Here is a 52,890-nt window from a genome sequence, read left to right on the forward strand (position 1 = left end):
CGGCCGCTGAGCCCGCCGCCCGCACCACGCCTGCCGCCCGCGCTGCCGCCCGCCGCGCCCACCGCAGTCGCGCCTGCCATGCCCACCACACACCGAGGTACCACCACTATGCACATCACATTTCTGACCTATCTTATCTGCTGTCCACTTGTCTTTCTCGCCGGTCTCGTCGACGCCATCGGCGGAGGCGGCGGTCTGATTTCCCTTCCGGCCTATCTACTCGCCGGCCTCCCGGCGCATTACGCCATCGGCACCAACAAGCTTTCCAGCTGCTGTGGCACCACCGTCGCGACCGTTCGTTTCATCCGCGAAGGCCTCGTCAACTGGAAGCTCGCCATTCCGTCCATCGTCGCCGCCGTCATCGGCTCCTCGATCGGTGCCCGGATCAGCCTCCTCATCCCGGAGCAGGTCCTCGTCACGATCCTCCTCGTCGTCCTGCCCGTGACCGCCTTCATCGTCCTGAACCGCCACATCTTTCACGACAATGTCGAAGAAGCGCAGACGGACACCCCGAAAGTGTACGTGACCGCCATCCTCGCCGCGCTCATCATCGGCTTCTATGATGGCTTCTACGGCCCAGGCACCGGCACCTTCCTCATCATCGCCTTCACCGTCTTCGCGAAGCTTGGCATCAAAACCGCCAACGGCCAGACGAAGGTCATCAATCTGACGACGAACATCACCTCCCTCGTGATCTTCATCCTGCACGGCCAGACCGTCTTCCTGATCGGCATCCCATGCGCCATCTGCAACATGATCGGAAACTACATCGGTGCCGGCCTCATGATGAAAAACGGCATGAAAATCGTTCGCCCGTCGATCCTCGTCGTACTCGTTCTCCTCGCCATCAAGGTCGTCAGCGAGTATATCCTGTAAGGCATCTTCGAAGCAGCATGCAGCGTCGATCGTCTGCGTGCCGTTTCCCACATCCGGGCTACTGAAAAGATCCTATGCATCTTAAGAGCTTTGCGTCTCATCGCAACGCTCTTTTTTTGACCCGCAGCACACTTGCACCCACATCCCCGACCGAGTAAAATACAGTTTTAAAAGCCACCGTTTCAGTGGCCAATGCAGGTGCCCTCGACACAGGCACCCGTCCGCATAAACGCGAAAAGGAGGCAGGCACATGCAGGATCCCGTCGTCATCATGAACTTCACGCACATCTACGAAGACGAAACGTTCTATATTTCAGAGCAGAAGAGCAGCACATCCCGCAGCTGTGAAGCATCGTTCACGCCCCTCAGTGGCCCCGCGCCCGTATCGCTCGCAGCATCCAGCGGCCTTGCAAACGCACGGGCTGCATCTGGCACGCCGTTCGACAGCCCTGTATCGCTCGCAGCATCCAGCGGTCCTGCAAACGTACGGGCTGCATCTGGCGCGCCGTCCGACCGCCCTGCATCGCTCGCAGCATCCAGCGGTCCTGCAACCGCGCGGGCTGCAGGCTCCGGCGACTCCGCACCTGTACGAGCAGCATCTTGCGCGTCGTTCATCGTCTCTGGCAGCCCCGCGTGCGCGCAAACTATATCACCGCGGTGCATGTCGGCCACGGTCGCGCGCACGCCGTCTTCGCCGTTCACTCCGAGCATCCTCGATTTCACCACGCTGTCCGGTACCACTGGCTTCTGCGACGATGCCGCCGCGGATGAGATCCGCCGTCGCATCGCGGACTTCCCGGCACGTGGCATCCATTTCCTTGACAACGGCAACTTCCATTACCTCACGCGCTTCTGGTGCGAAAAAATCAGCGAAGACTTCGCACTCGTCGTTTATGACCATCACGTCGATCTCCGAAAACCCGTCTTCCCTGGCCTCATGAGCTGCGGCTCCTGGATCCGCGACGTTCTCCTCCGAAACAGCCACTGCCGCGCCGTCCTCATCATTGGCCCTGAATGTGCCCAGGCCGACATCATCGAACGTGAGCTGCAGAGTCTCGTAGCCGAGGATCAGCCCCTGCGCGCATCCGCACCTGTCCGCGTCTGCTGCTTCACAGAGGATGACATCCTGGATGGTCGCGTCGCGCGCGAGCTTCCACACCTTCTCGACGCGCTCCACCTCCCGGTCTACATCTCCATCGATAAGGACGTCCTCTCGCGAAAAGTGCTGCGCACCAACTGGGACCAGGGCATCATGACCGAAGCAGAATTCCGGCACGAGCTCGACCGCTTCGCCATGGGCCCCGACATCCATATCCTCGGCGTCGACATCTGCGGCGAACCCGCCTACAATGCCTGCCGTCGCCTCCTCGACGACACCCGCGACCTCCGTCGAAGTGACGGCGTAAACCGCCTCCTCCTCGAGCACTATCTGGCCCGCGTGCATTAGCGGCGCTCGACGAAGGCACTGTCTGCAATCTCCGATCAGCGATCTGTCTCGCGCGCACTAGCGGCGCTCGACGAAGGCGCTGTCCGCAATCTCCGATCAGCGATCTGTTTCGCGCGCACTAGTGACACTCGACGTAGGCACTGCCGGATATTTCTTTGGCGCAGCGTCCGAAATTAACGGAAATCGATGTTACTATCCAATAAGTGGCGCTTTTTGAAATTGTGGTTATTTTTAACATTTTTTATCATTTTCCTGAGAGGAGCGTGAATATCCACGATTTCAAAATATGACATGTATTGGATAGTTTTCTTCAAAATCCGGCAGGCGTTTATAAGCGTACTATCCAATAAACCTTGCCTTCTGAAATAATGGATATAGATTTTTACCTTCAGAGAAGAATTTCTGTGGGTGCATATCCAATAATCCATCTTTTTTTTAAAGATGGATACCAGAGAGCAGAACTCTCTTACGAAATAAAGACTTTAATATCCATTATTTTTAAATATGCCAGTAATTGGATAGTTTGCATTCGTATTCAAACATTTTAGGCAAAAAGTATATCCACTATTCTGAAATTCGATCCAAATTAGATACGGGTACGACAGTCCAGCCGTCAGGCAGTCTGGCCATGCTGAGAGTGATGTTTCTTTCAGCTGCTCCTGGATGTTTCTTCGCGAACTCGATCGTGGAGCCTGCGAGGTTCGCTTCTGTCTGCTGCGTTTGAATGCTTCTCATCGGGATATCCATCGTATCTCACTCTTATCGCCCTCATCCTCGGTGTTACTGTCCGCCCAGCCACACCTTGACTTAAGTACGTTAGAACGGTAACTCATCGGCGCGCCCCTTACTGTCCTTCGTCCCCTGTCCTCTGGAGCCTTACTGTCCTTCATCCCCTGGCCCCTTGCGCCTCTTCCCGTGAACTAGTACAATAGAAAGTCTAGAAAGACCGCTTTTCCGGTTCCCGAGCCGTTGCCCGGGACGCCACTTTTTCGGCTCCATGCCGTCGTCCGAACGTGACTTTTTCGATGCCCGTGCGGTCGCCCGAAACACCGCATTTCCGAGCCCCGTGCGGTCGCCCGAAACACCGCATTTCCGAGCCCCGCGCAGTCGTCGAGACTGCTGCTCACATGAGGCCAATGCCGTCGTCCGGAACGCGGGCACCCGGCCTCGATCTTTCACCGAATATCATGGTTATGCGCGTGGCTGCACGGCCGACGCACGACCTCGAAATAAACTACATCACGAGGAGTCGCACTCCTCACGAAAAGCAGGAGTAAGTAATGAAAATCAAGCTTGCGAACTACATTTCCGAAACCCTCGTCGCAAACGGCATCACCCAGAACTTCAGTGTGACCGGTGGCGGAGCCATGCACCTGAACGACGCCTTCGGCCACCAGAAGGGCATGCACACGCTCTACCAGCACCACGAGCAGGCCTGCGCGATGGCCGCCGAGAGCTACGCCCGCATCTACAACCGTCCGGCGCTTCTCTGCGTGACCTCCGGCCCGGGCGGCACCAATGCCATCACCGGCGTGCTTGGTGCCTGGCTCGACTCCATCCCGATGCTGATCATCTCCGGCCAGGTCCGCTATGACAACACCGCGCGCTGGGCAGAAGAGCAGAACGGCACCCGCCTCCGCGCGATGGGCGACCAGGAGTTCGACATCACGAAGTCCATCGACTGTATGACGAAGTATTCGGAGATGCTGACCGACCCATACCGCGTCCGCTACGCGCTCGAAAAGTGCATCTATCTCAGCCAGACCGGTCGCCCGGGCCCCTGCTGGCTCGACATCCCGGTCGACATCCAGGGAAAGTTCATCGAGACGGACGAGCTGATCGGCTTCGATCCGGCGGATTACGCAGCTGGTGGCGACGGCTGGGCTACCTCCACGGACGCCACCACGCGATCCGACGCCTACCCGCTCTGTCGGAACGCCTTCGCCCGCTCTCCGTACGAGGCCAATGCAGTCGACCACGCAACCGTCACCTCCGCGCAGGCTCATGCCGTTGATCACGCAACCGTCACCATCGCGCAGGCCAATGCAGTCGACCATGCAACCGTCACCTCCGCTCAGGCTGATGCAGTCGACCGCGCATCCGTCACCAGCACCGCTGCCAGCGCCCCGGCAGCATCCGCTTCAGCAGCTGTGATGTCGTCCCCGGCAGCCATGGCGGCCGAGGCTTATGCAGCGGCGCACCGTATCCCGGCGGATGCCGACACGACGAATCGTGAGGCGGCCGTGCCGCCGGTCGATCCGCAGCAGGTGCAGACCATCCTCGAGAAGATCCGTGCGAGCCGCCGTCCGATCTTCTACACGGGCAACGGCATCCGCATTGCGGGTGCCGAGTCGCTCTTCCTGGAAGTTGCACACCGCCTCGGTATCCCGGTCGTGGTCGGTTGGAACGGACCAGACATCATCCCGAGCGACGATCCGCTTTACGTCGGTCGTCCGGGTGGCCGCGGTGACCGTCCGGGCAACCTCGCCGTACAGAATGCAGACCTGATTCTCAGCATTGGCTCCCGCCTCAACATCCGTCAGGTCGGCTACGATTTCAAGAGCTGGGCCCGCGACGCCTACGTGATCGTGAACGACATCGATGTGGAGGAGCTTCGGAAGCCGTCCGTGCACTGTGACCTCGCCGTGCACGCCGACGCCCGTCAGCTCCTGCAGTGCCTGCTCCGCGAGCTCCACGTCCTCGGCCACACCCCGGCGCACCCGCTCTTCCAGGGCGGTGAAGGCCTCCTCCGTGACGACGCCCTCCGCGTTTGCCACACGGAGCTCGCCCGCCAGGATGTACTGGCAGAAAACGCAGTTGCCCAGACCCCGGCCGGGGCAGATGCTATGTCTGACACAGACGCCCAGGCAGCGCAGACATCGACCGAAGCAGCCGATCAGTCGACCACTCAGACCCCGATCGAGGCAGCTGCTATGTCTGGCGCAAACGCCCAGGCAGCGTCGACATCGACTAAAGCAGCCGATCAGCCGACCGCCCAGACCCCGGCCGAGGCTTCGTCTTCCGACGTAGCCACTGTACATAAAGAAACCACCCCGGCTGGCACCCGCCTCAGCTGGCTTGCGACCTGTGCGTTCTACCGCGACAACTACCCGACGATTCTGCCGGAGTACCTCGCGCCGAGCGATCCGACGCTGTCCCCGGAGGACCCGGCGTCCTTCGCCAACGTCTACGCGCTCATCAAGGAGCTTTCCGACCAGGCGGCCCCGGGCCAGGTGACCGTCGTCGGCAACGGCTCCCCATGCGTGGCGGGCGGACAGGCCTACCGCATCAAGCCAGGTACCCGCTTCATCTCGCAGGACGGCGTCGCTTCGATGGGCTATGGACTCCCGGCAGCGATCGGTGCCGCGGTGGCCGTGCATGCCTCCGTCGAGGCGACCCCATGCGGCGGCACGGACGCCTCGCTTCCACGGGAAACAGCGGATGCCAATGCAGGCGACGCGCAGCAGGACCATGATTATTCTGTGCTGGCTGCGGATCCATCCTTCCATGAATCCGCCGATGACCGGCTCGCCGCCGAGCTTCGTGACCCGTACTGGACCGGACGCGACGAGCATTATCCGGCGTACGAGAAGCATGACATCCTCGTCCTCACCGGCGACGGCTCCATCCAGATGAACCTGCAGGAGCTCCAGACGATCGTCAGCCACCAGCTGCCGATCAAGATCTTCATCATCAACAACGGCGGCTACCACAGCATCCGCCAGACGCAGACCAATCTCTTCCGCGGAGAGCCGCTTGTAGGCATTGGCATCGACTCGGGGATGGGCGGCGTCCAGGACCTGAGCTTCCCGGACATGGAGAAGATCGCGCACGCGTACGGCTTCCCGTTCATCCGCGCGCATCACAATGAAGAGCTACATGACGCGGTCGCAGAGACCCTCGCGACCGACGGCCCGGCCATCTGCGAGATCATGGTGACCCTGACCCAGCAGTTCCTCCCGAAGTCCGCCGCGAAGCGCCTCCCGGACGGCAGCATCATCAGCCCGCCACTCGAGGACCTCGCGCCATACCTCCCGGACGAGGAGATGGACCGGATCATGCTCGTCCCGAGGGTTGGTAAATGAGTGAGTTTGACTGGATTGACATTAGATTTTGGGAGGAAAACGACCCTCGGTTGACAAACGAAGGGTTTTGTGGGATGCAGCAATGCTGAAATCAGAATTCTCCTGGTTTTGTGAAAAACCAGAAGATCAGTAAGAAGGAGAAATCATCGTGCGAGTGCTTATCACGGGTGTCACCAGTTTTCTGGGACTGTATACTGCGAAGCTTCTGCTTCAGGAGGGCCATGAGGTCATCGGCGCGGTGCGCCCGGGCAGCCGGCGCGCGCAGGAGCTCGATGCGCATGGTATCAGCGCGTATCCGACGTATCGGACCGTCCTTCTCGACCTGAGTGAGCTTCCGGAAGCCGAGCTCGGCGAAACACACTACGCGGAGGTGCTGGGCCTGGATCAGGCGCCGGCGACCCCTGACCGCAGCGCCGAGCCTGCCGGCCATTCCGGCACGGCAGCCGCCATGCAGGCCGCGGTGGCGGTTCCTGCTCGCAGCTCTGCGCCTGCCGTCACTGCACCGCCGTCCGCCACCCACCTGCCGTTGCCTGCATTGGCCGACGATGCCGCGCCCCTCATCGACGCGTGGGTTCACTTCGCGTGGGACGGCGTCGGCTCTGCAGGCCGCAGTGACACGAATATCCAGATCGAGAACATCCAGAACGCGAAGAAGGCCTACCTCTACGCGAAACTGCTCGGTGCGCGGAAGTTCCTTTTCGCCGGCTCTCAGGCAGAGTATGGCCGCGGCAATCATCGCGTGCCCATGCCGGTGAGCCCGTACGGGAAAGCGAAGCTCGCCTTCGGCCGCTGGGCGACCGAGCAGAGCCTCCTCTCGGAACTCTACGACGACGCGCCGATGCAGTTCATCCACATGCGCATCTACAGCGTGTACGGCAACGGTGACCATGAAACGAGCCTCGTGAACACCGTGCTTCGCGCCGCCCTCCGCCACGAAGCCATCACCCTCGGCCCGTGCGAGCAGCGCTGGAACTACCTCGAGGTTCGCGACCTCGCCCGCGCGATCCGTATCCTGCTTCGCTCCGAGGACACCCGCACCGGCATCTATGACATCGCCGGCTCCGACTCCCGCATGCTGAAAAAGTACGTCATCGCCATGAATGCCATTGCCGCCCGCTTCGCCGCAAATGCGGATACGACGGCGGACGGGGGCGTGACGACCGCCGCTGGCGCAACCCAAGCCGTAACTGCGGGCGGGCAGACCACCGGCACCGCTGCTGGCGCATCTCCAACTGGCGCGGAGCTCCGCTTCGGCACCCGCGCAAATAACGCAGAGGGCGCCGCGAACATGTCACCGGAGATTCTTAAGCTCCAGCGCCTCGGCTTCCACCAGGAAATCTCTTTCGAAGCCGGCATCGGCATGCTCCTGAAGATGATGAAGGAAGAAGGCTCAGAATCATGAGCCACGGATGTTGCATCAGCTTTTAAAGCTTATTTGATGATGTAGATTTCCAGGTGACAAAAATTCGAAAAGTGCATGCTTATGACCGATGAAAGGACTTATATATGAACATGACTTGTATCGCCTGCGGCCACGCACTGTCGCCGCTGATGACCCTCGACGACATGCCGGCGAGTGCGCAGAATATCCCGGCAGCGTCAGAGCTCGCGGAGGACCATCCGCTGAGCCTCACCCTCTGCCAGTGCCCGTCCTGCGGCCTCGTCCAGTTTGACACCGAGCCGGTCGACTATTACCGTGACGTCATCCGCGCCGGCGGTGGCACCCGCACCATGACGCGCCTCCGTCACGAGGAGTACGCGCGCCTCCTCACCGCCATGCAGGAGCACCACATCCACGGTCGCCGCATCGTGGAAGTCGGCTGTGGCCGCGGTGAGTTCCTCCGCATGTGGCAGAATCTCGCCGAGGACCCGGAAGGTGCCGCTGCGCTCGCCCGCGACCAGGCGCGTGATCCCCTGTCCGGTCAGCCGAACGCCGCCCCGCTCCACCTCGTCGGACTCGAGCATAAGCCGTCCCTCGTCGAGGAGGCCAATGCTGTTGCCGATAAAAAGTACCGCGTCTACGAGGGCTTCGCGACCGGCGATGTGCGCTACCCGGAGGGCCCATTTGACGCCTTCGTGCAGTTTAACTTCCTCGAGCATCAGCCGGACCCGTGCGACATGCTCCGGAACATCGGACGCAACCTGAAGCCGCAGGCCCTCGGTCTCATCACCGTCCCGAGCTTCGAGTACATCCTCCGTTACAACGGCTACTACGAGCTGCTGCGCGACCACATCGCGAACTACACCGAGTTCACGCTCCAGAAGCTCCTGCAGGACTGCGGCTTCGAGCTTCTCAGCATGGACCTCGTGAACCGTGACACGATCGAGGCCATCGTACGGAAGGCCGACCCGGACGAGCTCAGCGAGCTCCACTACAGCGGTCGCCTCATCGACGTGTCCGCCCTGCGCGACAGCTACGACCGTCTCTCTGCTTCGGTCAATGCACACATCGACCACCTCTCGGAGAGTCATCGGACCATGGCCATCTGGGGTGCGAGCCACCAGGGCTTCACCCTCGCCGCCACCACGAAGCTCGGCGGAAGAGTAGAGTACATCATCGACTCCGCCCCGTTCAAGCAGGGCCGCTTCTCGCCGGCCTCCCACATCCCGATCGTGGCCCCGGATTACACCGTCGCTCACCCGGTCGACGAGATCCTCATCGTCGCCCCGGGCTACACCGACGAAATCGCTGGCATCATCCGCGAACGCTTCGACGAAAATGTCCGCATCCTCGTGCTCCGCACGGACCGGATTGAGGAGTACCGGTAAACAGTTTGATACTTCATGTCCAAGCATCGCTCAGAATAGAGATTGTGAAATACATAATGTCATATGGATGAGAATCTGGCAGTTTGTGACATCAGGTTCTCGTTCAGCTACCAGAACTTCGGGAAGTCTGAGCAGCACCTGGCTTGACATTCCTAAGTATTTCCTGGACCTGTTTTCTGTCTGAATGGTGATGTATATCAAGATGAAAAGGAACGAAGATGATGAAAGCACTGGTGCTGAAGGGAAAAGGAAATATCGCATACATCGAGAAGGAGCGGCCGACGCTCCTCGCCGCGCATGGCGCACTGCTGAAGCCGCTGCTTGTCTCGCCATGCACCTCGGACGTCCATACCATTTGGCAGGGCAGCCCGAAGCGCCCGGACCTGACGCTCGGTCATGAGGTCATCGCCCGGGTCGAGGAAGTCGGCGCGGAGGTGACGGATTTCCACGTCGGCGATGTCGTCGCCGTATCCGCGATCACCCCGGACTGGAGTCAGCCGGACGTCGAGGAGAACTATGCACATGCGGGCCATAATTTCAGCGCCCACATGCTCGGAAACACCATCGACGGTGCCTTCCAGGAGCTGTTCTACCTTCCGTACGCGGACCGCAACCTCGCACACATCCCGGACGGCCTCACGCTCGAGGACGCCCTCATGTGCGTTGACGTCCTCCAGACCGGCTTCACTGCGGTCGAAGAAGCCGGCGTCAAGCCAGGCGACACCGTCGCCGTGATGGGCATCGGGGCCATCGGCCTCGCCGCCATCCTCGGCGCGAAGCTCGCCGGTGCCCGCACGATCTACGCCGTCGGCTCCCGCCCGGAGAACGTCCGCATCGCCGAGTCGATGAGTGACTTCGCCCCAGCGATGTCGGCACACGGCGTTCCGGAAGTTCCGGCGGGCGGTGACGTCACCAGCCCTTCTATGGCAGCAGAAGATGGAAGAGAGCAGCATGCGAACGCCGTGTCGCCAGACTGCGTAGCTACAGTGCCGGACGCCGTGTCGCCAGATTGTGCTTCAGCCGCTTCGGGCGGAAGTCAGAGTCAGGCCCATGCGCAGTCAGGCTGTCACGTCGAAGTGCTGAACTATCGCCGCCTGCATTGTCCGCTTCCACAGGGCATGCATCCGCTCGCAAATTCCACCGGCTCGCCCGTCGTGAACTACGTCCTCACGAAGACACAGACGAAGGGCGCGGATAAGGTCCTCATCTGCGGTGGCGATGACCTCGCCTTTCCGCAGGCCATCGACATGGTGAAGTACGGCACCGGCGTCGTCTCGAACGTCATGTACTACGGTGCCGACCTCGACACCCAGGGCGGCGAGCTGAAAACCCTCGAAGCCATGAACAGCGCCGAAACCTACCTCACCAGCACCGCCGCAGCTGTCGAAGTAGAAGCACAGGCAGCAGGCGACGTGCTCAGGAAAGCACACACCGTGAAGCTGAACGACAACATCGACGGCATCCAGATCCCGAAGTTTTCCATCGGTCGTGGCATGGCCGGGAAAACCCTGAAGTTCTCTCTGAGCAGGGGCGGACGCCAGAACCTCGAACACGTGATGCAGATCGTGCAGGAGAGCGGCGTGCATCCGTCCATCTTCATCACGGAGCACTACGACGGTCTCGACCAGATCGCCCAGGCCATCGACGACATGAAAGAACGAAAAGCCATCAAGATCGCTGTGAAAATGTAAGGTGCGGTGGGCGATGGAAGCAGTGACACCGATAGCTGAAAAGTGGGTTACAAAGATAACCGCCAAGTTTCTCAGGCTGGGCGGAGCAGGAAAACTTCAACTGCAGGCATGATAAACGCTTTAATACGATTCCTATCCAATATGGCTTAATTTTGAAAATAATGGCTATGTTTCTAGGCTGGAATGATCGAAGATGACTGGAAAATATCCACTCTTAGTCGATTTTGAAAATACTGGATATGAAAAGCCTTATTTCAAAAGAAGAATCCGGGCTCGAGTATCCAGTATTTTATAAATAAAGGTTAATTGGATATCTGCTTATAACAATTCTTCTCTGGAGCCCGAAATACATATCTACTATTTGAAAAATCCAGGCAAATTGGATGGTACGCTTATATGCGTATGCATGATTTTACAGAAAACTATCCAATATGTGCCCGATCATGAAATAGTGGATATTTTTAGCACCGTGTACAAAATGATAAATGATGTTAATAATATCCACTATTTTATAGTCCGCCAGTTATTAGATAACATCGTCGATTTTCATCTATTTCGCCCGGTTCGCCAGTGAAAATTTCCGGGCCGCGCGCCATAATCACCTGAAAATCGATCCGTATGCCCGCGCGGCAGCGTCAAATGCAGAAAAACCAACGCACATCCAGCAAAACAAAAGGGCAAGTATGATCATTCTGCTTCCCTCTTCTCCAGATAGCTTCACCCAGGCTGACCGGATACGAAGTTTGAACCTCCGTATATAAATCCCATCCCAAACCTCCGTATATAAATCCCATCCCAAACCTCCGTATATAAATCCCATCCCAAACCTACGCATATAAATCCCATCCCAAATCTTGCCACCTTCACCCATAGAGTGTAATATAGATAAGATTCGGGCCCGCGTGCCCGCGGTTTACCGCCTCGAGCCAGGTATAGTGCCCCCGCGCCCCGGCCCTCGCGTGTCCGCCCGCCGCCATGCATCCGTCATGGTCGTGCTGTATGTCGCGACAGCGGCGCCCCGTGCCCACACAAATCACCTTCACGTTAGGAGATAAGATTTTGAAAACCATCAGCATCGTCATTCCATGCTATAACGAGCAGGAGAACGTCGTTCCGCTCTACGAGGCCCTTCGGAGTATGTTCGCTTCCGACCTCCCTCAGTACCGCTACGAGCTTCTCTACATCGACAACGATTCCCACGACGAGACGCGCACGCTGATCCGCGGCCTCTGCGCACAGGACCCGCAGGTGAAGGCCATCTTCAATGCGAAGAACTTCGGCCAGTTCAACAGCCCGTACTACGCGATGCTGCAGTCCACCGGCGACGCCACGATCCTCATGGCGGCCGACTTCCAGGACCCGATCGAGATGATCCCGCAGTTCGTCGCAGCCTGGGAGGAGGGCTATAAGATCGCCATCGGCGTGAAGACCCACTCGAAGGAAAATCCGCTCATGTACGCCCTCCGCGGCCTCTACTACAAGCTCATAAAGAAGATGTCCTCCGTCGACCAGATCGCGCAGTTCACCGGCTTCGGCCTCTACGACCACGCCTTCATCGACGTCATGCGGCAGCTGAACGACCCGACCCCGTTCCTACGTGGCATCGTCGCCGAGCTCGGCTTCCACCGGAAGGAAATTCCGTACACCCAGCCGAAGCGCCGCGCCGGCATCACACACAACAACCTCTACACCCTGTACGACGCCGCGATGCTCGGCTTCACGAGCTACACGAAGGTCGGCCTCCGTATGGCGGTGTTCTTCGGTGCCGCCTGCAGCGGCATCAGCATGTTGATCGCCATCATTTACCTCATCATGAAGCTCATCTGGTGGGATCGCTTCCCAGCCGGCATGGCCCCGATGCTCATCGGCATGCTCTTCCTCGGCTCCGTGCAGATCTTCTTCATCGGCCTGCTCGGCGAGTACATCCTGAGCATCAATCAGCGCGTCATGCGCCGCCCGCTCGTCGTCGAGGAGGAGCGCCTGAACTTCCCGGAGGACGCGATGATCGGCGGCATGGCCGACGCCTCAAAATAATATAAAGGAAATATCATGTTACGATTTAAAGTAGATATCGCGCTGGCGCGTGAGGGCGAACTCATGCTCCAGGGCTGGGCCTTCGGCTCAAATCCAGAAGAAGAAGTGAAGCTCACGGTCGTGGATCAGGCAGGCAACCCTGTCCCGGGCACGACCGTGTCCTCTGTACGCCGTGATGAGGTGGTCAATGCCTTTTTCGGCGATGTCGTGAAGGCCCACGGAGCGCTCCGGCGCGACCTCGGCTTCGACGTGCACACCCCATACGCGCAGGGCGAGACCCGCATCCTCGTGCTGCAGGCCGACGGCCAGACGAAGCGCGTGAAGTTCACCGACCACATCCTCGAGGAGTTCAACTCCGTCGCCCACCGGAAACGCGAGAAGCTCCTCGCCCTGTTCCATTGGGAGACCGTCGAGGTGGCCTGGGAGTACTTCCAGAAGCACGGCCTCCGCGCCCTCTTTAAGAAATCTGTCCACAAGATCCAGAACATCCAGGACGACTACGACTACAACGAGTGGTATAAAAAGGTCCGCATCACCGACGAGGAGCTCGCGAAGCAGCGGGAGAGTGCCGCTGATTTCGCGATGCAGCCGACCTTCTCCATCGTGATCCCGGTTTACGCGACCCCGGAGAAGTTCCTCCGCCGCATGCTCGACTCGATCCGTGAGCAGACCTACCCGACGTTTGAGGTCTGCCTCGTAGACGCGACCCCGTACGCGAAGATCCAGCACGACCCGGCGCAGGGCCGTACACCACAGGAGGTCCTCGCCGAGTACGCCGCCGCAGACAGCCGTTTCCGCTATGCGACCCTCGTGGAGAACCTCGGCATCGCGGAGAACACCAACGCCGCGATCCGCATGGCGACTGGTGACTTCATCGTCCTCGCCGACCATGACGACGAGCTCGAGCCGCAGGCCCTCTATGAGTGCGTTCGGGCGATCAATGCCCACCCGGACGTCCAGGTCCTCTATTCCGACGAGGACAAGGTCGACTTCGAGGACATCTACTACTTCGAGCCGCACTTCAAGACCGACTTCAACCCGGACCTGCTCCGCTCCGTGAATTACATCTGCCACCTCTTCGTCGCCCGCCGCAGCCTCCTCGACGCCATCGCCGAGACCGCTGCCGACGGCCAGAAAATCTACGAGCGCAGCGCCTACGACGGTGCCCAGGACTACGACCTCATCCTCCGCGCCACCGAAAAAGCCCAGGCGATGGAGCAGGCCCGCCTCGCTTCCTTCGCCAATGCTTCCGACGGAAACGCAGTCACGGGCCCACAGCGGAGTGACACCGCTCAGGTAGCCACTGCGTCTGCCGATACCTCGACATCAACCAGAGATGTAGCTGATGTCGATAGTCAGACATCAACTGCAGGCATGCAGCAGGGCGTCGCTGGCCAGACTTCGGCTGCAGAGATTAGTGCGCAGCCGGCCATCGCCGCGGCGCTCGACCCGCACGACCAGGCGCTGCTCCGCCAGGGCCGCTTCACGAGCAGCAACATCATCCATATCCCGATGGTGCTGTACCACTGGCGCGCACACCAGGCGTCCACCGCGCAGCACCCGGAAGCGAAGCTCTACGCCTTCGAAGCCGGCACCCGCGCCGTGTATGACCACTGCAAGCGCATCGGCCTCCCGATAAAGAAGGTCGAGCAGGGCATCACCTACGGCTTCTACCATCCGATCTACGAAAATCAGCAGCCGCTGATCTCCGTCGTGATCCCGAATAAGGACCACAGCGCCGATCTCGATAAGGCCATCACCTCACTCGCCGCCGGAAACTATAAAAACCTCGAGTTCATCATCGTCGAGAACAACTCGGATCAGGCAGAAACCTGGAACTACTATGAAGCGCTGAAGAAACGTTTCCCGGAAGAGCTCCCGGCAGACTTTATCGATCCGGCGACCTGCGATGCGATGCGCGTTTCGGAAACTTCGACTGCGGAATCGAAATCCGAAACATCGCATCCAGCTCAGGTATCGGCTTATCACAGCGCCGCGGCATCGGTTCTTCCGCAGCCGGTTGTGAAGGTCGTGAAGTGGGACGGCCCGTTCAACTACTCCGCGATCAACAACTACGGCGTTCAGTTCACGCACGGCCAGTATCTCCTCTTCCTGAACAACGACATCGAGGAGATCGACCCGGATTCCATCGATGAGATGATCGGCTACGTACAGCGCGAAGACGTCGGCATCTGCGGCGCACGCCTCCTGTACCCGGACGAAGACATCCAGCACGCCGGCGTGATCATGGGCATGGGCGGCATCGCCGGTGCCGCCTTCGTACGCACCCACGACTCGGATCTCAGCTACATGCACCGTGCGAAGTGCATCCAGGACTACTCCTGCGTCACCGCCGCCTGCCTCCTCACAAAGCGCAGCCTCTTCGACGAGGTCGGCGGCTTCACCGAGAAGCTCGCCGTCGCCTTCAACGACGTCGACTACTGTATGAAGGTCCGCGCCCTCGGAAAGCTCGTCGTGTATAACCCATACGCGAAGTTCTACCACTACGAATCGAAGTCCCGCGGCATGGAAGACACCCCGGAGAAGCTCGCCCGCTTCCACTCGGAAATCCTTACCTTCGGCACCACCTGGAAGGACATCCTCCGCGACGGCGACCCGTACTACAGCCCGGCCCTCACCTTCCGAAAGGCCAACTTCGCCCTGAAGGACCTCACGCAGGAACAGGTCGGTGAGCCGATGCACTACGCCCTCCTGAAAGGCATCGTCTGGGACGGCCCCGACGCCGGCACCCAGTCGTAAAACCAGATAATTGAAGACAAATGAACCCCCCGGCTTGCCTTGCATGCCGGGGTTTCTATATGGAAGCATCTACCACAAAGAGCTCTGAAGCCCATCCAGATGATAGCGAGGCCGAACATTCAGTGCCGGGCGCTGCCCGGACCCGCCCCTCGTCGGGGAGGCAGGAAAGGATCTTGTGGATCCTTTCTCGGCAGCAGGGTGATCCGTGTCACTCCGTCAAGGACTGCCCGGACGCATAAATGCGTCCAGCGTACTGTTCCTTGACTCCGTTCCCGCTCCAGGCAACGGCTACAGGTCATCAAATATTCGATTCGGGAAATGGCTGCGTAGCATTTAGTTGAGAATATGTACGAAATTAGTACAAAAGCACTGAAAATATGACATATTCTTAACTACACGTGATTTTTGCATGTTTGCACGTGCAATGACACGCAAAAATTGCGTGTCATCAGAAAACATAATACGCAATAATTGCATATTTGCATGAGAATAAGAACGCAATAACTGCGTATTTTTGCTGCGTATTTCTTTGCTTGATGATATAATGAACGAAACAGCAGTATATTCGATGAAAATTATGGTAGCAAGAACAGCTAACTTTTTTCTGAAAAGTGAATTTATGAGCAGTGAAATGAAATTAAGAACATTAAGGAAGCAAAAGAAACTGACCCAGGTCGAGTGTGCGAAGTACCTGGGCATCCCGGTTCGTACATACCAGAACTATGAAACGGATGAAAAAAAGCAGGATACGCCGAAATATGTCTATATGATACAGAAGCTGGACCAGTATGGATTCATCGATGAAAGCCATGGCATCTTAAGTATCCAGAAAATAAAAGATGTATGCCGCGACATTTTCGCAGCCTATGATGTAGACTATTGCTATCTGTTCGGCTCTTATGCAAAGGGAAAAGCGACGGAAACAAGCGATGTAGATCTGCTGATTTCGACCACGGTTTCCGGCATGAAGTTCTATGAACTCGTCGAAGACCTGCGGGAGGCTTTAAAAAAAGAAGTGGACCTGCTGAATCTGGAACAGCTAAAAGATAATCTTGAACTCGTAAACGAAATACTGAAGGATGGTATTAAAGTGTATGGATAACAAGAAAACAAACAAATATTACCTCCAGAAGACCCGAAATCCTAAGAAATTTCTAACATCCTTGCTCTAGGTTTTTCAGAAAAATAGAGTATACTCCCAGTATGATTAAAGATAACCAGCGTTTTTTAAATAATCTTCACGTCCTTCTGGACGTCCTCATCATCTGCGCGTCCTACGCCCTCGCGTGGCTCCTGACGATCGTCGCACCGATCTTCCCGGCGGGCCACGGCGTACTCCCGCCGCAGGTCTATTTCGCTGCGCTCATTCCGATCGTACCGGCGTACCTCCTTCTCTACTGGGCATTCCACCTGTACGAGCCGAAGCGCACCCACTCGAAGCGCTCCGAGCTCTGGCACATCTGCCAGGCCTGCGCCGTCGGCCTCATGCTGCTGACCTCGATCCTCTTCGCGTTCCGACGCTCCGGATACTTCGGCAACTTCTCGACCCGCATGCTCGTCGCGTTCTCTATCATCGACATCACCCTGACGACGATCGAACGCTTCGGCATCCGCTACATCCTCTCGCGCCTCCGCCGGAAGGGCTTCAACCAGAAGCACGTCATGCTCGTCGGCTTCTCGGACGCCTCTGACCAGTTTATCGACGCCTGCCGCCGCAACCCGGACTGGGGCTACCACATCTACGGCATCGTCGACGACATCGCCGAAGTCGGCGAAGGCTACAAGGGCGTTCGCGTCGTCGGCCGCATCTCCGAGCTCGAGCACATCCTCGCGCAGAACACCATCGACGAAATCGCGATCACCCTGCCGCTCGCAGCCTACGCGAAGCTCGACGGGATCGTCCACGTCTGCGAGAAGTCCGGCGTCCACACGAAGTTCATCCCGGACTATAACAACATCATCCACTCGAAGCCGGTCACCGAAGACATGGACGGCCTCCCGGTCATCAACATCCGGAACGTCCCGCTCACCGACCCGGTCAAGGCCACCGCGAAGCGCGCCGTCGACATCTGCGGTGCCCTCGTCGGCATCATCCTCTTCAGCCCGATCATGCTCGTCGTCGCAACCCTCATCAAGCTCACCTCGCCGGGCCCGATCATCTTCAAGCAGGAGCGCGTCGGCCTTCATAACAAGCCGTTCATGATGTATAAGTTCCGCTCCATGGTGCAGCAGACCGAAGCAGACGAAAAGAAGGGCTGGACCGTCCCAGGCGACCCGCGCGTCACCCGCGTCGGCCGCTTCATCCGGAAAACCTCCATCGACGAGTTCCCGCAGTTCTTCAACGTCCTCGCCGGCCAGATGTCCCTCATCGGCCCGCGCCCGGAGCGTACCCAGTTCGTCGAGATGTTTAAGGAGGAGATCCCACGCTACATGATCAAGCATCAGGTCCGCCCAGGCATGACCGGCTGGGCCCAGGTCAACGGCCTCCGCGGCGACACCTCGATCTACGAGCGTGTGAAGTACGACATCTGGTATATCGAGAACTGGACCATGTCCCTCGACGTAAAAATCCTGTTCCTCACGATTTTTAAAGGATTCGTAAACAAAAATGCATATTAGGTAAACCCCGCGGGTGTATAGTATATTCAGTATTATATACCCGCTCTTTTACTGCATACCCACGTGCTTCGGCCAATGCACCCGTCCGGGACGCACATACTGCCCCGCGGGTTTGTTGGATATCGTAAGATCTTAGGGAATTGCCGAAGCACGGCAAGTATGGTAAAATCGTCTAAGTTTTTTTGAAAAGTAGCTGCAACCCGCAGTATGAGGATAAACGAATGGCACTTGACAGTGGCAAGGAAACGCGCCGCCCGCACACGCAGGCAGAGGCAGAAGCCGAACAGCGCGCACTCGAAGATCGAATCGTAAATGATAAGCAGATGGCCGGCCGGCTCATGGATAAGGCCATGAACCCGCAGAGCGGTAACGCGGCGACAGCTCGTCGCAGCAACCCATATCTTTCAGAGATGGAAGCGGAGCGAAGAGCAGCCAGAGCTGCAGACGGCACAGCCCGCACCCCGCACTCGGCAGGCACCACGTCGGACGCGTACTCGACGACCGGATCCACCGGCACCCGCCCGTCCGACACCCCGGGCACCCGCCCGACGACCGGCACCACCGGTGCGCGACCGGCATCCAGATCCGACGCCCGTCCGCGCCGCACGACGCCAGTGAAGCCGCAGGAGGCCCAGCCGGGCGTCCGCCAGCTGAACAGCATCGGCGAGGGACAGTTCGACGCCGACTACGAGCGCCGCATGCGCGACAAAAAGAAGAAGGCCCGCCGCACCCGCATCATCACCATGGTGATCGTCGAGCTCCTGACCCTCATCTGCATCTTCGGCTTCGGCTTTGTCTACCGCTACATGCACATGACCGCCGACGTCGCCTTTGACGTCAGCAAGGTGCGAAACGACAACATCGACATCTCCCAGAAGCAGAAGATGTCCGGCTACTGGACCGTCGCTGTCTTCGGCGTCGACTCCCGTAACGGCGACGTCGGCAAGGGCGCGAACGCCGACGTACAGATCATCGCGAACGTCAACATGGGCACTGGTGATATCACCCTGACCTCCGTTTACCGTGATACCTACCTGAACATCGGAAAGGGTGACCGCTACTCGAAGAGTAACGCCGCCTACGCCGAGGGCGGACCGGAGCAGGCCGTCGCGATGCTGAATAAAAACCTCGACCTCGACATCGAGAATTACGTCACCTTCAACTGGAAGGCCGTGGCGGACGTCATCGACCTCCTCGGCGGCGTGGACATCGACGTCTCGAAGGCAGCTTTCTACTATATGAATGCCTACATTCACGAAACCTGCCTGAAGTCCGGCATCAGCGCACAGAACCCGGCCGCCATGTACATCAAGAAGGCCGGCCCGCAGCACCTGAACGGCGTCCAGGCCGTGGCCTACGCCCGCCTCCGCTACATGGACAGCGATTTCGAGCGTACGAAGCGTCAGCGTGAAGTTATCTCGCAGTGCCTCGACCTCGCGAAGAAGACCGACCTCGCGACCCTCACGAAGATCATCGACACCGTGCTCCCACAGGTGGCCTTCAACATCGACACCGCCGACATCATCGAGCTCGCGAAGGGCATCTCCCGCTACAACATCCGTGAGTCCGTCGGCTTCCCGAAGGACCTGAAGGATCAGATGATGGGGAAGAAGGGCGCATGCGTCATTCCGGCGACACTGGAGTCCAATGTCGTCTGGCTCCATAGCATCCTCTTCGCGGATGAGAATTACACCGTATCGGATGCGGTGAAGCGCTACTCCCAGAAGATCTCGGACGACTCAGGCTACTATGCGAGCCATAAGGAGACGGAGGAGTCGGATAAGAAGTTTACGAAGTCCGACGAGGACGAAATCGAGAAGACGAAGGCTGAGACCGACGAGAACGGTGAGACCATCAAGAAGCCGAAGACCGACGAAACGAAGGAGTCCGAAACCGACGCCGACGGCAATGTCATCAAGGTCCCGAAGACCGACAAGAACGGCTACCTCATCAAGGGCGTCGACAAGAACGGCAAGTACATCTACGAGACGGATGCCGACGGCAATAAGGTGAAGGCCGACACCGAGACGACGAAGTCCGACGAGACAAAGGAAACGAAGGAAGGCGAAACCAAGGAATCTGAGACCGACGAGGGCGAGATCATCGAAGGTTCGACGAAGGAAACCAAGGAAAACCAGAAGGAAACGAAGGACGAGACGAAGGAGTCGAAGAAGGACAACAGCTCGGAGACCAAGGAAAGTCAGAAGGAAACCATTGAAGAGCCGGGCAAGACCCCGGAGAACAGCTACGACGGCCCGGGCGGCTCCAGTTCGAATCATAACAGCAGCACCGCTGGACCGGGCTCCAGCTCAAACAACAGCAGCAGCGAAGGACCAGGCAGCAGCCATACCAGCGAAGTCATCCCTGGCGGACCAGGCAGTGAACTCGTCGAAGGCCCTGGCGCATAATACGAACGACACAGACAGATTTCAGCGCGGATTGACCGAAGGGGCGATTTGGCGCTGAAATTTGCTACATGGATATATTTTTACAATCAATTACATAAAGGAGCTTCTCCATGAGTAAGCAAAAGAAATCCGGAAACACGCAACACTTCAGCCGCATCACCAGCACCCTGATGACCATCTACGTGCTGTTCTACCTCTGCGTATTTCCTCTCGCAACCCATGACAAGTACTTTGATATCCTTGATTTTCGCTTCAAGCTCTACTGGATCCCGACCCTCATCTACGGCATCCTCTTCCTCGTGCTGGGTATCCTCTATCTGATTGCAGATAAACGAGAGAACGGTGGAGCTCTCACCGCGAAGCTGAAGGAGAACCTGAAGTGGAGCGTCCTGAAAACGAAACTCACGAAGACGGACATCTGCTTCATCGCCCTGATCTTCATCATGACCCTGTCTGTGCTCTTCGCGGACTACCAGTATGAAGCCCTCTGGGGCAGCCGTGGCCGCTTCAACGGCCTCGTCCTCTGGCTCATGTTTTTCATCGCGTATTGGCTGGTCACCAGATTTTATCATTTTAAGAAGTGGCACCTCTACGCTTATCTTATCGCCGCATGCCTCCCGGAAATCTGGGGAATCACCGACTTCTTCATGCTGGACCTGCGTCACTTCCATGTAGGCGGAGCTGCGGAATATATTTATACCTTTGTTTCAAGCGTTGGAAACATCAATACCTATACGAATATGGTTGCACTGCATTTCGGCGCAGCAGTTACGCTTTTTGTACTTTCAAACAGCAGGTGGGAAAAACTGCTGACCTTCGTCGCTGTTGTCATTTCGTCTTTTGCCATCGTGATGGGTATCAGTGATAACGGGCTTCTGGCAGCGGGTGCAATCTTTGCATTCCTTCCATTTGTGGCCTGGACATCACGTCAGAACATAACCCGCTTTTTTATAACGTTCAGTATTTTTGCGACGAGTGTACTTGTGACGGCATATCTGACGACGCAGCACGCGACCATCGCAGTTGCAGATGGAGGCAGCGTTCTCGTGACGATCGGAAAAACGAAGGCTTTCATGCTTCTTACAGCAGCATTATGGCTGCTCACCATGGTGATCGCCGTTCTGTTCCACAGAAAAAAATCAGCTGAACAGGAAGCAAAGACTACACGAGCTGCACGCCGAATTTGGCTAGTACTGTTTATCGTAGCTGTGGTGGCAGTGATTGCAGTTCTGGTAGATGCAAACAGTGGGCGACATCCGGAAATATGGGAAGCCTATAAGAATGTTCTTATATTCAGTGACACTTGGGGAACCGGTAGAGGCATCAACTGGCGCTTCGCCTGGGAATTCTTCACAGAAAAGTCGAGCTTTCTGGATAAGCTGATCGGCAACGGTCCGGATACCTACTACATCATCACGATGGATAACTTCAAGCATCTTATGAAGGATGCCGGATATGGTATTTTTGATTCGGCCCATAACGAATATCTGGAGTGCCTTGTGACGATCGGCGTACTGGGTACGATTGCATACATCGGCATGCTTGCGACGAGTCTTCGCCAGATGCTGAAAAACAGAAAGAATGTATATGCTGTAGCATGCGGCTTTGCGATTCTCGCGTATGCCGTGCAGGCAGTGGTGAACATCGCAATCCCGATTACGACACCGATTTTTATGATTCTTCTTTACGTAGGGATCAACAACTCTCAATCATCGAACTTTGAGAAAGGAACGTTATGAGACTTGACTGGAATTCAATGAAGACTTTGAAAAAGAAAAGAGATCGTATCACGCATGCGTGGATGCTTTGCCTCCTGATGACGACGTTGTCGCTCTTCGGCAGGATACCTGCGCAGGCAGCGCCGATCATCGATACGACCATGATCCAGACGGGCGCGATGCCTGGGGCACCAACCGTACAGACGACACCAGCACAGACTGTGACAAATGCTCAGATCGTATCCACACCAGGAAGCGGCAGTGTGCAGACGGTACAGACATCTGGAATGTCGAGTGCGTCTACCTTGATTTCGACTGGAACAAGTGGCGTCGGTGAGTTATGGATGCTGAGCAGCACAACGGGCGCACAGAATCTGAGCATCGTCATTAAAAGCCCGAACGGAAAGATCATCGTCATCGATGGTGGTTGGGAAGCCGATGCAGACAAACTGTCATCTCTGATCCTGCAGCAGGGTGGTAAGGTAGACGCATGGCTGATCACGCATCCACACGAAGATCATGTCGGCGCGCTCTGCGCGATTCTGAATGATAGCGCAAGAAAAATCAAAATTGATAAGATCTACTGCTCGCTGGCGACGCCGGACTGGTATCGTCAGGTATCGCCAACCGGTGCCGGCATCGCAGATCAGCTGCTGAGTGCATTTACGAAGTTAACGGTCGGCACGGTGACGAATAGTATCGGACGAGGAACAGAAATCAACATCGATGATGTCAACATCCGCGTGCTGAATAACCGTGGCGTGTATACCTATAACGGTGTCAACAACAGTAGCCTGGTTTATAAGATCCGTGTAAGCGGACAGTCCATCCTGATTCTTGGAGATCTCGCGTACGATGGCGGAAAAGACCTGATCAAAACCTGCACGGCGGCCGAACTGAAATCCGATATCGTACAGATGGCGCATCACGGCCAGCAGGGCGTGGACCAGGATACCTATGCACTGATCGCCCCGACCACCTGCCTCTGGCCATCCCCGGCCTGGCTCTGGAATAATGATAACGGCGGTGGTGTCGGCAGTGGCCCATGGGGCACCCTGACCACCAGGGCATGGATGGATGCCCTCGGCGTGAAGGACAACCGATCCCTGAAGGACGGCGATGTGCTCATGTACCTCGGCATGCCTTCACCGAATATGTAAAAAGTGCTTGCATTCCTGTGAAAAGCATGTATAATCGCAGACATAGGTTAATTATTAAGATTTGATTAAGAAGTACGAAAGATAGTCTTTAAGAAATTCGTAAGAATTAGTAATGACTCTGTTATATACTTTCTGACCGAATCGCAGTAAGATAACCTCGTAAATGATGAGAGAGTACGAAGCAAGTACTTCCTCCGCGGAACCAAGTAAGAAAAGGACTTGCAAGGTCACACGCTTAGAGGTATAATCTCACCGTAACTGAGCCTACAGGCTCGAAAAGAAAAAAAGGAGAGTGCATTTATTATGAAGAAGCAGACAAAGGTAATGGCAACACTTTCTACTGCAGCACTTCTTGCTCTTGGTTTTTCAGCCGTTTCCATGGCAGCTGGTTGGGATAACTCAACAGGCGCTTGGAGATATCTGAACAACGATGGTACAGAGGTTGTTGACGAGTGGAAGTCCGCAAACGGCAATTGGTTCTATCTTGATAGCGACGGAGTTATGGCTACCGATAAGCTGATCGAGGATGAGTCCGGTTCCAAGACAAAGTACTATTATGTTGACCAGTACGGCGCTATGGTTAAGAACACCTGGAAGGCTGTAGCTATGGACGACGATGATAATACTGATCTCGACGCTGAGTACTGGTGGTACTACTTCGGTAACGATGGTAAGGCTTACACCACCGATTCCGATAAGGCTCTTAGCAAGTCTAAGATTAAGACCATCAACGGCCTTAAGTATGCTTTCGATTCCGAGGGCCACATGCTTTACGGCTGGACTGAAGCTGATAACCACACTCAGAACGATGATGATAAGCAGCTTTGGCAGACCGCTAAGTACTACTTCAACGGCTGGAACGATGGTCACGCTCAGACTGGTTGGGCTCAGATCAACGTTGAGAAGGAAGACGGCGATACCGAGGATTACTGGTTCTACTTCAACGGCGACGGTGAGAAGCAGGCTGGCAAGCGCAAGAAGATCAACGGCGTTTACTATGTATTCGCTGAGGATGGTCACATGGTTGATGAGTGGACCATTGAGACTGTGAATGCTTCTGGAAGCAAGGTATGGGGCAATAACTTCACTACTACTTCGAACGCAGCATCCATTTCTTATGTAAATGGTGACGGTGCTCAGAGAAAGAATACTTGGATCTGGGCTATTCCGGCTGAGGATTGGATCCCTGAGGATTACGATGATGATGAGTACAGCTGGTTCTATGCTGGTAAGGATGGCAAGCTTACTGTTGGTGAGGTAAAGAAGATCAACGGTAAGAAGTATGCATTCGACAGCAAGGGCCGTATGCAGACTGGCTTCGTTGTTGTTGATTCAAACAACAATGTAGGCGCTCAGTATGATCACGATAAGTTCTCTCGTGAGCAGTGGATTGATAACAACCTTCAGAACATCAAGTATTTCTCTTCTGATGAGGAGAAGGATGGCGCGATGAAGACTGGTTACCAGAACATCGAGCTTGAGGACGATACTTATCAGTTCTATTTCCAGAAGGATGGTAAGGCTCTGACTAAGTATGATTCTAAGATCAAGAAGTTCACGATCGCTGGTCTCGTACTGAAGCCAACTGCTGATGATGACAACAACTATGCAGCTGTAACCGCTACTAAGGTTGGTGATGATCTTATCCCATCTGAGATCACAACTAATTACAATGATATGACAGAAGGCATGTATCTTGTTAATAAGCAGGGTACTATTGTAAAGGGTAAGACTGTCAAGGATGAGAATGATCAGTATTACTTAACTAATGGCGATGGTACTATTGCAAAGATGGCTAGAGACAAGGATCAGTATAAGAGCCTTGTTGATAACAAGGTTTGGGTTAAGGACTAATTCTTGACCAGACATTCTTTGAAAAGAATCCATGAAAGGACCCGGGGAGAAATCCCCGGGTTCTTTTTATATTGCGGTAGAGTGCTTCAGAAGAACTTCATTTTTATTTGTTCTTCCCCTCTGAATTTGAAGTATTCGTGAACTTTTTCAGAAGTCTCTTTGCTTTGCGTGAGAATGATGATAAGATAGGCAACGTTATAGAGTTGAAAAAGAAATAGAATGATTGCAACATTGGTTCGAAACGAATCCGTGCATTCTTTCACTGAATAATTTGAATCAGGAGATGGAGTATTATGAGGAATCTTAGAAGATGGATGATGATGGGCATCGCTGCCCTTGCTACAGTTTCTGTGTCCGCATGTAAGCCGACGTATGAAGCACCAGTGGATGACCCGATTATGACCACGGCACCAGCGGATGCTCCGTATGAGTTGGACTTTGACCAGCTGAATGATGATGTCATCGATTCGTTTTCGAAGACACATGTTGTATTTCCGTTTGTAAAATCGATGGAAATCAGCGGAAATAATGATACGAAAAATATCGAAGTAGAGATCGATATTCAGGAAGGTGTAGCTGATGAGGCTGTACAGGTACTGCTTTCCGATGTAACGAAGAAAATCGATAATAACGCCTATATTCAGGATTTCCGTATTAAGAAGGCGGATGACTCGCAGTTTGGTTCTGTCTATGATATTTACAGCTACACTTATAAGGTGACCTGTGGCGATACGACACTTTATGACACGACGATTAATGCTGGAGAATCTATCCCACTGGATCCGAGCGTCGATGGAAATAAGATTATGGATGCACTTGAGCAGCAGGAACAAGCGATGTCTCAGTCAGATGCGGAAACGACGACATCAAACGGCTGATACTATACTGACCATAGTTGGAAAAGGTCTTTCTGGGGAACCCCATGAGAGGCCTTTTTAAGTGGTCTTTTCTGAGTACTTGATAGAAATTAATAACCCTCAGCAACGTAGCAGCTTCTCGCATCGAGATTTTTCTATGGATGCTCTCAAGCCGTTGGTTATGCACCTTCCGTTTTTGTGCGGCGCTATGGCGCAGTATTTGAAGAGCTATGGTGATTTATTCCGTAATATGCTAATATAAAATTTATGTTGTGATTCTGTGTATTTAAAGATGGGTTCGATGAGCGATGATTTCTGTGCTGATGAGCGTATATAAAAAAGAAAATCCGACCTTCCTGAAGGCTTCATTGGATAGTATATATGCTCAGACCCTGAAAGCGGATGAGATTATTCTGGTTGAGGATGGCGAAATTCCACCTGCGTTAGAAGAGGTGATTTCGCAGTATTCGGATCTTCATGTCGTCAAACTGGAGAAAAATCTTCAGCTTGGAAGAGCGCTGGAGGCTGGACTGAAGACCTGTCATTATGACCTGGTTGCGCGGATGGATACGGATGATATTATGATGCCGGATCGGCTTGAAAAGCAATATCAGTTTATGATAGAGCATTCGGAGATCACGGTCTGTGGCGGCGATATCGCAGAGTTTATGGATGAAGACGTGATTCTTCGAGAGAAACATATGCCTACATCGCCGCAGGACCTGTATAGATATGGTAAGAAACGAAATCCGCTTAATCATATGACGGTGATGTTCCGTAAGTCTGCGATCGAAGCAGTCGGCGGTTATCGACACTTTCCTGGACTCGAGGACTATGATTTATGGAGTCGTCTCCTCGCGAATGGATATCAGATTGCGAACATACCAGAAGTTCTGGTGAAAGCGAGAATCGGTGATCGCTTCGCAAGTAGAAGAGGCGGGTGGGCGTATTTTAAACGCTATCTGCAGCTTCGAAAGGAACAGCATCGAATCGGCTATTTGGATACGAAAGAATACATCGTGGCGTGTGTCCTGACCTTTGGAATGACCGTGATGCCCGAGAAATTGAGAGAGAAAGCGTATGCAGTGCTGCGAAAATGATAAATTACTGACCATTGTAGTACCATCCTACAATGCCTCGAAATATCTGGATTTTAACCTTCAGTCTTTTCTATGCCCATCGGAGCCGGAAAAACTGGAGGTAATTATCGTGGATGATGGCTCAACGGATGACACCGCCCGTATCGCAGATGCGTATCATGAGAAGTATCCGGATACCGTTAAAGTTGTCCATAAGGAAAACGGTGGTCATGGATCCGGGATTAATGCGGGTCTTCGTGCTGCGACGGGAAAATACTTTAAGGTGGTTGATGCGGACGACTGGGTGGACCATGAAGCACTCGAAAAGCTGCTGGACTATATAGCATCTTTTGATGCCGCGAATGCTGATACTGATAGTGATATTGATGCTGCTCAGGTTCAAGCGGATGTTAAAGCTCGGGCTCGGGATAAGGCTGTATCTTGTCCAGATGTTATCTACAATAATTACTACTGGCGTTTGACAGATGAAGCGAAGTCGCCAGATGCGTATGAACGTAAGACAGAGTTCACAGAGCCTTTTTCGGGCGTGGAATACCGAAAGGTGTATGACTTTGAATCTATCGCGGATCGGTGCTATGTAAAGATGCATAACATGACGATTCGTACAGATATCTTACGGGAGCATCAGATCCATATCGATGAGAGCTGCTACTATGTGGATATGGAGTATATCCTCTACCCGGTGCCATATGTCGAGACGATCGCATTTCTGCCGGAGTTTCTGTATCAGTATCAGATCGGTCGTCAGGGCCAGAGCATGGATCCGGCGAAGATGCAGCGAAATGCAACACAGTATGATCATGTGCTGGCTTCAATCTATGCTTATTATGATGCGCACTGCAGAGAAATTAAGCAACCGAATAGAAAGAAGTACATCGATCGTCTGATTTCCCGCTTTTATGCGAGCCGTATAAAAATTCTGCTCAGTATGCCGGACGCATCGAGACGAAAGAACGAATTCATAACGATGGAAGAGGTGCTGTATCGAGATTATCCCGATATCTATGCGGCGAATGTAAATAAGCCGATTCGATTGCTTAGAGGTAGCAAGTATGTGCTGTACCCGCTTGCCGTCACGATGATGCAGTTTAGCTCCAGGATTTCGTGATGTTAAAATAAAACTCGAATTCCGATAGGACCTGATAAAGCACAAATCACATGATACTAATTGTGTTCGCTATGTTTGATGATAAAGGATGCTAATGAAGAAACGGAAGAAGGACAGCCTTCCACTTAATTTTATACTGAACAGTCTGGTGGCATTCTTTTCGATGCTATTTCCGATTCTGAGCTTCCCTTACGCCTCTAGAATCCTGCATCCGGAATATGTCGGCAGAGTCAGCTTTGCGGAGAGCATCGTCGCCTACTTCCTTCTGTTTTCGCAGATGGGAATGCCGACCTATGGAACACGGGAAATCGCAAAGGTACGTTCAGATCGGAATCAACTGATCCAGCTGACATCACAGCTTTTTCTCATCAACTTTTCGATGGCGATCTGCTCCTATCTCGTGCTGATCCTGGCCAGCTGCCTGGTGCCGAGACTTCATGAAGATCAGTGGCTCTATCTCGTTATGGGCCTCGCACTGTTTATGAATGCCATGAGCATGGAGTGGCTGTATAAGGGACTGGAAGAGTATGGCGCTCTTGCGAAGCGTTCGTTTGGACTGAAGATTCTATCCCTGATGTCGATTTTTCTCCTGATTCATAAGCAGGAGGATTATCTCATATATGGATTCCTCTACATGCTTGCCGCCTACGGCGCCGGCATATTAAACTTCCGTGCCGCGTACCGTGACCTCTTAAGAGGCTATCTTCATTTAGATGCAGTAAAATCCGATATCAAGGAAGCATTTCAAAAACACCTGTCGCATATAGCGGTATTCTTCGCGATGACATGCGCAACGACGATCTATACACACCTGGATACGGTGATGGTAGGCGCGATGTCCGGCAATACAGAGCTCGGATACTATAACGCCGCAGTGAAGATCAAAACACTTCTCGTAGCGATCACGACGAGTCTCGGCATCGTGCTGGTGCCACGCATCACAAATTGCATCATGGAACGAAAGGCAGAAGCACTTCGGCGGTATATACGCATCACATTTTTATTTACAGCTTCTTTTTCACTTTTAAGCCTTGCCTTTTTCGAGTGCTTCGCGACGGAATCTATCCTGCTGCTTTCAGGACAGGAGTTTATGCCCGCCGTACCAGCCATGAAGGTCATCATGCTTACGGTACCGCTGATCGGATTCTCCAGTCTGACCGGACTGGAAATCCTGGTGCCTTTTCATAAGGAAAAAATCGTACTATATTCAGAAGTGTTTGGTGCAGTGATTGATTTCGTGATCAATCTGTGGCTGATCCCGATCTATGGTTCGGTCGGCGCTGCCGTGGGTACGGTCATCGCAGAACTTGGTGTGCTCGCGTTCCAGACGATCTATATCCAGATCAGACGTAAAGACTTTCGGCTGGACGATAATCAAACGTAAAAAATTCAGCTGGACGATCGAATGTAAAGGTTTTCCGGGCATAAAGAATTTCAGATGGAGGATAAAAATACATGACGACGATCATCGGATGTGTCCGAAAGAACGAAAAGTGGATTACCCTGAGCTATTATGTGCTCTATAGTATCCTTTATCTGAGTGCCCTCGTGGGAACCACGACCTTTATGGACTGGGAAGGCGTGCCACACGTACGGAATCTGTTCTATATGGGTGCTACCGCAGGTATGCTTGTACTGTGGGTGCTGGGCATCATACTGCAGGAAAACTGGAAGGTCAATGCTGCAAAAGCGGTCATACTGCTGATCGGCATCCTTCAGTTTGCCATCGGTGGTGGATCCTCACTGATTCTGATTCTGACGATTCTGATCGGCGCGACCGATCGTAAATCTGCCGATATCATACTGAAGGAATCTCTGATCATCGGAGTCGCTGTGATCATCATCGCGTATCTCGCATCGATGAACGGTTACATCGAGTATAAGGTCTCAACAGATGGCCGGCACTCATTTGGCTTTACATACTATTCTCACTTTTCGGATAAGCTCCTATATCTCTATATGATGTTTCGCTGCGTATATCGCAAGCGCCTGTCTATAGTTGGATACGCACTCTCCATTCTGATGGTATATCTGGATTTTAGATATACCCACGCAAGAACGGTGACGATCTGCTTCGTTCTTTTCCTGGCTCTGTGTGGTATATATGATCTGATCAGCTATGTCCGCGAAAAACACGGAAATATAGAAGGAAACGCGCTTAAAATCATAGGTTCTCTCGTGTCTGCGGCCTACGTAGTCGCAAGTATGGTTTCGTTTTGCGGTATATATCTATATAGGCTGATGAAGAATATGGAGATTCCTGATGAATTAGGTACATTTATAGCGCGACTCCAATTCTCTAGCGAAGCGATGGAACAGTATGGGTGTACGCTGTTTGGACAAGTGATTTATGAAAGTTTGACTGTGAACCCTTACTTTTATCTGGACAATGCCTATATCCGACTTTTCTTCATTACGGGTGCAGCGACGATAATTTTCTTCGTGGCTTATATGACCTGGATGATGTGGCATGCGTTCTCTGAGAAACGGTATATTCTGTTCTTTGCACTTCTGGTGGCTGCGATCGGCGGAATCAGTGAGACTTATACGATCAATTTCTACTATAATATGTTTGCGATTCTGGCGTTTGCACGCCTCGGCTGCATAGGCACGATCCCGGAACGAGAAAAGACTATATAGACGTCATGGAATCGTGTAGAATAGTGGAGCACAAACAGCGAAGCCGAAAGAAATAGAGTGTATGTGTTGTATATACAGATTGAGTGATTTTAGATGATGACGAGAAAAGAGAAAATCAAAAAGATATTAAAGCTGAGCTATACGGCGCTGAGTCTCGTGATTGCGTTCTGCACCGCGGATGCTATCTGGTACTGGAATGTGGCACCAGGATGGAGTCAGGGATTCTTCGGGACGGAAACACTGCTGATGGTCGGTATACTGTTCTGCATCGTGTACTTTTTCTTTGCGAAGATGTATGACGCACATAAAATTGGTTTATATCGTTTGCAAGAGCTGGCCTTCTCACAGATGCTGGCATATGGCATCAGTGATGGCGTTCTGTTCATCGCGGCCTTCTTCTGGTTCCATAATTTTCAGCGGATTCGTATTCGCTTATTCCTTCTCGCATTTGCTCTTCAGTTGCTCCTCATACTTATCAACACGTTTCTGTTTAACCGTCTGTATGCGCACTTCGATGAACCTCGAAAAATCATGATTCTTTATGGCTCGGAGGATTATAAGCGCCTCCTCGTGAAGATACAGGAAAAAAAACAGCGCTACCAGGTGCTGGCATGTATGAATGAATCAGAGGATACATCCGCGATCTTCGAGACACTTGCGAAGTGTAAGGATATTTATCTCTGTGATGTGCGAGATGAAGTGAAGGACCGGGTGATCCTGTTCTGCAATGCACATCAGAAGGATATTCATATCTCGATGGACATCGGCGACCTGCTGATCCTCGGGGATGAGGTGTCGCACTCCTTTGATACACCTTTTTTGAGAAATAAAAAGACACCGGTGGCCTGGTACTATCCGTTTTTGAAGCGCTTTTCAGATATTGTGATCTCCATGACAGCGATTCTCCTGCTGTCACCGATCATGATCATCACTGCGCTCAGCATCAAGCTCTACGATCGTGGGCCGGTTTTCTATAAGCAGACCAGACTGACGAAGGATGGCCGCCGCTTTGAGATTATCAAATTCCGAAGCATGAAGATGGATGCCGAGAAAAATGGCGCGCAGCTCTCCACAGTGCATGATGATCGAATCACACCGGTTGGAAAGATCATTCGGAAGCTTCGCATCGATGAGCTGCCACAGCTCTTTAATATCCTGAAAAACGATATGGCGGTGGTAGGACCACGCCCGGAGCGTCCGGAAATCGCAGCGCAGTATGAACAGGATATACCAGAGTTTCCTCTCCGCTTGCAGGTGAAGGCTGGCCTTACGGGGTATGCCCAGGTCTATGGAAAATACAACACGACACCGCTGGATAAGCTGAAGCTGGACCTGATCTATATCGCTCAGCGCTCCGTCCTTTTCGACCTTCGGATACTCTTCTATACGATTAAAATCATTTTTATCCCGGAGAGTACAGAAGGGATCCCGGATGGACAGAGCACTGCGGCTATAGAAACGAAGTGATGTTTTTTTACCAGTTCATGCTTTTTTACGAGCATTCTATGCTAGAATAAAAAGATAATGAATAAGAAGGAGAGCTAAATGGACCAGTATCAGAGTGTGAATTTCCAGGATGACGACGAGAGCGAGATCAGTCTGCTCGATTTACTATATCATATCCTTCGCCGGTGGCGCTCGATCCTACTTTTCGCGATGCTGTTTTGCGTACTGCTCGGTGGATTTAAGCTGGTGAAGGGTATCCGTACATTAGGAAGTGCCGACTTAAAGGACGAGCAGAAAAACTACGAGAGTCAGCTTGAAGGATATACGATCAGTAAAGAACACCTCGAGAACCAGGTTAAGGAGCTCACAGAGGCTATTCAGGATAAAGAAGATTATTATGATCACTCGGTGCTGATGAAGCTTGATCCGAAGCAGGCCTATAAGGGTACCGTGACGTTTGTCGTGACGGACGCAGGTGAAGTGCCTTCTGCAGAGGCAAATCGAGATCTGAGCCTTGCGATCGATCGTAAGATGAACAGCGTGCTCGGTTCATATGTCGCTCTGATTCAGAATGGAACGATCCTTCGGGATGTACAGAACGGACTGTCATCGAAGCTGGATCAGAAGTACCTCGCAGAGCTGATTTATACGCAGGTGGATTATCAGTCTAAGCTGCTTCACATCACGGTGGTTGGAGATGATAAACAGCAGGTGCAATCCATCAGTGACGCCATCGTGCAGGGACTTCAGAACGCGAGTGTACAGATGAATGCGAGCGTGGCTGCACATCGCCTAGAACTCCTCTCGTCGTTTGTAGGAAATGATGCGGATACGAGTATTCCGATCGGCATGATACCAGAAGCTGGAGCGAATACGAGTGATGTGAGCTACCAGACGAGCATCGAAGACATCCAGAAGAGCTATACGAGCTCCATTACGGATATGCAGAATCAGCTCTTAGACTGTAACAATCAGCTGAGCGAACTGGAGGAGCCAGAGCCGCCAGTTGGAGCCTCTCGTGCATCGGTGCTGAAGGAGGGCATAAAGTATGGCATCATCGGTTTCATCACCGGAGCATTCGTTCTGGCATTTGTCTATGCTTTACAGTATCTGTTATGCGGCAAGCTGATGGACAGCGACGAATTAAATGATCGTTACGGAATTTTGCTTTTAGGCGATTACTATGCGCCGCTGCATGCCCACACAAACAGGATTGATCGCTGGATTGACCGGATGAGCGGTATCACAGAAGATAAACGATCAGCGGAAAGTGTATATGCGCTGAGTGCAGCAAATATCATGGCTCAGGTCGACGCAGAGAAGAATCCGAAGCTTCTGCTCATGGGAAATGCGAAGTCAGAAGATTTCGACGCAGCAGCTACCGTACTCTCTAAGAAGCTGTGCTCGAGCGGCATCGATGTGATCGCGGCAGGAAATGTAAACGAAAGCGCATCGGCCATCGAGAAGCTGCAGCAGGCCGAGCAGGTCGTCCTGATCGAGCAGCGTGGTGCTTCACGGCAGCAGGATATCCAGAAAGAGCTTCTGATCCTTCGTAAGCTGGAAAAGAAAATCATCGGCGCGATCGTTCTATAACAGAGAAGGAGACTCGATGAGCAGGCGACACACAGGTTGTTTGCTCATCTTTTGTATCTTATATGAAACGTAAAAAACTGGAACTATTGATCACTGCAGTCATATATCTCTTGACTGTAATGCTTTCGACATCCGTCGCGATAGAAATTCTATGCAGCTATTCCAAGCTTACACAGGAATTTATGGCGGGAAATATCTGGCAGGGCGCGATTCTGCCGGCTGTCATCGCAGAGTTACTCGCGATGTCACTGGCACTGTATGATGGCAAGTATGCCTTTGATCGAGCACCGTTCTGGAGCTATTTCTGGAAGGCAGTCAAGGGAACTCTGTTCTTTGCGGGAGTATGGGCAGCCATCCTTCTGATACTGAAGAATGATATTACGGAATCGCGATACTTCTTCGTAGGTACGCTCAGCCTGCATCTGGGGCTGCTGACGATTCTTCTCTATATAGGTCAGCATCTGATCATCGCAAACTTTTATAAGACGAATGCAGCGACGATCGTCGGTATCGTCACGACACGAGCGAGAGCTGCTTCGCTTTCGGATCAGCTGAAGAATGACTGGTCTCGACGCATCGCCGGTATCATGCTGATTGATGAAAAGAAAAACCGTGAACATTCAGCGGCAGAAATAGAGAATGAAGATAATTTAGAAGCAGAGAAGAGCACAAAGGCTGAAAGCGCGGTTCTGGAAGAAATCGATCATGTGCCAGTTGTGGCCGATGCACAGACTCTCGTCGAGTGGGTTCGTGCGAACGCCATCGATGAAATCTTCATCGTCGTACCGAATAACGAAGCACCGCTGATCGTTGAAGCCGTGGAAAACTTTATCCAGATGGGCATCGCGGTGCATCTCAACATGCCGAGCATCGAGCGCTTGGAGAAGCGGCTTACACGTAAGACGAAAAAGTATGTGCCAAAGACAACGGCCCGTCTCGCATACCTAGATAAGATTCCGATGATTATCTTCGAACAGCCGACGGCAAAGCTCCGTTATGCAGCTGCGAAGCGAGTGATGGATATCCTGGGCGGTATCATCGGATCTGCGGTGGCGATAATCCTTTTCGTGGTACTGGGCATTATCATCAAGCTGGATTCACCGGGACCGATAATCTTCGCGCAGGAACGTGTCGGTAAAAACGGCCGGAAGTTCAAGATGTATAAATTCCGTTCGATGTATCAGGATGCGGAAGCCCGTAAGGCGGAGCTCATGAAGCAGAACGAAATGAGTGGCCTCATGTTTAAGATGAAGGATGACCCTCGCATCACGAAGGTTGGAAAGTTCATCCGAAAGACGAGTCTCGATGAATTTCCGCAGTTCTTTAATGTTCTGCTCGGCGACATGTCACTGGTCGGGACACGTCCACCAACCGTCAACGAGTTTAACGAGTACTCGAACTACCATAAGCGCCGCCTCGCGATGAAACCGGGTATTACGGGTATGTGGCAGGTAAGCGGACGATCCGATATTAAGGACTTCGAAGAAGTCGTGAAACTGGACTGTGAATATATCGATAACTGGAGTCTGGGACTTGATTTTAAGATTCTCGTAAAAACTGTAGGGATTGTATTTGAGAGAAAAGGGTCGGAATAAGTCGTTATTTCAACGAGAAATGGGATTATGAAGAAAATACGCACTATTCTAGGTATAGTTTTACTTGGCATCGTAATACTCGTTCTTTCAAACAGGAATATCAGTGAATGTATTGATGATGTTCTCCTGCTGGAAAAACGACATCCCGGATACTACGATTATTTATCGAAGTCATCGATATATTACGTGAGTAAAGATGCGCTGAAGGAACCAAATGCAAATCTCCTGACAAATGTTATGCAGACAACCGATTTCAATGAGAGTGGGTTTGAAATTCAGGTACATGAAGATGGGTCCTTTACATTTTCGGGTACATACACAGGAGAGGACCCAACCTATCTTTATCCGCTGGAGACAGGAAATCTCAAATCTGGAGATTATATTTTATCGGATGGAAACGCGTCGACAACAAATGGAATTCGATTAAGAATATTTGGCGTAAGAGATTTACCTGACGGTAGTCGTGAATATGGCAATTGTGTTCAGTTGCCAGGTGCCTATTCTTCACTGAGCTTAACAATCGCTTGCTTATGATTGTTTGTATTCCATACACCGGCATTCATTCATGGATTGGTCAGTGATTGAACGGCGAGTGAATGATTAGACCCGCGGGTGAATGGAAGAGTAGGAACTGGGATTCTTGGTAAGCGTACAATAGTGCATTTCATTATAGAAGATTTACTGCTCTGGAATGCAGAGCTGATGGAAGAAAAACTATGTCAAGGGGTGAGTTAAGAGTGAAGAAAGTAACAATTATCATAGCAACACACAAAAAATATCGGATGCCTTCAGACAAGTGCTATCTGCCTCTTCATGTGGGGGCTGAAGGAAAAAAGGATAAAGATGGAATGCCACTAGACTTGGGATATGTGAAGGACAATACCGGAGACAATATTTCTTCCAAAAATTCTTCTTTCTGTGAACTTACAGGTCTCTACTGGGCATGGAAAAATCTGGATGCCGATTATATCGGATTGGTTCATTATAGACGTCACTTCTCCTATAAGAGAAAAAGCAAAGATCCATTTCAGAATATCTTGAATGATGAGGAAATCGATAAATTAACGGATAAGTATCGTGTACTTGTTCCAAATAAAAGATTTTACTGGATTGAGACGCTTTATTCTCACTATGCCCATACTCATTATGCTTCACAACTCGATGAGACGAAGAAAATCTTGGAACAAAAGTTTCCTGATTATGTTGAGGATTATAAGAAAGTTGTCAAGAGAATCTGGGGCCACATGTTCAATATGATGGTCATGGAAAGATCACTTGTGAATCAATATTGTACATGGCTGTTCGACATTCTCTTTGAACTAGAAAAAAGAGTTAACGCTGGAGAAATACCAGACAGCGTAAACCTAAGCTTCTACCAAGGAAGGTTTTACGGTCGAATAAGTGAACTGATTTTCAATGTATGGCTAGAGCACCAACTTAGAGTTGGTGTCATAAAGAAAGAAGACGTCAAAGAAATTCCACTTCTCAGTTTGGAAAAAACAAACTGGTGGGTTAAGGGGACATCATTTCTTAAAGCGAAGTTTCTGGGACAGAAATACGGTAGGAGTTTTTGAGGATGAAGAAAAGCCTTACCATAGTTATTGATAATTTGATCAAAGAAGAGAATCAAGAAATAAGATCTAAATATTACGACTTCGGATATAAAAAATTCGGTCCATTTTTATATGCTTATACTAATTGGCTTATTAATGAAATACAGAATGGCAAGTATTCGAAAGTCATATTCTTTTCTCGCGATGGATATATGATGAAACGGGCGTTTGATATCATGAATACTGGCGGTATTCCCTCTGTCTATGCATACTTTTCAAGAAAAAGTTTGCGATATGGATTGTTATGCAAATGTGCCGGATATATGGATTCATTAAAATATTTATCTCAACAGCGTTATACATCAGTTGGCACAATCTTAGATTATTTTGGATTCGACGCCGATGAAAGAAATAAAATATCTGAAAAATACAACATCTCTCTAAATTTAGATATTGTGACAGATGAAATTGGACAGAATGAGATACTGAAGATAATTTATAAAGACCATAAGGACATTATTATATCCAGATCATTACAGCAACGTGAATTAGTTAAACGGTATTTAACGCAAATTGGTTTGGATGAGAATGCTGCTATTGTTGATATCGGTTGGCATGGAAGCATGCAGTATTATTTGGAGGAGTTCTTTCAAGAAGAATCAGAACCATACACACTGAACGGTTTCTATGTTGGAATCCATCCTACGGTACCTGTGATTGGAAATCTGCATGGCTTTACTTATGACAATACTGATCAAACTTACAGGAAAAGCGTATTATGTTTTCTTGGAGTTTTGGAAAAATTATTTCAAAGCAAAGAAGGTTCTACAATTGGTTACTCTAAATCAGAGGAGGGATGCGTTGTTCCGCAATTAGCTGACTACGAATATAAATCTAATCAAAGAGCTCAAGACGCCATTTCTGCCTGGCAAAGCGGTGCATTGGATTTTATACAGAGAATTGATGGAAGTAACATGAAGTATAGCAAAGAGGAATGGATTCGGCCGTTATTACAATTTGGAATGAGCCCAAGTCTTAAAGACGTAGATTTGTTTGACTTTTTCTATATAAATGATGGTAAACGAGAATTTTTCACAGCACAGAAACCGCTGTTTAAATATAAGGTTAAAGAGTTACTCCATGATTTAAGCAATTCTCCATGGAAAACAGGATTTATGAAATCTGCGCTTAAGATAAAGCTGCCATATTATTGGGTGTATAAGGTATTAAGGAAGTGATGCTGTTAACAGATTGGCTAATAAAAAAATACGGGATAATCAGCTTTGATATATTTGATACCCTTATATTGAGGAATGTGGAGAGACCTAAAGATTTATTTTATCTTGTGGAAAAGCAGGTTCCAGATAAAAGGGTAGTTGGATTTCATGACAAACGTATTTCCGCAGAAAAAATTGCTAGGCGTAAGTTAGGTACAAAAGAAATAAACATAAATGATATTTATAACTACCTGGATATAGATGATATTGTTCTCAAAGAGAAACTCAAGTCAAAGGAAATAGAGCTAGAGCTGTCTTCTTGCTCTGCCAATCCTAAAATCAAGGAATTCTTTGAAAGGGCAATATGTAATGGAAATGAGGTCATTATTATTTCTGACATGTATCTTCCTAAAGAAGTAATTGAGGCTATGCTTAAGCGGTGCGGTATTAGTGGATACAAAAAACTTTATGTATCAAATAGTTATAATGCAAATAAGATGACTGGAAAGTTGTTTGAAATCGCAATTTCAGAGCTAGGGATATCTAAGAAGAATATAGTGCACATAGGTGACAGCATTAAAGCTGATTTTCTTGGAGCAAATAAAGCTGGGATAAAAGCTGTTTTAGTGCATAGAAAAAATAGATTCAGGAGATTCATATAAGTATGATTAGCAAAGTACTGGAAATCAACGTTGATGATGTTGGTTATGGTGGTGTGTTTTCACTGGTAAAAAATGTTATTGAGAACAAACCGGAATCTCTTGAAATTGATATTGCTGCAATAGAGAAATTTGAGCATGAAGAAAATATTTCAGAGCTTAAATCATTTGCGACCAATATTTATTATGTTGGGGAGACATCAAATAAAGCACTGAAACAAATTCACACGTTTATTAATTTGCGAAGGCTTATCAAGGAGCATGAATTTAACTGTGTACACATTCATGCGGATACAGCTAATAAGCTTCTTGTATCTGGACTGGCAGCCAAATCAGCGGGTGTGAAACGAATAATCCTTCACTCACATGCGTCAGGAGTGGATGGGAATAATAGAGGATTGAAGAAGGTTATGCATTATATTTGCAGACCTCTACTTAAGCATGTGGGGACAGTTTTTGTATCTTGTTCAGATCTTGCGGCTGAATGGATGTACCCAAATATAAAAAAACAAAATATTATTGAGATTTTCAATGGTATTAATCTAGATAAATATGATTTTAATCCTTCAGTAAGGGAGAAGATTCGTTCGGAATTAAATTTACAGGACAACTTTGTAATAGGAAATGTGGGACGCTTTGCATACCAAAAAAATCATAGTTTTATGATAAATATGTTTGCACAGCTAGTAAAACAGGTGCCTAGTGCCAAACTGCTGCTTGTTGGAGAGGGTAGCCTTAGAAATGAAATAGAACAATTAACTGAGCAGTTAAAGCTTAAAAATAGAGTATTATTCTACGGATCGAGTAATCACGTAGAGAGATTATTACAAGCTATTGATGTTTTTGTATTGCCATCTCATTTTGAAGGATTACCAATTGTAGGAGTAGAAGCACAAGCCTCTGCTCTTCCTATAGTATTTTCGGATAAGATTACATCGGAAGTTGCTATCACTTCAAATACGTCTTTTCTACCGATTGATTCATCTGATTGTTATAAAATCTGGGCAGATAAAATATTGGAGTATAAAAATGTTCGTAGGGAGTCTACATTAGATCAAATGAAAAAAGCAGGTTTTGATATTGGAAGCACTGTTGCAGCATTTATGAAACTGTATCAGTGACTTCTGAAAATTCTATATGAATAGATATGAAAGGAAGTATGTGTCTGTGAATAACACGGTAAGCTTGATAATACCTGTATATAATGCAAAAAAATATTTGGATAAGTGCATTTGCAGTGTACTGAATCAAACAGAAGTGCCAGATGAAATTATTCTTGTTGATGATGGATCTACAGACGGATCATCAGATATTTGTAATAACTATGCGCATAAATATCCATTCATAAAAGTAATACATAAGAAAAACGGCGGTCTTGGATTTGCAAGGAATTCTGGATTGGATATTGCTACCTGCCAATATATTTCCTTCTTGGACTCAGACGACTATTTAGATCAGGACTTCTTTCAAATATTAAAGGCCGCAGCGAATGATGGAATAGATATTGTCAAAAGCGGTTATCGAAGAATATCTCAGTCAGGGCAGGTATTCTCAACTAGAATGTACGATAGAGAAGAAACGTTTACTGACAAAGATATAATGAAATCCTACATTCCTAGAATGCTCGGCTCACTACCGGATAAGCATGATAGTGTAGAAATGGGAGTTACATGTTCATTAATCAGTCGAGATATTATAGCTGATACACGGTTCTATTCTGAACGGGAATATATTTCTGAAGACCTTATCTTTAATTTGGAGATTTCCGCAAGGATTAAGAAGATTAAATTAATCCCGTATATCGGATATAATTATCAGGAAAATACGGCATCACTAACACTTAAATATAGAAAAGATCGCTTTGAGGCTATTTGTGCACTGGATGATACTATTAAAAAATACATTGCTAAATTGGCTATAGGTGATAATGCAAAGATAAGGTGGGAGAAAACTTGGCTAATTTATCTTTGGATGACTCTAAGTCAGGAGAAATATAGTATTTCAAACTATAATCCAATTATCCAGTATAAGCATATCCGCCAAATATTAGTACATCCTAAAACACGAGCTATAATTGAGTTGTTTCCAATAGATCGAATGGAGCCATCAAAAAGAATGTTTTGTTATTTAACAAAATATCGACTTGCAATCTTACTTTTGATTCTTGTACAAATAGTTAGAAGATAGAATAATGGGAAAAATTCGTATAAATGCAAAGACATTAATATATATCATAATTTTATTTACTCTCAATATTCAGTGGATGCGAGATTTCCTTGGTTTACCATTAGCGATCCCTAATCTCCATATAATATTGCTGACGATTTTGATATTATTGGATCTATCTAAGGTTATTGACTATATTCGTCAGAATAATTTTTGGAAATTATTGTTTGCGTTTATTGTTGGCAGTCATATTATCGGTTGGATTATTAACTTGAATGCCGATCCAATACTTATCGTCTGGACCTTTTATAAGACCTACGCTTATTTTTTGTTTTTCATTGTCTGTGTTATTGAACTGAATGTTACAGATGTTAAAAAAATATTTGTAATTATGTTGGCTTGCCAGATTTTGAACGTTGGGTTTAGTGCATATGAACATTCAGCTTTAGGATTGCAATCAGATTATCTTGGTGGAATATTTGGAATACGTCAGGGTGGAAATGGATTTACCAATATATTTGGGGTGGTATTAATCAATTACCTTATAACACTCTATATTTACAATAAGCAATTTTTGTGGTTATTCTTTTGCATCATAACCTTTCTCGTTATCGCTGCACAGGCAGATATCATTGGACTAATCATTTTAATTGCTATATCACTGATAATTACAGTGATTTCTATGCGGTTAAGTTTTAAAAAATGCATACTAATAGCTGCCGGCATAGTAGGGATTTTAGTAGCCCAAAAAGTATTTGCCTCAATGTATCCGGAAAGGTTTGTGTATTTCCAAAATATAGAACGATTACTTAAATATATCGGCGGTGGCAGTAATAGTGATGGGGGGATTTACGGAATCAGTAGAATAAATCCTTTTGCACAGATCAATCGTCTCTATTTCAATGATAATGTAGGCAAGTATTTATTTGGCTACGGCTTTGGAAACGCTTCATATTCAGACGGCGTTAAATTGTTTCAATCTGAATTTTATTTGAGAAATGCATATTTTCCGTATTATTGGTTTTCAACTGCATATGTTTACTTGGAAACAGGCATCACGGGTTTAGGAATTTATCTTGCAGTTGCACTTCATTGTTTAAGCTCAAGTTTAAAGTATATTAAGGTAAAAGAACTAAAGCATTGGGGAGTATATGAATTAATTTTAACAATTGCCTATGTATTTTCATTCTTTTATAACCAGTCGATTACACAGAGCTCTGCCTATTTAATTTATTTTGGTCTTGCAGTACCTTACATATTTAATAAAGACATTAAACATTTGCCGAATTTATATTTAAAGCGAGTGAATTATATAAAAGGCTAATTATTGATTTATAAATAATGCCCGCTTAACAAGAAAGGTTACTATGAGTATAAAGAACACCGTCAAGAAAATGTTTAAGAAGATAATATATCGCAATATGGCCGACTCTGATACATATATTACCTATTTGCGACGTATTGGAATGAAAATCGGTGAGGAGACAACCATATATGCACCCCTTAAAACAACTATAGATGAGACTAGGCCGTGGCTTATTGATATAGGCAAAAACGTGAAGATTACCAAGGGCGTGACGATCTTGACACATGGGTTCGATTGGTCTGTATTAAAGGGCGTATATGGCGAAATACTCGGATCATCGGGGGGGGGTACGCATTGGAAATAATGTATTCATTGGGATGGACAGTACTATCTTAAAAGGTGTTAATATTGGCAATAATGTAATCATTGGTGCTAACTCTTTAGTAAATAAAGATATTCCAGATAACTGTGTGGCAGCAGGGAATCCTTGCAGAATTATCATGAGTTTGGAAGAATATTATGAAAAAAGAAAAAGAGCGCAAGTGAAAGAAGCTTCAGAACTGGTACAGCTTTATCGAGATCGATATGGGAAAGACCCAGATGAGAGAGCACTTCATGAGTTCTTTTGGCTATTTACAGATGGAGAAGATAGTCTTCCGGATTGCTGGAAAAGTATGATGCACTTAGGTGGTCAAGAAAGTTATATTCATTCTAAGGCAGTACATAAGATGAACAAGAAACAATTTTCTGACATGAAAGCTTTTATCGATAGCGTGAAGTAACAACCCATCTTTCTATCAGCAATCTACGGAAATTTGTGAATTCAGACACATACCCATTCGGAAAGATCGACGCAGCCGATTTCGGGTCAGTATAGCCTATAATTCCATACATAAATTGTACTCTTTTTTATAATTTTAACTTTGCTCAAAGGTAGTCAAAGCTTTAAGAGGATATGACACGGCATGATTTGCAGTTAGGAATGGTGAGAATCTGGATGAGGTCGTGAATGCTATAACCAAATTTTCTAGAATAATAATTACGATAAAAAGGAGCTAAGTATATGATTCCTAAAATTATTCATTATTGCTGGTTTGGTGGTAATCCATTACCGGATGATGCAAAGAAATGCATTGCATCTTGGAAGAAATATCTTCCTAACTATGAAATCAAAGAGTGGAATGAATCCAACTTTAGCCTTACCTGCTGCGATTATATAAAAGAGGCTTATCAAGCTAAGAAATGGGCTTTTGTCAGTGATTACGCTCGATTCTGGATTCTCTATAACTATGGTGGCCTTTATTTTGACACAGATGTAGAAATAATCAAGCCAATGGAAGATCTTGTGGAAAAGGGACCCTTCATGGGAGAGGAAGCAGGCTTACCAAATAGTAGAAAAAGCGAATGCAATCCAGGGCTTGGCCTTGCAGCCGCGCCAGGGCTTGGCCTTTACAAGGAGATACTTGACTACTACAGTACTCAGCACTTTTTAACATCAGTTGGTACATTATACCAAGAAACAGTGGTTACAAAAGTGACAAATGTTCTCAGAAAACATGGCTTCAAGGGTAACGGATCTATAGAATGCATTGATGGCGTCTACATCTATCCCCCGGAATACTTTTGCCCGATGAATTACACAACTGGAAAAATGACAATTACGGAAAATACACGGTCGATCCACCATTATAGTGCGACATGGCACAGTGGTCTTGAAGAACTTATTATCAAGATTGAGCGATGTAGTAAGGGTAAGAACTCGTTAGAATATAAAATTCGAAGAATGCTGTCTCTACCGTTTAGAGTTGTAAATAAGTTCAAGACACAAGGTTTATCTGGTGTAATGAGGACTATTAGTAAAAGAGGGTATAAAAAATGTCTTTAAAGCAAACCATTAAAGCAGTATACCGCTCAACAGCACCATTTCATGTATCTCGTTCGCACTTGACAACTGTACAGGCATCACAGATTCTGACTGCATTTGCACCGGATCCATCCACAAGCTGTATGGCCAATAACGTATTGAATCAACAATACGATCTGCAGATCATTGTTCCGGCCTACAATGTGGATAAGTATGTGGCTGAGTGTCTGGAGTCAATACTCAATCAGAAGACCCATTATTCTTATCTGGTAACCGTGGTGAATGATGGATCTACAGATAAGACACCAGAGATTCTTAGATCATATCAGATTAAGTATCCTGAGCGTATGGAAGTGATTAATCAAGAAAACCGAGGATTATCTGGCGCAAGAAACGCTGCGCTTAAGGTATTGAAGGGTAGATATATCACTTTTCTAGATTCCGATGATGTTATAGCAGGAGGTGCAATCGAGGCACTACTAGATAAAGCAGACGGTAAAGATATTATCCAAGGTGGATGGTATACATTCGAACAATCTGAGGGGGGGGGTACGCCACAGGAAGTTCATCAACTCTCGGGTTATCCTTGGGGAAAGCTTTTTAAGGCTGAAGTCATGGAGCATTTTCAGTTCCCGGAAGGATATTGGTTCGAGGATACTCCAATTTCTTTTATGCTGTACGGAGCCGGATACAGTTCGAAGATCATTCCAGATGTGGTTTATGGCTACCGACTGAACCCGGATGGCATCACAGTAAAAAGTGGAGGATCAAAACGGAGCGTGGAGAGCTATTACATCACGGAATTATGCCTTAGAGAGTTCCCACAGTTTGGGGTGAAGTACGATCAGAGAGCATACGAATATTTCCTTCGTCAGTGCAAAATGAACTGGTCTAGGACCAGAAAACAGCCGAAAGAGATAAGAGAGGCAATCTTTGTGCTAGAATGCGGCCTAAGGGAAAAGTATTTCAAGAATCAGCATAGTGAAGTGAACACAGATATAGAGGTGGCGCTTTGGAAGAAGCAATTTCAGAAATTTGAAGTCCTGGCAAGGACGAGATGATTAATAAAGACAGATGGAAAGACAAGGAAAATACAAATATTTAGCTAAAAACATAGGCCTGTTGACATTGAGTAACTTTGCAACGAAGTTACTGAGCTTCTTTCTGGTACCTTTATATACCAGTATTCTTACAACAGCTGATTATGGTACCTATGATCTCTTTAATACAACGGTCGGGGTGCTGATCCCAATTCTGACGCTCAATGTGCAGGATGGCGTTATGCGCTTCGCAATGGATAAAAAATACGACCGTAGAGCAATTGTGACGGTAGGATTCCGTTATATTCTTATTGGAACTGCAATAACGGCTGCTGGTTTAGGCATTAATGGCATTTTTGGCTTCAGCAGTTTAGCTAAGACATATTGGATCTTTTTTTTACTGATGTTCATTTCACAGGCACTGGGTGGAATGATTCCATATTACATCCGCGGAATTGACCGGATTGCGGATCTTTCTGTAGCTAGTGTTATAGCATCTGCTGTTACTATTGGCTGCAATATCCTGTTTTTGGTTGGCTTTAAATGGGGATTGGTCGGATACTTCCTTGCAAATATAATCGGTCCTATGATTCAAAGCCTGTTTCTTGCGATTAGAGCACATATGTTCAGGGATACACATCTGCTTCGTTCATATAAAAAAGAATCGACAGAAATGCTGACTTATTCCCGACCTCTAATTGCCAACAGCATTGCTTGGTGGGTGAATAATGCGTCCGATAGATATGTAGTTGTATTTTTCTGTGGGGTGGCTGCCAATGGCATATATTCTGTTGCTTCAAAAATACCATCAATTTTGAATATATTCCAGACGATTTTTAGCCAGGCATGGACTCTTTCTGCCGTCAAAGACTTTGATCCAGAGGACAAAGGAGGATTCTTTGCTAATACGTATAGGGCATACAATTGCTTGATGACAGTTATGTGTTCAGCAATTATTGTAGGAGACAAAATTTTAGCACATTTTCTTTACGCTAAGGACTTCTTTGCTGCTTGGAGATATGTACCATGGCTTACAATCGCTATTGTGTTTGGAGCACTTTCTGGATACATCGGGGGATTCTTTACAGCTGTTAAGGATTCCAAAATTTTTGCTCATTCTACTATTGTGGGTGCTGTCACTAACATTATCCTGAATTTGATCTTTACTCCAATCATGGGGCCGTTGGGAGCTGCCATAGCCACTGCGATTTGCTATGTTGAAGTATGGGCTTTCCGTTTGTATCATTCAAAGAAATATATTAAACTCAAGATTAATTTGGTCAGAGATATCTTTTCATATCTTATCTTGGCTGCACAGTCTGTAGTACTTCTGATTGCTACAACTGATGTGCTTTTATATGGCTTTTTAATTGCTGGATTTTTAGCAATATTAGTTTCGTATTTTTCTGATATTCAGTTGCTGGCTAGGAAAGTGTTGAAAAGAGGATGACTATGAAAATTGGAGTTATCACATGGTTTCACTATGAGAATTATGGCACTATTTTGCAGGCAGCAGCATTGCAGGAATATTTGAAATCTATAAAAACTGAGCCTGCATTGATAGAGATTCCATTTTATCAGATAGATAGCCGTCAAATAAGAGTGAACTTTTCTGAGCGGGTTAAGAGTCATATCTCCAATAAAATTGTTAGTAAGAGGTTTGGAAAATATTTTGCCGCTAAGTCAAAAAAATTCCATGATGCTATTTATGCCAAATATAATGTGATGCCGATTGAAGATACATTTTCAAAAACATGCAATATGTTTGACTTACTAATCTGCGGAAGTGATCAGATTTGGAGCCCGTACTGGTATAATGATTTCTATTTTGCTAATTTCCCGGACATTACAGTACCAAAGATTTCTTATGCTCCCAGTATTGGTGTAAAAGAAATTCCACCGTATTTACAAGGAACTTATTACAGTACGTTAAAGCACTTCAATAAGCTGTCTGTGAGAGAAGAGAGTGCAAGAAAAGAAATTGAACGCATTACAAGTCTTTCCTGTCAGACAGTCTTGGATCCTGTGTTTTTACTAGATCGAAATAAGTGGTTGGAGGTCATAGAAAACGTACAGGATTTGAAGCCGGATTATATCTTTTGCTATATGCTGGGCGATAATGAGAATCACTGGAAGGCAATTCATGAATTCGCATCTAAGTATAATATGAAGCTTGTCATTATTCCGATGAAGAGCGTTTCTTATCTTGAAAAGGGAGAGCACTGTTATGATGCGGGGCCTTATGAATTTTTGAACCTGATAGCAAATGCTAGATATGTATTAACTGACTCATTTCATGCGAGTGCTTTTTCTATTATTTTGCAGAAACAGTTTTATGTGTTTGAACGAACAGCAAAAACAGATGCACATTCGCAGAATTCGAGAATATATAATTTACTGGAAATCAGCGGCTTGAATGACAGAATACAGGAATTTAACCATAAGAGAATTCAAGAAACTGAGGATATTGATTACCAGAAAGTAAACCTCAGAATGGGCCCTTTCATTCAGAAGTCTAAAAAATATCTGAAAGATGCAATTAAAGATGTTTCAGTAAGGAAGTAGTATTTATGGATAAAGTTTCGATTATTGTAGCTATCTACAATTCAGAAAAATTTCTTAGAAAAAATATAGAATCTATCATCAATCAAACTTATAAAAATCTTGAGATCATTCTAGTGGATGATGGTTCACCAGATGGATGCCCAGCAATTTGTGATGAGTATGCTGCAAAAGATGACCGCATTGTAGTTATTCACAAGAAGAATGGTGGTACTTGCGAAGCAAGAAACTATGGACTTGCCCGTATGACCGGAGAGTATGCCTCTATAATAGACGGAGATGATTGGCTTGAGCCAGACTATGTAGAATACTTGATGAATCTAATCAAAAAGACAGATTCAGATATGGCTATCACAGATCATATTTTCACTACCAGAGATAGAGAACAGGTAAAGAATGATAGTTTTGAAACCTGGACAAATGAGGATACAGCTACGGCAATTATTTATCCTCGATTTGCTATTGGACCTTGGAACAAGATGTATAAGGTCAGTATGCTGAAAGAACATAATCTTACATTTTCAGTACCATGGTCTGGCGAGGGCTTGTACTTTTCTTGTATGGCAGCACAATATTCAAATCATGTTGGAGTAGGCCATAAGAAAATCTATAATTATCGGTTAAACAATGCTGGAAGTGGACTTACACATTACCGTGTAATTATGGGTACAAATGCGCTTGCTAATATAAAGAATATTGGGAAGGTATCAGTCATTCGCACCCCTAAGTTCATGCATGCTGTTCAATGGCATATTTGGAAAAACTACAATTATATATTATTCCTTATAATAGCAACAAATTCACAGCAAGAAAATAAAGAACTCTATGATGATTGTTTAAAAAACATACGAAAGAGATTGCCGAGAGTATTAATTGATTCCAGCTATTTTAGCTTTAAAGGGAAAATGAGAATATTAATTCAAGGGCTGATGCCTGTTGCATACGCAAAAAGAGAACTTCAAAAGCAAAGAGAAGCCCTCGTCAAGGATACAATGGAGTGATAAATTATGGGAATTGGTATAAAAACAAGAATAAAAAAGGCTATTACTGAGATAAAAAAACCGCGCATGATTCCTATTATTGAAAAACCGATCTCTGGTCATGCATTTGATGGTAAAGTTGCCTGGATTGGCGGAGGGTCTGGTGGCATAGGACTCGCAATTGCAAAAAGTTTGTTGAATGATGGCTGCAAGATCATTATTTCCGGCACAAATGAAAATAAACTGAACAAAATTCAATCAGAGTTGAGATCAAAAAATGTCGGAACATTAGTGCTCAATTATAAGGACACAAAGACATTTCATGATAAGGTTCAGGATGCAGCTATCATTTTTGGGAAAATAGATATTTTTATTAGCGCCACGGGGATTCATGCCGACCGAGACGGATTAGATTTTTTGAATGTCACTGAGGACGAATATGATTCCATCATGGGGGTAAACCTTAAAGGAACATATTTTATATGCCAGAATGTTGCTCAGTACATGGTTGACAATTCTATTCATGGTCATATTTTAATTATTTCTTCACAGTCAGCTCTAGAACCATCATGGTCTCCATATCGTCTTTCCAAATTAGGAATAGAGGGGATTACTAAAGGTATGGCGCAGCGGCTATTGGAGCACGGTATCGTTGTAAATGGGATTGGACCGGGCCCTACAGCAACAAGCATGCAGAAGAATTACGACGGATCAGATATTTATACTCCACTCAATCCTATTCAAAGGTTTACTATGCCTGAAGAAGTTGCTGAATTTGCAAAAATGATGGTCAGTCCATTAGGTGATACAATTGTAGGAGATACGTTATATATGTCTGGAGGCAGAGGAATCACAGAAATAAGGTAATAAACATGCTGATGGTGGAGGATATCGGTGGCTAGGCACCGTAGGAAAGAAGGGGGTGACATTGGATAAGGCGCAGGAGACAATCTTGACAGACAGACAGACATGTGTTTTGTCAATAAGAAACCCCCAAGAGGGTACTTTTATTTTACGCTACACAGTAGTGGATATGGTGGACATAATGGTTTCCGGATTCCGCAACTGAATATTATGGGCCATTTTGCAGCAGCAAACCGGAGCTAGAGCAGCACCATTCCGGGTAAGATGACAGCGCCATTCCGGGAGTATAGCCGCACCGAACGACCTTTCTTATAATGAATTCATACATCGGATTCGATGTAAATTTATTATAAGGAGGTCATTTATGACCAAGTATCGTGAAATCCTAAGGTTGTCAGCCTTGGGGTTATCCTTACGAAACATTGAGAAAAGTCTCCATGTTTCGCAGCACACTATCATGAAGGTGCAACGGCGCGCAAAGGAGTTGTCCATTGTCTGGCCGCTGGATGAAACCTTCACAGACGAAGTACTGGAACAGCAGATGTTTCCGAAAAGCACTGCGTCGAAAAGCACAAAACGCATGCCGGACTATGACTACGTCCGAAAGGAACTGTTACGGAATGGTGTCAACAAAAAGCTCCTCTGGACAGAATACCTCGAGGAGTGTCAACGAAATGGAGACGACGCTTTGATGTATTCTCAGTTCTGCTATTACATTCAGCAGAACGAGCAAAAACGCCGTGCAACGATGCACATCCCAAGGAAACCTGGACAGCAGATAGAGGTTGATTGGGCTGGAGATCCGGCCGAAATTATCGATCCGTATACTGGAGAAATCACCAGTGCCTGGATATTTGTGGGTGTCATGACCTATAGCCAATACGCATTTGTAGAGGCGTTTATCAACGAACAGCAAAAGGCCTGGATCACAGCTCACGTTCACATGTACGACTTTTTCGGTGGCGTCACTCCTATACTGGTTCCAGACAACGCTCCGACCGCAACCAATCGGAAGCAAAGCGATAAGTACGAGCCGGTCCTGATCAAATCCTATGAGGAACTGGCACAGCATTACAACACTGCCATCATTCCTGCACGTGTTCGCACGCCGAAGGATAAGCCGAATGCTGAAGGAAACGTTGGGCATGTCTCCACCTGGATCACAGCAGCACTGCGTAACGAGCAGTTTTTCTCGCTAGCGGAGCTGAATGCTGCAATTCGTAAGAAACTAAAAAAATAAAATGATGCACCTTTCCAAAAGAAAAACGGTAGCCGACAGCAGCTGTTCCTCGAAGATGAGAAACCCTTACTTATGCCTCTGCCAGCTACCCGTTTCGAACTTTCAGTGAGTATTCCGGGCGATTCTGAACCGCCGTTCCGGTGCCACAGTACCGCTGTTCCGTTTTAGATGATACCACGATTCCGAGAATCGGATACCGAGGTTCCGGTCAGATGGTACCGTTTCCTTTATAATGAATTCATACGCTTTGCAGCGTAAATTCATTACGAAGGAGGTCACCATTATGACCAAGTATCGTGAGATCATCCGGCTTGCCGGATTGAATCTCAGCCAAACTAACATTGCCCTTAGCTGCAATGCATCCAAGACAACTGTCAACAAGGTGCTGAAGGCGGCCAGAGAGCAAAATCTTGTCTGGCCTCTGGATCCTAAACTCAGCGATCCAGTCTTAGGCAAGTTGCTTTTTCCTGAAGTGAAAGCAAAGCCAGCCACCTCAAAGCGGATGCCCGATTACGAGCACATCCGCAAAGAGCTTCTTCGGAACGGAGTGAATAAGAAACTCCTTTGGACAGAGTATCTTGAAGAATGCCGTCTCTCCAAAGAAGAGCCACTTATGTACTCCCAGTTCTGCTACTACATCCAGCAGGATGAGCAGAAACGTCGCGCCACTATGCATATAAACCGCAAGCCTGCGGAGCAGGTCGAGGTCGACTGGGCAGGCGATCCGGCGCACATCATCGACCCAGATACCGGCGAAATCATGGATGCCCAGATTTTCGTGGGTGTCATGACCTACAGTCAGTATCCATACGTAGAAGGTAAGCGCTCAGTGTTAGCTGAGCGCGCTAACTTACTACCGTGAGATCTTTGGGTTTCCATCCTTGTCTTCGATAGTTGCCTTCGTGTCTATTGTTGTTGACTGCCTAGATTGACTTCGGGCTGATCTGCTTGCGTGTCACGAGATTGATCGTAAGCGCTCAGTGTCAGTGCGGCTAGTTTGATACTTTTGAAAATGCCATAATCATGGAAAACGAGAGTATTTTAGTCTCAGTCTTCCCACTGGCATTCACAGTGGTGGATCATTTCACTACACTGCCGCTTCCACTATGGGACTATTTTACTCTACTTAAGAAGAGAGGAAGTCCCATGATGAATAAACGTGCACCTCGCCGCTCTGATGAAGAGTGGCATCAGATCATACTCGCTGCCAGAGCATCCGGCTTAAGCGACTTTGAATACTGTAGAGATAACAGCATCCCGACCAGTACATTTTACCGGGCACTCGCTCGATTGAGACAGCAGGCCTGTGAGCTTCCGGCCAGATCTGAAAGGCTCGAGTGCAAGCAGGAGGTTGTTCCGTGAATATTCTTGTGCGATGAAATCGCACTTCCGGAAATCTGGATGTTGTTGACTGCCTAGATTGACTTCGGGCTGATCTGCTTGCGTGTCACGAGATTGATTTATATACTGTCATGAGATTAAAAAGAAAGAAGGTCCGGGGTACCCTCTTTGTACGTCGTGTCCCCCGAACCTCTGGTATCAAAACCATGTTCAGTGTATCAAACTTCGAGCTCAGACACAATGAGGTAAACGGTTTTTTATGTTGAGAGCAATGATGCCATCCCTCCGTGCCCGTCCTGTCGTGGCAAGCTGGTCTACCGTGATCGCAAGCGCCGTAT

39 protein-coding genes and 1 pseudogene are annotated in these 52,890 nt (G+C 48.8%); 39 read left to right on the plus strand and 1 reads right to left on the minus strand.

Annotated features, from left to right (window positions below; genetic code table 11):
- Positions 1–108 precede the first annotated feature (108 nt).
- Positions 109–876, plus strand: coding sequence for a sulfite exporter TauE/SafE family protein (locus ACTQ52_RS09870; RefSeq protein ID WP_441982500.1), 768 nt, complete (start codon positions 109–111; stop codon positions 874–876).
- A gap of 306 nt (positions 877–1,182) precedes the next feature.
- Here ACTQ52_RS09870 and ACTQ52_RS09875 read toward each other — a convergent pair whose 3' ends face one another.
- On the minus strand, positions 1,183–1,491 hold the full coding sequence (locus tag ACTQ52_RS09875; protein WP_441982501.1) for a hypothetical protein: 309 nt from the start codon (positions 1,489–1,491) through the stop codon (positions 1,183–1,185).
- Between the two features lie 46 nt (positions 1,492–1,537).
- On the opposite strand from ACTQ52_RS09875, the gene ACTQ52_RS09880 reads away from it, so the two are divergent.
- The 38 genes and pseudogenes from ACTQ52_RS09880 to tnpA all read left to right on the plus strand — a co-directional run bounded on the left by ACTQ52_RS09880 (position 1,538) and on the right by tnpA (position 52,573).
- Positions 1,538–2,323, plus strand: coding sequence for an arginase family protein (locus ACTQ52_RS09880; RefSeq protein ID WP_441982502.1), 786 nt, complete (start codon positions 1,538–1,540; stop codon positions 2,321–2,323).
- A 1,280-nt stretch (positions 2,324–3,603) separates the two neighbouring features.
- On the plus strand, positions 3,604–6,408 hold the full coding sequence (locus ACTQ52_RS09885; RefSeq protein WP_441982503.1) for a thiamine pyrophosphate-binding protein: 2,805 nt from the start codon (positions 3,604–3,606) through the stop codon (positions 6,406–6,408).
- A gap of 148 nt (positions 6,409–6,556) precedes the next feature.
- Positions 6,557–7,810 (plus strand): NAD-dependent epimerase/dehydratase family protein, encoded by a 1,254-nt coding sequence (locus tag ACTQ52_RS09890; RefSeq protein ID WP_441982504.1) that lies wholly within the window; start codon positions 6,557–6,559, stop codon positions 7,808–7,810.
- Positions 7,811–7,914: 104 nt separating this feature from the next.
- On the plus strand, positions 7,915–9,177 hold the full coding sequence (locus tag ACTQ52_RS09895) for a class I SAM-dependent methyltransferase (RefSeq protein WP_441982505.1): 1,263 nt from the start codon (positions 7,915–7,917) through the stop codon (positions 9,175–9,177).
- A gap of 221 nt (positions 9,178–9,398) precedes the next feature.
- Positions 9,399–10,868: an alcohol dehydrogenase catalytic domain-containing protein gene (locus ACTQ52_RS09900; RefSeq protein ID WP_441982535.1), complete on the plus strand. Its 1,470-nt coding sequence runs from the start codon at positions 9,399–9,401 to the stop codon at positions 10,866–10,868.
- A 1,059-nt stretch (positions 10,869–11,927) separates the two neighbouring features.
- Positions 11,928–12,902 carry a glycosyltransferase family 2 protein gene (locus ACTQ52_RS09905; RefSeq protein WP_410042625.1) on the plus strand — a complete coding sequence of 325 codons (975 nt, stop codon included), beginning with the start codon at positions 11,928–11,930 and terminating at the stop codon, positions 12,900–12,902.
- 15 nt (positions 12,903–12,917) lie between these two features.
- Positions 12,918–15,662: a glycosyltransferase family 2 protein gene (locus ACTQ52_RS09910; protein WP_441982506.1), complete on the plus strand. Its 2,745-nt coding sequence runs from the start codon at positions 12,918–12,920 to the stop codon at positions 15,660–15,662.
- Between the two features lie 631 nt (positions 15,663–16,293).
- Positions 16,294–16,764: a nucleotidyltransferase domain-containing protein gene (locus ACTQ52_RS09915; RefSeq protein WP_441982507.1), complete on the plus strand. Its 471-nt coding sequence runs from the start codon at positions 16,294–16,296 to the stop codon at positions 16,762–16,764.
- A 101-nt stretch (positions 16,765–16,865) separates the two neighbouring features.
- The gene (locus tag ACTQ52_RS09920; protein WP_441982508.1) at positions 16,866–18,281 is read left to right on the plus strand and encodes an undecaprenyl-phosphate glucose phosphotransferase; all 1,416 of its coding nucleotides are present in this window, start codon (positions 16,866–16,868) and stop codon (positions 18,279–18,281) included.
- Positions 18,282–18,502: 221 nt separating this feature from the next.
- Positions 18,503–20,689 carry an LCP family glycopolymer transferase gene (locus tag ACTQ52_RS09925; RefSeq protein ID WP_441982509.1) on the plus strand — a complete coding sequence of 729 codons (2,187 nt, stop codon included), beginning with the start codon at positions 18,503–18,505 and terminating at the stop codon, positions 20,687–20,689.
- Positions 20,690–20,799: 110 nt separating this feature from the next.
- A complete protein-coding gene (locus tag ACTQ52_RS09930) occupies positions 20,800–22,428 on the plus strand; it encodes an O-antigen ligase family protein (protein WP_441982510.1) in 1,629 nt (542 codons plus the stop codon).
- Between the two features lie 26 nt (positions 22,429–22,454).
- Positions 22,455–23,567: a ComEC/Rec2 family competence protein gene (locus ACTQ52_RS09935; protein ID WP_441982511.1), complete on the plus strand. Its 1,113-nt coding sequence runs from the start codon at positions 22,455–22,457 to the stop codon at positions 23,565–23,567.
- Between the two features lie 378 nt (positions 23,568–23,945).
- On the plus strand, positions 23,946–25,421 hold the full coding sequence (locus ACTQ52_RS09940) for a hypothetical protein (protein WP_441982536.1): 1,476 nt from the start codon (positions 23,946–23,948) through the stop codon (positions 25,419–25,421).
- A gap of 293 nt (positions 25,422–25,714) precedes the next feature.
- Positions 25,715–26,299, plus strand: coding sequence for a hypothetical protein (locus ACTQ52_RS09945; protein WP_441982512.1), 585 nt, complete (start codon positions 25,715–25,717; stop codon positions 26,297–26,299).
- Positions 26,300–26,586: 287 nt separating this feature from the next.
- Positions 26,587–27,378 carry a glycosyltransferase gene (locus tag ACTQ52_RS09950; protein ID WP_441982513.1) on the plus strand — a complete coding sequence of 264 codons (792 nt, stop codon included), beginning with the start codon at positions 26,587–26,589 and terminating at the stop codon, positions 27,376–27,378.
- Positions 27,359–28,486 carry a glycosyltransferase gene (locus tag ACTQ52_RS09955; RefSeq protein ID WP_441982514.1) on the plus strand — a complete coding sequence of 376 codons (1,128 nt, stop codon included), beginning with the start codon at positions 27,359–27,361 and terminating at the stop codon, positions 28,484–28,486. The genes ACTQ52_RS09950 and ACTQ52_RS09955 overlap by 20 nt, the downstream gene beginning before the upstream one ends.
- A gap of 94 nt (positions 28,487–28,580) precedes the next feature.
- Positions 28,581–29,870: a flippase gene (locus ACTQ52_RS09960; protein ID WP_441982515.1), complete on the plus strand. Its 1,290-nt coding sequence runs from the start codon at positions 28,581–28,583 to the stop codon at positions 29,868–29,870.
- A 71-nt stretch (positions 29,871–29,941) separates the two neighbouring features.
- Positions 29,942–31,126 (plus strand): hypothetical protein, encoded by a 1,185-nt coding sequence (locus ACTQ52_RS09965; RefSeq protein ID WP_441982516.1) that lies wholly within the window; start codon positions 29,942–29,944, stop codon positions 31,124–31,126.
- A gap of 93 nt (positions 31,127–31,219) precedes the next feature.
- Positions 31,220–32,593, plus strand: a complete 1,374-nt coding sequence (locus tag ACTQ52_RS09970; RefSeq protein WP_441982517.1) for an exopolysaccharide biosynthesis polyprenyl glycosylphosphotransferase — start codon at positions 31,220–31,222, stop codon at positions 32,591–32,593.
- Between the two features lie 78 nt (positions 32,594–32,671).
- The gene (locus ACTQ52_RS09975) at positions 32,672–34,165 is read left to right on the plus strand and encodes a hypothetical protein (RefSeq protein ID WP_441982518.1); all 1,494 of its coding nucleotides are present in this window, start codon (positions 32,672–32,674) and stop codon (positions 34,163–34,165) included.
- Positions 34,166–34,284: 119 nt separating this feature from the next.
- Positions 34,285–35,760: a sugar transferase gene (locus ACTQ52_RS09980; protein WP_441982537.1), complete on the plus strand. Its 1,476-nt coding sequence runs from the start codon at positions 34,285–34,287 to the stop codon at positions 35,758–35,760.
- Between the two features lie 27 nt (positions 35,761–35,787).
- On the plus strand, positions 35,788–36,294 hold the full coding sequence (locus ACTQ52_RS09985) for a hypothetical protein (RefSeq protein WP_441982519.1): 507 nt from the start codon (positions 35,788–35,790) through the stop codon (positions 36,292–36,294).
- A 182-nt stretch (positions 36,295–36,476) separates the two neighbouring features.
- Positions 36,477–37,334, plus strand: coding sequence for a DUF4422 domain-containing protein (locus ACTQ52_RS09990; protein ID WP_441982520.1), 858 nt, complete (start codon positions 36,477–36,479; stop codon positions 37,332–37,334).
- Between the two features lie 2 nt (positions 37,335–37,336).
- Positions 37,337–38,551, plus strand: coding sequence for a hypothetical protein (locus ACTQ52_RS09995; protein ID WP_441982521.1), 1,215 nt, complete (start codon positions 37,337–37,339; stop codon positions 38,549–38,551).
- On the plus strand, positions 38,551–39,192 hold the full coding sequence (locus tag ACTQ52_RS10000; RefSeq protein WP_441982522.1) for an HAD hydrolase-like protein: 642 nt from the start codon (positions 38,551–38,553) through the stop codon (positions 39,190–39,192). The genes ACTQ52_RS09995 and ACTQ52_RS10000 overlap by 1 nt, the downstream gene beginning before the upstream one ends.
- A 2-nt stretch (positions 39,193–39,194) precedes the next feature.
- The gene (locus ACTQ52_RS10005) at positions 39,195–40,310 is read left to right on the plus strand and encodes a glycosyltransferase (protein ID WP_441982523.1); all 1,116 of its coding nucleotides are present in this window, start codon (positions 39,195–39,197) and stop codon (positions 40,308–40,310) included.
- A gap of 46 nt (positions 40,311–40,356) precedes the next feature.
- Positions 40,357–41,376, plus strand: coding sequence for a glycosyltransferase family 2 protein (locus ACTQ52_RS10010; protein WP_441982524.1), 1,020 nt, complete (start codon positions 40,357–40,359; stop codon positions 41,374–41,376).
- A 4-nt stretch (positions 41,377–41,380) separates the two neighbouring features.
- On the plus strand, positions 41,381–42,679 hold the full coding sequence (locus ACTQ52_RS10015; protein ID WP_441982525.1) for a hypothetical protein: 1,299 nt from the start codon (positions 41,381–41,383) through the stop codon (positions 42,677–42,679).
- A gap of 299 nt (positions 42,680–42,978) precedes the next feature.
- On the plus strand, positions 42,979–43,443 hold the full coding sequence (locus ACTQ52_RS10020) for an acyltransferase (protein ID WP_441982526.1): 465 nt from the start codon (positions 42,979–42,981) through the stop codon (positions 43,441–43,443).
- A gap of 281 nt (positions 43,444–43,724) precedes the next feature.
- Positions 43,725–44,546, plus strand: a complete 822-nt coding sequence (locus ACTQ52_RS10025) for a glycosyltransferase family 32 protein (protein ID WP_441982527.1) — start codon at positions 43,725–43,727, stop codon at positions 44,544–44,546.
- Positions 44,537–45,586, plus strand: coding sequence for a glycosyltransferase family 2 protein (locus tag ACTQ52_RS10030; protein WP_441982528.1), 1,050 nt, complete (start codon positions 44,537–44,539; stop codon positions 45,584–45,586). The genes ACTQ52_RS10025 and ACTQ52_RS10030 overlap by 10 nt, the downstream gene beginning before the upstream one ends.
- 13 nt (positions 45,587–45,599) lie before the next feature.
- Complete coding sequence (locus ACTQ52_RS10035) at positions 45,600–47,015, plus strand: oligosaccharide flippase family protein (RefSeq protein ID WP_441982529.1); 1,416 nt, start codon at positions 45,600–45,602, stop codon at positions 47,013–47,015.
- Between the two features lie 2 nt (positions 47,016–47,017).
- Positions 47,018–48,130 carry a polysaccharide pyruvyl transferase family protein gene (locus ACTQ52_RS10040; protein ID WP_441982530.1) on the plus strand — a complete coding sequence of 371 codons (1,113 nt, stop codon included), beginning with the start codon at positions 47,018–47,020 and terminating at the stop codon, positions 48,128–48,130.
- 5 nt (positions 48,131–48,135) lie between these two features.
- Positions 48,136–49,128, plus strand: a complete 993-nt coding sequence (locus ACTQ52_RS10045) for a glycosyltransferase family 2 protein (RefSeq protein WP_441982531.1) — start codon at positions 48,136–48,138, stop codon at positions 49,126–49,128.
- Positions 49,129–49,134: 6 nt separating this feature from the next.
- The gene (locus ACTQ52_RS10050; protein ID WP_441982532.1) at positions 49,135–49,974 is read left to right on the plus strand and encodes an SDR family NAD(P)-dependent oxidoreductase; all 840 of its coding nucleotides are present in this window, start codon (positions 49,135–49,137) and stop codon (positions 49,972–49,974) included.
- Between the two features lie 361 nt (positions 49,975–50,335).
- Complete coding sequence (gene istA / locus ACTQ52_RS10055; RefSeq protein WP_441982533.1) at positions 50,336–51,211, plus strand: IS21 family transposase; 876 nt, start codon at positions 50,336–50,338, stop codon at positions 51,209–51,211.
- A 283-nt stretch (positions 51,212–51,494) separates the two neighbouring features.
- A pseudogene (locus ACTQ52_RS10060) lies at positions 51,495–52,028 on the plus strand (IS21 family transposase); the annotation flags it as partial.
- Positions 52,029–52,357: 329 nt separating this feature from the next.
- Positions 52,358–52,573, plus strand: a complete 216-nt coding sequence (gene tnpA / locus ACTQ52_RS10065) for an IS66 family insertion sequence element accessory protein TnpA (protein ID WP_441982534.1) — start codon at positions 52,358–52,360, stop codon at positions 52,571–52,573.
- Positions 52,574–52,890: the final 317 nt, after the last annotated feature.

It is taken from the genome of Oribacterium sp. Sow4_G1_1 (assembly GCF_052116105.1).
Taxonomy (GTDB): domain Bacteria; phylum Bacillota; class Clostridia; order Lachnospirales; family Lachnospiraceae; genus Oribacterium.

Excerpts from the sequence above, each read along its gene's own strand:
- ACTQ52_RS09915 (WP_441982507.1), top strand. The coding sequence starts at position 16,294 with ATGAAATTAAGAACATTAAGGAAGCAAAAGAAACTGACCCAGGTCGAG.
- ACTQ52_RS09895 (WP_441982505.1), top strand. The coding sequence starts at position 7,915 with ATGAACATGACTTGTATCGCCTGCGGCCACGCACTGTCGCCGCTGATG.
- ACTQ52_RS09980 (WP_441982537.1), top strand. The coding sequence starts at position 34,285 with ATGCTTTCGACATCCGTCGCGATAGAAATTCTATGCAGCTATTCCAAG.
- ACTQ52_RS09950 (WP_441982513.1), top strand. The coding sequence starts at position 26,587 with ATGATTTCTGTGCTGATGAGCGTATATAAAAAAGAAAATCCGACCTTC.
- ACTQ52_RS09965 (WP_441982516.1), top strand. The coding sequence starts at position 29,942 with ATGACGACGATCATCGGATGTGTCCGAAAGAACGAAAAGTGGATTACC.
- ACTQ52_RS09990 (WP_441982520.1), top strand. The coding sequence starts at position 36,477 with ATGTCAAGGGGTGAGTTAAGAGTGAAGAAAGTAACAATTATCATAGCA.
- ACTQ52_RS09960 (WP_441982515.1), top strand. The coding sequence starts at position 28,581 with ATGAAGAAACGGAAGAAGGACAGCCTTCCACTTAATTTTATACTGAAC.
- ACTQ52_RS09955 (WP_441982514.1), top strand. The coding sequence starts at position 27,359 with ATGCAGTGCTGCGAAAATGATAAATTACTGACCATTGTAGTACCATCC.
- ACTQ52_RS09875 (WP_441982501.1), bottom strand. The coding sequence starts at position 1,491 with ATGAACGACGCGCAAGATGCTGCTCGTACAGGTGCGGAGTCGCCGGAG.
- ACTQ52_RS09970 (WP_441982517.1), top strand. The coding sequence starts at position 31,220 with ATGATGACGAGAAAAGAGAAAATCAAAAAGATATTAAAGCTGAGCTAT.
- ACTQ52_RS10040 (WP_441982530.1), top strand. The coding sequence starts at position 47,018 with ATGAAAATTGGAGTTATCACATGGTTTCACTATGAGAATTATGGCACT.
- ACTQ52_RS09900 (WP_441982535.1), top strand. The coding sequence starts at position 9,399 with ATGAAAGCACTGGTGCTGAAGGGAAAAGGAAATATCGCATACATCGAG.
- ACTQ52_RS09985 (WP_441982519.1), top strand. The coding sequence starts at position 35,788 with ATGAAGAAAATACGCACTATTCTAGGTATAGTTTTACTTGGCATCGTA.
- ACTQ52_RS09995 (WP_441982521.1), top strand. The coding sequence starts at position 37,337 with ATGAAGAAAAGCCTTACCATAGTTATTGATAATTTGATCAAAGAAGAG.
- ACTQ52_RS10045 (WP_441982531.1), top strand. The coding sequence starts at position 48,136 with ATGGATAAAGTTTCGATTATTGTAGCTATCTACAATTCAGAAAAATTT.
- ACTQ52_RS10025 (WP_441982527.1), top strand. The coding sequence starts at position 43,725 with ATGATTCCTAAAATTATTCATTATTGCTGGTTTGGTGGTAATCCATTA.
- ACTQ52_RS09885 (WP_441982503.1), top strand. The coding sequence starts at position 3,604 with ATGAAAATCAAGCTTGCGAACTACATTTCCGAAACCCTCGTCGCAAAC.
- ACTQ52_RS09880 (WP_441982502.1), top strand. The coding sequence starts at position 1,538 with ATGTCGGCCACGGTCGCGCGCACGCCGTCTTCGCCGTTCACTCCGAGC.
- ACTQ52_RS09920 (WP_441982508.1), top strand. The coding sequence starts at position 16,866 with ATGATTAAAGATAACCAGCGTTTTTTAAATAATCTTCACGTCCTTCTG.
- ACTQ52_RS09945 (WP_441982512.1), top strand. The coding sequence starts at position 25,715 with ATGAGGAATCTTAGAAGATGGATGATGATGGGCATCGCTGCCCTTGCT.
- ACTQ52_RS10020 (WP_441982526.1), top strand. The coding sequence starts at position 42,979 with ATGGCGAAATACTCGGATCATCGGGGGGGGGTACGCATTGGAAATAAT.
- ACTQ52_RS09870 (WP_441982500.1), top strand. The coding sequence starts at position 109 with ATGCACATCACATTTCTGACCTATCTTATCTGCTGTCCACTTGTCTTT.
- ACTQ52_RS09930 (WP_441982510.1), top strand. The coding sequence starts at position 20,800 with ATGAGTAAGCAAAAGAAATCCGGAAACACGCAACACTTCAGCCGCATC.
- ACTQ52_RS09925 (WP_441982509.1), top strand. The coding sequence starts at position 18,503 with ATGGCACTTGACAGTGGCAAGGAAACGCGCCGCCCGCACACGCAGGCA.
- ACTQ52_RS10030 (WP_441982528.1), top strand. The coding sequence starts at position 44,537 with ATGTCTTTAAAGCAAACCATTAAAGCAGTATACCGCTCAACAGCACCA.
- ACTQ52_RS10050 (WP_441982532.1), top strand. The coding sequence starts at position 49,135 with ATGGGAATTGGTATAAAAACAAGAATAAAAAAGGCTATTACTGAGATA.
- ACTQ52_RS10000 (WP_441982522.1), top strand. The coding sequence starts at position 38,551 with ATGCTGTTAACAGATTGGCTAATAAAAAAATACGGGATAATCAGCTTT.
- ACTQ52_RS10035 (WP_441982529.1), top strand. The coding sequence starts at position 45,600 with ATGGAAAGACAAGGAAAATACAAATATTTAGCTAAAAACATAGGCCTG.
- ACTQ52_RS10015 (WP_441982525.1), top strand. The coding sequence starts at position 41,381 with ATGGGAAAAATTCGTATAAATGCAAAGACATTAATATATATCATAATT.
- tnpA (WP_441982534.1), top strand. The coding sequence starts at position 52,358 with ATGATGAATAAACGTGCACCTCGCCGCTCTGATGAAGAGTGGCATCAG.
- ACTQ52_RS10005 (WP_441982523.1), top strand. The coding sequence starts at position 39,195 with ATGATTAGCAAAGTACTGGAAATCAACGTTGATGATGTTGGTTATGGT.
- istA (WP_441982533.1), top strand. The coding sequence starts at position 50,336 with ATGACCAAGTATCGTGAAATCCTAAGGTTGTCAGCCTTGGGGTTATCC.
- ACTQ52_RS09940 (WP_441982536.1), top strand. The coding sequence starts at position 23,946 with ATGGCAGCTGGTTGGGATAACTCAACAGGCGCTTGGAGATATCTGAAC.
- ACTQ52_RS09910 (WP_441982506.1), top strand. The coding sequence starts at position 12,918 with ATGTTACGATTTAAAGTAGATATCGCGCTGGCGCGTGAGGGCGAACTC.
- ACTQ52_RS09975 (WP_441982518.1), top strand. The coding sequence starts at position 32,672 with ATGGACCAGTATCAGAGTGTGAATTTCCAGGATGACGACGAGAGCGAG.